Annotated in this window: 55 protein-coding genes and 1 pseudogene (1 of these 56 cut by a window edge); 31 read left to right on the top strand and 25 right to left on the bottom strand. The window is 38.2% G+C overall.

Annotated elements, in window-relative coordinates; all coding sequences use genetic code 11:
* The first annotated feature begins 667 nt into the window (after positions 1-667).
* Together mobA and mobB are read left to right on the top strand one after the other, a co-directional pair.
* A complete protein-coding gene (gene mobA / locus NLF99_RS12510; RefSeq protein ID WP_149914636.1) occupies positions 668-1,105 on the top strand; it encodes a conjugal transfer protein MobA in 438 nt (145 codons plus the stop codon).
* Position 1,106: 1 nt separating this feature from the next.
* Positions 1,107-2,405 (top strand): conjugal transfer protein MobB, encoded by a 1,299-nt coding sequence (gene mobB / locus NLF99_RS12505; protein ID WP_254528659.1) that lies wholly within the window; start codon positions 1,107-1,109, stop codon positions 2,403-2,405.
* Positions 2,406-2,509: 104 nt separating this feature from the next.
* On the opposite strand, the gene NLF99_RS12500 is transcribed toward mobB, so the two are convergent.
* Positions 2,510-3,280: an aminoglycoside 6-adenylyltransferase gene (locus NLF99_RS12500; protein WP_254528639.1), complete on the bottom strand. Its 771-nt coding sequence runs from the start codon at positions 3,278-3,280 to the stop codon at positions 2,510-2,512.
* 285 nt (positions 3,281-3,565) lie between these two features.
* Here NLF99_RS12500 and mobC point away from each other — a divergent pair, with 285 nt between their 5' ends.
* From mobC to NLF99_RS12475, 5 genes are all read left to right on the top strand, one after another.
* Positions 3,566-5,563 carry a conjugal transfer protein MobC gene (gene mobC, locus NLF99_RS12495; RefSeq protein WP_254528637.1) on the top strand — a complete coding sequence of 666 codons (1,998 nt, stop codon included), beginning with the start codon at positions 3,566-3,568 and terminating at the stop codon, positions 5,561-5,563.
* A gap of 51 nt (positions 5,564-5,614) precedes the next feature.
* On the top strand, positions 5,615-6,202 hold the full coding sequence (locus NLF99_RS12490; protein WP_254528635.1) for a TetR/AcrR family transcriptional regulator: 588 nt from the start codon (positions 5,615-5,617) through the stop codon (positions 6,200-6,202).
* Between the two features lie 51 nt (positions 6,203-6,253).
* Positions 6,254-8,314 carry a UvrD-helicase domain-containing protein gene (locus tag NLF99_RS12485; protein WP_254528633.1) on the top strand — a complete coding sequence of 687 codons (2,061 nt, stop codon included), beginning with the start codon at positions 6,254-6,256 and terminating at the stop codon, positions 8,312-8,314.
* A gap of 55 nt (positions 8,315-8,369) precedes the next feature.
* Positions 8,370-9,206 carry an RteC domain-containing protein gene (locus NLF99_RS12480; RefSeq protein WP_254528631.1) on the top strand — a complete coding sequence of 279 codons (837 nt, stop codon included), beginning with the start codon at positions 8,370-8,372 and terminating at the stop codon, positions 9,204-9,206.
* Between the two features lie 92 nt (positions 9,207-9,298).
* A complete protein-coding gene (locus NLF99_RS12475; protein WP_254528629.1) occupies positions 9,299-9,631 on the top strand; it encodes a hypothetical protein in 333 nt (110 codons plus the stop codon).
* A gap of 164 nt (positions 9,632-9,795) precedes the next feature.
* Here NLF99_RS12475 and NLF99_RS12470 read toward each other — a convergent pair whose 3' ends face one another.
* The 6 genes from NLF99_RS12470 to NLF99_RS12445 form a co-directional block, all read right to left on the bottom strand.
* Positions 9,796-11,880: a type IA DNA topoisomerase gene (locus NLF99_RS12470; RefSeq protein WP_254528627.1), complete on the bottom strand. Its 2,085-nt coding sequence runs from the start codon at positions 11,878-11,880 to the stop codon at positions 9,796-9,798.
* Positions 11,881-11,984: 104 nt separating this feature from the next.
* A complete protein-coding gene (locus NLF99_RS12465; RefSeq protein WP_185211623.1) occupies positions 11,985-13,427 on the bottom strand; it encodes a DUF4099 domain-containing protein in 1,443 nt (480 codons plus the stop codon).
* Between the two features lie 87 nt (positions 13,428-13,514).
* Positions 13,515-13,823 carry a helix-turn-helix domain-containing protein gene (locus NLF99_RS12460; RefSeq protein ID WP_013632691.1) on the bottom strand — a complete coding sequence of 103 codons (309 nt, stop codon included), beginning with the start codon at positions 13,821-13,823 and terminating at the stop codon, positions 13,515-13,517.
* 459 nt (positions 13,824-14,282) lie between these two features.
* Positions 14,283-15,131 carry an RteC domain-containing protein gene (locus tag NLF99_RS12455; protein WP_149914627.1) on the bottom strand — a complete coding sequence of 283 codons (849 nt, stop codon included), beginning with the start codon at positions 15,129-15,131 and terminating at the stop codon, positions 14,283-14,285.
* Positions 15,132-15,377: 246 nt separating this feature from the next.
* Positions 15,378-16,013, bottom strand: a complete 636-nt coding sequence (catB, locus tag NLF99_RS12450) for a type B chloramphenicol O-acetyltransferase (protein ID WP_149914637.1) — start codon at positions 16,011-16,013, stop codon at positions 15,378-15,380.
* A 577-nt stretch (positions 16,014-16,590) separates the two neighbouring features.
* Positions 16,591-16,821, bottom strand: a complete 231-nt coding sequence (locus NLF99_RS12445) for a hypothetical protein (protein WP_254528625.1) — start codon at positions 16,819-16,821, stop codon at positions 16,591-16,593.
* Between the two features lie 53 nt (positions 16,822-16,874).
* On the opposite strand from NLF99_RS12445, the pseudogene NLF99_RS19725 reads away from it, so the two are divergent.
* The 4 genes and pseudogenes from NLF99_RS19725 to NLF99_RS12425 all read left to right on the top strand — a co-directional run.
* Positions 16,875-17,009: pseudogene (locus NLF99_RS19725) on the top strand (DUF1348 family protein); the annotation flags it as partial.
* 33 nt (positions 17,010-17,042) lie between these two features.
* On the top strand, positions 17,043-17,627 hold the full coding sequence (locus tag NLF99_RS12435) for a Crp/Fnr family transcriptional regulator (RefSeq protein WP_185211622.1): 585 nt from the start codon (positions 17,043-17,045) through the stop codon (positions 17,625-17,627).
* A 62-nt stretch (positions 17,628-17,689) separates the two neighbouring features.
* Positions 17,690-18,805 carry a tRNA-dihydrouridine synthase gene (locus NLF99_RS12430; RefSeq protein ID WP_254528623.1) on the top strand — a complete coding sequence of 372 codons (1,116 nt, stop codon included), beginning with the start codon at positions 17,690-17,692 and terminating at the stop codon, positions 18,803-18,805.
* A 117-nt stretch (positions 18,806-18,922) separates the two neighbouring features.
* The gene (locus NLF99_RS12425) at positions 18,923-19,330 is read left to right on the top strand and encodes a RidA family protein (RefSeq protein WP_254528621.1); all 408 of its coding nucleotides are present in this window, start codon (positions 18,923-18,925) and stop codon (positions 19,328-19,330) included.
* Between the two features lie 299 nt (positions 19,331-19,629).
* Here the strand turns inward: NLF99_RS12425 and NLF99_RS12420 are convergent, their stop codons facing one another.
* Genes NLF99_RS12420 through NLF99_RS12410 form a run of 3 tightly spaced genes read right to left on the bottom strand, consistent with a single transcriptional unit; the run spans position 19,630 to position 21,739 of the window.
* Positions 19,630-20,103 (bottom strand): cyclophilin-like fold protein, encoded by a 474-nt coding sequence (locus tag NLF99_RS12420; protein ID WP_254528619.1) that lies wholly within the window; start codon positions 20,101-20,103, stop codon positions 19,630-19,632.
* Positions 20,104-20,113: 10 nt separating this feature from the next.
* Positions 20,114-21,166, bottom strand: a complete 1,053-nt coding sequence (locus NLF99_RS12415; protein WP_254528618.1) for an alpha/beta hydrolase — start codon at positions 21,164-21,166, stop codon at positions 20,114-20,116.
* A gap of 12 nt (positions 21,167-21,178) precedes the next feature.
* Positions 21,179-21,739, bottom strand: coding sequence for a sugar O-acetyltransferase (locus NLF99_RS12410; protein WP_185211617.1), 561 nt, complete (start codon positions 21,737-21,739; stop codon positions 21,179-21,181).
* A 110-nt stretch (positions 21,740-21,849) separates the two neighbouring features.
* Between NLF99_RS12410 and NLF99_RS12405 the strand changes: the two genes are divergently transcribed.
* The 4 genes from NLF99_RS12405 to NLF99_RS12390 all read left to right on the top strand — a co-directional run bounded on the left by NLF99_RS12405 (position 21,850) and on the right by NLF99_RS12390 (position 26,638).
* Entirely contained in the window at positions 21,850-22,671 is an 822-nt protein-coding gene (locus NLF99_RS12405; RefSeq protein WP_254528616.1) for an AraC family transcriptional regulator, read from the top strand.
* Between the two features lie 1,118 nt (positions 22,672-23,789).
* A complete protein-coding gene (locus NLF99_RS12400; protein WP_254528614.1) occupies positions 23,790-24,626 on the top strand; it encodes a hypothetical protein in 837 nt (278 codons plus the stop codon).
* A gap of 147 nt (positions 24,627-24,773) precedes the next feature.
* Positions 24,774-25,493 carry a hypothetical protein gene (locus tag NLF99_RS12395; RefSeq protein ID WP_254528612.1) on the top strand — a complete coding sequence of 240 codons (720 nt, stop codon included), beginning with the start codon at positions 24,774-24,776 and terminating at the stop codon, positions 25,491-25,493.
* A gap of 416 nt (positions 25,494-25,909) precedes the next feature.
* Complete coding sequence (locus tag NLF99_RS12390) at positions 25,910-26,638, top strand: sulfite exporter TauE/SafE family protein (protein ID WP_254528610.1); 729 nt, start codon at positions 25,910-25,912, stop codon at positions 26,636-26,638.
* Between the two features lie 1,156 nt (positions 26,639-27,794).
* On the opposite strand, the gene NLF99_RS12385 is transcribed toward NLF99_RS12390, so the two are convergent.
* Positions 27,795-30,188, bottom strand: coding sequence for an ABC transporter permease (locus NLF99_RS12385; RefSeq protein ID WP_254528608.1), 2,394 nt, complete (start codon positions 30,186-30,188; stop codon positions 27,795-27,797).
* Positions 30,189-30,668: 480 nt separating this feature from the next.
* On the opposite strand from NLF99_RS12385, the gene NLF99_RS12380 reads away from it, so the two are divergent.
* On the top strand, positions 30,669-31,067 hold the full coding sequence (locus tag NLF99_RS12380; RefSeq protein WP_254528606.1) for a hypothetical protein: 399 nt from the start codon (positions 30,669-30,671) through the stop codon (positions 31,065-31,067).
* Positions 31,068-31,123: 56 nt separating this feature from the next.
* Positions 31,124-31,582 carry a CPBP family glutamic-type intramembrane protease gene (locus tag NLF99_RS12375; protein ID WP_254528604.1) on the top strand — a complete coding sequence of 153 codons (459 nt, stop codon included), beginning with the start codon at positions 31,124-31,126 and terminating at the stop codon, positions 31,580-31,582.
* Between the two features lie 120 nt (positions 31,583-31,702).
* Here the strand turns inward: NLF99_RS12375 and NLF99_RS12370 are convergent, their stop codons facing one another.
* Positions 31,703-31,915 (bottom strand): helix-turn-helix domain-containing protein, encoded by a 213-nt coding sequence (locus NLF99_RS12370; protein WP_254528602.1) that lies wholly within the window; start codon positions 31,913-31,915, stop codon positions 31,703-31,705.
* A gap of 1 nt (position 31,916) precedes the next feature.
* Positions 31,917-32,042 carry a hypothetical protein gene (locus NLF99_RS19720; protein WP_302328330.1) on the bottom strand — a complete coding sequence of 42 codons (126 nt, stop codon included), beginning with the start codon at positions 32,040-32,042 and terminating at the stop codon, positions 31,917-31,919.
* Positions 32,043-32,134: 92 nt separating this feature from the next.
* On the opposite strand from NLF99_RS19720, the gene NLF99_RS12365 reads away from it, so the two are divergent.
* Positions 32,135-32,773 carry a peroxiredoxin-like family protein gene (locus tag NLF99_RS12365; RefSeq protein ID WP_254528600.1) on the top strand — a complete coding sequence of 213 codons (639 nt, stop codon included), beginning with the start codon at positions 32,135-32,137 and terminating at the stop codon, positions 32,771-32,773.
* 155 nt (positions 32,774-32,928) lie between these two features.
* Here NLF99_RS12365 and NLF99_RS12360 read toward each other — a convergent pair whose 3' ends face one another.
* On the bottom strand, positions 32,929-34,365 hold the full coding sequence (locus tag NLF99_RS12360) for a TlpA disulfide reductase family protein (RefSeq protein ID WP_254528598.1): 1,437 nt from the start codon (positions 34,363-34,365) through the stop codon (positions 32,929-32,931).
* Between the two features lie 260 nt (positions 34,366-34,625).
* On the opposite strand from NLF99_RS12360, the gene NLF99_RS12355 reads away from it, so the two are divergent.
* The gene (locus NLF99_RS12355; protein WP_254528596.1) at positions 34,626-36,863 is read left to right on the top strand and encodes a S41 family peptidase; all 2,238 of its coding nucleotides are present in this window, start codon (positions 34,626-34,628) and stop codon (positions 36,861-36,863) included.
* An 8-nt stretch (positions 36,864-36,871) separates the two neighbouring features.
* On the opposite strand, the gene NLF99_RS12350 is transcribed toward NLF99_RS12355, so the two are convergent.
* On the bottom strand, positions 36,872-37,594 hold the full coding sequence (locus NLF99_RS12350) for a hypothetical protein (protein WP_254528594.1): 723 nt from the start codon (positions 37,592-37,594) through the stop codon (positions 36,872-36,874).
* Positions 37,595-37,799: 205 nt separating this feature from the next.
* Between NLF99_RS12350 and NLF99_RS12345 the strand changes: the two genes are divergently transcribed.
* Positions 37,800-38,279 carry an energy transducer TonB gene (locus NLF99_RS12345; protein ID WP_185211604.1) on the top strand — a complete coding sequence of 160 codons (480 nt, stop codon included), beginning with the start codon at positions 37,800-37,802 and terminating at the stop codon, positions 38,277-38,279.
* A 19-nt stretch (positions 38,280-38,298) separates the two neighbouring features.
* On the opposite strand, the gene NLF99_RS12340 is transcribed toward NLF99_RS12345, so the two are convergent.
* Together NLF99_RS12340 and NLF99_RS12335 are read right to left on the bottom strand one after the other, a co-directional pair.
* Positions 38,299-40,497 (bottom strand): TlpA disulfide reductase family protein, encoded by a 2,199-nt coding sequence (locus tag NLF99_RS12340; protein WP_254528592.1) that lies wholly within the window; start codon positions 40,495-40,497, stop codon positions 38,299-38,301.
* A gap of 118 nt (positions 40,498-40,615) precedes the next feature.
* Positions 40,616-41,140 (bottom strand): DinB family protein, encoded by a 525-nt coding sequence (locus NLF99_RS12335; protein WP_254528590.1) that lies wholly within the window; start codon positions 41,138-41,140, stop codon positions 40,616-40,618.
* A 167-nt stretch (positions 41,141-41,307) separates the two neighbouring features.
* Between NLF99_RS12335 and NLF99_RS12330 the strand changes: the two genes are divergently transcribed.
* From NLF99_RS12330 to NLF99_RS12320, 3 genes are all read left to right on the top strand, one after another.
* Complete coding sequence (locus tag NLF99_RS12330) at positions 41,308-41,829, top strand: hypothetical protein (RefSeq protein WP_254528589.1); 522 nt, start codon at positions 41,308-41,310, stop codon at positions 41,827-41,829.
* Positions 41,830-42,099: 270 nt separating this feature from the next.
* The gene (locus tag NLF99_RS12325) at positions 42,100-42,309 is read left to right on the top strand and encodes a hypothetical protein (protein WP_254528587.1); all 210 of its coding nucleotides are present in this window, start codon (positions 42,100-42,102) and stop codon (positions 42,307-42,309) included.
* Positions 42,306-42,959 (top strand): sigma-70 family RNA polymerase sigma factor, encoded by a 654-nt coding sequence (locus tag NLF99_RS12320; RefSeq protein WP_254528585.1) that lies wholly within the window; start codon positions 42,306-42,308, stop codon positions 42,957-42,959. The genes NLF99_RS12325 and NLF99_RS12320 overlap by 4 nt, the downstream gene beginning before the upstream one ends.
* A 101-nt stretch (positions 42,960-43,060) precedes the next feature.
* Here NLF99_RS12320 and NLF99_RS12315 read toward each other — a convergent pair whose 3' ends face one another.
* The 6 genes from NLF99_RS12315 to NLF99_RS12290 form a co-directional block, all read right to left on the bottom strand.
* Positions 43,061-43,489: a hypothetical protein gene (locus NLF99_RS12315; protein WP_254528583.1), complete on the bottom strand. Its 429-nt coding sequence runs from the start codon at positions 43,487-43,489 to the stop codon at positions 43,061-43,063.
* A gap of 143 nt (positions 43,490-43,632) precedes the next feature.
* Complete coding sequence (locus NLF99_RS12310; RefSeq protein ID WP_254528581.1) at positions 43,633-43,926, bottom strand: hypothetical protein; 294 nt, start codon at positions 43,924-43,926, stop codon at positions 43,633-43,635.
* A gap of 7 nt (positions 43,927-43,933) precedes the next feature.
* A complete protein-coding gene (locus NLF99_RS12305) occupies positions 43,934-44,551 on the bottom strand; it encodes a M17 family peptidase N-terminal domain-containing protein (protein ID WP_254528579.1) in 618 nt (205 codons plus the stop codon).
* A 370-nt stretch (positions 44,552-44,921) separates the two neighbouring features.
* Positions 44,922-45,089, bottom strand: coding sequence for a helix-turn-helix transcriptional regulator (locus tag NLF99_RS12300; RefSeq protein ID WP_254528577.1), 168 nt, complete (start codon positions 45,087-45,089; stop codon positions 44,922-44,924).
* Complete coding sequence (locus NLF99_RS12295; RefSeq protein WP_254528575.1) at positions 45,090-45,548, bottom strand: response regulator transcription factor; 459 nt, start codon at positions 45,546-45,548, stop codon at positions 45,090-45,092.
* Between the two features lie 3 nt (positions 45,549-45,551).
* A complete protein-coding gene (locus tag NLF99_RS12290; protein WP_254528573.1) occupies positions 45,552-47,402 on the bottom strand; it encodes a sensor histidine kinase in 1,851 nt (616 codons plus the stop codon).
* A 239-nt stretch (positions 47,403-47,641) separates the two neighbouring features.
* On the opposite strand from NLF99_RS12290, the gene NLF99_RS12285 reads away from it, so the two are divergent.
* The 8 genes from NLF99_RS12285 to NLF99_RS12250 all read left to right on the top strand — a co-directional run bounded on the left by NLF99_RS12285 (position 47,642) and on the right by NLF99_RS12250 (position 55,736).
* The gene (locus NLF99_RS12285) at positions 47,642-48,715 is read left to right on the top strand and encodes a hypothetical protein (protein WP_254528571.1); all 1,074 of its coding nucleotides are present in this window, start codon (positions 47,642-47,644) and stop codon (positions 48,713-48,715) included.
* Positions 48,716-48,920: 205 nt separating this feature from the next.
* The gene (locus NLF99_RS12280; RefSeq protein WP_254528569.1) at positions 48,921-49,298 is read left to right on the top strand and encodes a hypothetical protein; all 378 of its coding nucleotides are present in this window, start codon (positions 48,921-48,923) and stop codon (positions 49,296-49,298) included.
* A 172-nt stretch (positions 49,299-49,470) separates the two neighbouring features.
* Positions 49,471-51,336 (top strand): hypothetical protein, encoded by a 1,866-nt coding sequence (locus NLF99_RS12275; RefSeq protein WP_254528567.1) that lies wholly within the window; start codon positions 49,471-49,473, stop codon positions 51,334-51,336.
* 99 nt (positions 51,337-51,435) lie between these two features.
* Positions 51,436-52,422, top strand: coding sequence for a GTP 3',8-cyclase MoaA (gene moaA, locus NLF99_RS12270; protein WP_254528565.1), 987 nt, complete (start codon positions 51,436-51,438; stop codon positions 52,420-52,422).
* 1 nt (position 52,423) lies between these two features.
* On the top strand, positions 52,424-53,623 hold the full coding sequence (locus NLF99_RS12265; RefSeq protein WP_254528563.1) for a molybdopterin molybdotransferase MoeA: 1,200 nt from the start codon (positions 52,424-52,426) through the stop codon (positions 53,621-53,623).
* A 6-nt stretch (positions 53,624-53,629) separates the two neighbouring features.
* Positions 53,630-54,106, top strand: a complete 477-nt coding sequence (gene moaC / locus NLF99_RS12260; RefSeq protein WP_254528561.1) for a cyclic pyranopterin monophosphate synthase MoaC — start codon at positions 53,630-53,632, stop codon at positions 54,104-54,106.
* The gene (locus NLF99_RS12255; RefSeq protein WP_254528559.1) at positions 54,084-54,701 is read left to right on the top strand and encodes an NTP transferase domain-containing protein; all 618 of its coding nucleotides are present in this window, start codon (positions 54,084-54,086) and stop codon (positions 54,699-54,701) included. The genes moaC and NLF99_RS12255 overlap by 23 nt, the downstream gene beginning before the upstream one ends.
* Positions 54,702-55,736: a HesA/MoeB/ThiF family protein gene (locus NLF99_RS12250; RefSeq protein WP_254528557.1), complete on the top strand. Its 1,035-nt coding sequence runs from the start codon at positions 54,702-54,704 to the stop codon at positions 55,734-55,736.
* On the opposite strand, the gene NLF99_RS12245 is transcribed toward NLF99_RS12250, so the two are convergent.
* Both NLF99_RS12245 and NLF99_RS12240 read right to left on the bottom strand, forming a co-directional pair.
* Entirely contained in the window at positions 55,737-56,654 is a 918-nt protein-coding gene (locus NLF99_RS12245; protein ID WP_254528555.1) for a bestrophin family protein, read from the bottom strand.
* A gap of 146 nt (positions 56,655-56,800) precedes the next feature.
* Positions 56,801-57,671, bottom strand: partial view of an FdhF/YdeP family oxidoreductase gene (locus NLF99_RS12240; RefSeq protein ID WP_254528553.1) — the final stretch only. The gene runs 1,523 nt beyond the window's last position; only the last 871 of its 2,394 coding nucleotides appear in the window; the start codon falls outside the window, past its right edge; the stop codon is at positions 56,801-56,803.

Here is a 57,671-nt window from a genome sequence, read left to right as displayed (position 1 = left end):
AACAGGGCTGTCATCCCTGCACACTGTCCGGCAGTCTTGATACAATCCCGTCTGTCGGGCTTGCCATCGTTCGTTCAATCAGCCGTGCCGTCATTCCGGCTTTCACACGGGCAAGACCGATGGCTTGCCTGTCGTCCTGCCTGTTGGAATGGCTACCGGATAGTTTTCATGCCGCCCGGTATTCCTGCCTGCCGAGCGGAACGCCGTCATGTGTTCCGGCATTCCTGCGCTCCGTCTTTCACAACTGCCATCGGGAGCGGATGCCTGCAAACAGGCTTGCGTGACTGATAGCGCAAAGAAGCAGGTTATTCCGCTCCATTGATTTAAAGCGGTAATCCACGGCATTTTTTGGCAATGTTTGGTCGTGGCGGATAGGTCAATGCTTTGAAAAAGCTACCCTTACTTTGTAAGGGCTTAAATGCAAAGGGTGAATGGAAAAATCATTGGAGAATGGAAGTTATGGGCGGAACGGCGCAAAGCCGTTTTTTTCCGCTTTACCCAATCCGTATCCGCCGATAGGCGGACGGATTTTCTGTTCACCCGAACAGAGCAAGTTATGTTTTGAGATGCTCGAAATAAATTCCGCACCTCAAAACCACTTGCCCTTGCAGGGGGCTGAAAACCGCTCCAAAGTCGCAGTTTATAGTAATTATTAATGGATTTAGATATGGAAGACAACAGAAGAAACCGAACAAACAAAGTTGGTCGCAAGCCTAAGAAAGACCCTGCCACCCACCGTTATTCGATTAGTCTCAACGACATGGAAAATGCACAGTTCCTTACGTTGTTCGAGCAATCGGGAATGAAAGTAATGGCACATTTTATTACAGCCTGCATCTTTCAGAAGCCAGTCAAAACCGTAAAAATTGACATGGATGCAGTCGATTTTCATACGAGGCTGACCAATCTTTACAGCCAGTTCAGAGCGGTTGGCGTGAATTACAACCAAATAGTGAAGATACTTTACCGTAATTTCTCGGAGAAAAAGGCATCGGCTTACCTCTTTAAACTGGAAAAGCAGACGGCAGAAATGGCGGACTTATGCCGGAAAGTGATTGAACTAACACAGGAATTTGAAAAAGAACACCTGCAAAAACACAGATAAGATGATAGCAAAGATTGGAAAGGGTGAGAATTTGTACGGTGCTATTTCCTATAACCAAAAGAAGATTGACAGCGAAAACGGACAGGTTCTGTTGTTGAACAGAATGCCCGAAACGTTGGATAATACCTTTTCGACCGCTTACCTGCACCAGTGTTTTGAGCCGTATCTGTCCGCAAATATCAAAACAGAAAAGCCAGTGCGCCACATATCGCTGAACCCTGATCCTGCGGATAGGGTCAGCGATGGGCAGTTCGTAAAAATGGCGCAGGAGTATATGGAGCGCATGGGTTATGGCAACCAGCCTTATATCGTTTTTAAGCATACCGATATTGAGCGCACCCATATCCACATCGTAACGGTCTGTGTGGGTTTGGACGGAAAGAAGCTACCGGACAGTTACGACCATCCACGTTCGATGGCAATCTGTCGGGATTTGGAACAAACGTACAATCTTATACCTGCAACGGAAAAACAGCGCACCGGAAATGAGCAGGTATTCCGTCCGGTGGATTACAGAGCCGGAGACGTTAAGAGCCAAATTGCTTCGGTGCTGCGACACCTGCCGAAGTATTACGGGTACGCAAGCCTCGGCGCATACAATGCCTTGCTTTCGCTTTTCAATATTATGGCAGAGGAAGTCAAAGGGGAATTGCACGGACAGCCCAAAAACGGGCTTGTCTATTTTGCGCTGAACGAACAGGGAGAAAAAGCGAGCAATCCTTTTAAAGCATCGCTTTTCGGTAAACAGGCAGGACTGGACGAACTGCAAAACCTGTTTGCACAGGCTAAGGAGAAAATGAAAGCCGACCCCACAAGAGCCGTACTCAAAAGCACCATTGAAGTAGCGATGCACACCGCCACTAATGAAGCCGATTTTAAAAAGCAACTGTTGGAGCAGGGCATCAATACCGTGGTACGGCGCAACGATGAGGGGCGTATCTATGGTATGACTTTTATCGACCACGAAAGCCGTACCGTTTGGAACGGTTCAGCTTTAGGTAAAAACCTTTCGGCGAATGTCTTTAATGATTGGTGGAACGGGCAGGCGGTCGGGCAACGCCAAGAAGCTGAAAAAACATCCGCACAAAACCAGTCATCGACCACAGGCAACACCGTAGAGAAAGAGGAAGCCCATGCACTTTTTAACTTCCTTAACAAAGAACAGCCAACCGATGATTTATGGATAGACGGATTGGGTGGTCTATTGCCGGAAACACAGGGCGAAGACTACGAGGAACAGGCATTTGCCAACCGCATGAAGAAAAAGAAGAAACGCAGAAGGCATGGAAGACAACAATAGCTTTGAATGAAACGTTTAACAGAGTGGATGGGTAAACCGCATTTGTAGGAATAGATTACAAGCAATAAACATTTCCCAACCACATAAAGAAATAGAAAATCAGCTTATTCAATCCTATTTAGTAGTCGTTTTAGGTCTGTCTTAACACCTAATTCTTCAAACAGCTTTTTTGATAAGTTAAATGAATTTTGGAAAGCTACTTTTAAATTGCCAGTGTCCAAATCAGATGTTGTCAATCTAAATTCTGAATACCAATCTTTGTCAATATCTTTCTCTAAACTTTTTGTCGGACTTTCCCAATGGTGGGTTTGATTTGTTGCTATTCGGATTAACCAAAGTAAATACTTTTGCACGTTTGACAGGCTTTGGTAAGCGTGAGCGTATTCCTTTCTTTTAATCAAGTTACTTGTTGTCAACAATACATTCAGTAATGATTGGCTTAAAAATAAGATATTTTCATTTGTAGTTCTGTCGGGCAATTTTGTTTTTATTTGATTAAGTGTTTCAGTCAAAAGACCGTCTTTGTCAATTAAGTTCATTTGGTCAAAATCACTGAACGATACAAAGCCCTCCCACGATTTTATGACGTCAATCTCATTTATTGTTAAAAAATGAAATTCGCCTCTAATCAGGTTCTCAAAAATTGCGACTTCACTGCCATATTCATTCGTAAAGTATAACGTTGTCGAATAAATCTTGTTTACCCACTTTTCGGCAGAAAAATTTTCTTTGCTTTTCAGAAAAATATAAAACTCGATATCAGAATATTGGTCGCCCTCGTTTTTGGTAAACGACCCATACATTAAAACTGCGGAAACATTTTCGTCCTGTTGAGCGATTGATTTGGTCGTATCAATCATTTGTAACTGTGTCATTGTACTAAATTTAAAGTTTTGCATGCATTTCTTCATCACTTTGTATAAGTGATGAATTGTCAACTCCATTTTTGAACGGTTACTTACAGCTTCATTGGATTAAATATTTTAGTTTTTGTTAGGAACAAAGTTACAAAAAATTGCTCTTGATATTCAATAGCGAGTTTTACCTTTTCGGCTTCTACTATACTCAGCCAAACTAAGCCTTCAAAAGCCATCCGTCCCGCCTTTGAATAAGTGCTTTTAAATAGCCTCTAAATTCCCTACATCACTAATTTTTTTGTTATGCAGGGAGAAGACGATTTGAGAGGATTAGCCAAAATAATGGCTTTTATGCGTGCCGTAAGTATTCTTTTGGTACTGATGCACTTTTATTGGTTCTGTTACGGGTTCTTTGCCGAACATGGGTGGACACTGGAAATTATAGGTAAGATACTTACCAATTTCAACCGAACCGCAGGGCTTTTTGAACACACCCTTTACACCAAGATTTTTGCGCTGATATTATTGGCGTTAAGCTGTCTCGGCACTAAAGGCGTAAAGAATGAAAAGATAACGTGGGGCAAGATTTACACCGCCTTAGTTATCGGCTTTGTACTGTTCTTTCTGAACACGCCATTGTTAAAGCTGTCGGCACGGGTTGCTACATCGCTTTACATCCTTACAACGAGTTTGGGTTATATAGCCTTGCTCATGGCAGGGGTATGGATGAGCCGACTACTCCGAAACAATCTGATGGACGATGTTTTCAATAATGAAAACGAGAGTTTCCAACAGGAACCCCGTCTGATAGAAAATGAATATTCGGTCAATCTTCCTACAAAGTTTTTTTACAAGGGCAAGTGGAATGACGGTTGGATTAATGTCGTCAACCCTTTTCGAGCCTCGATTGTACTTGGTACTCCCGGCTCGGGAAAATCCTACGCCATCGTAAACAACTACATCAAGCAACACATCGAAAAGGGGTTTGCGATGTATATCTATGATTTCAAGTTTGACGACCTCTCCACGATTGCCTACAACCATTTGCTGAAACACTCCGATAAGTATAAGGTAAAGCCGAAATTTTATGTTATCAATTTTGACGACCCACGACGAAGCCACCGATGCAATCCGCTAAGCCCTGCCTTTATGACGGATATATCCGATGCTTACGAAGCCTCTTACACCATCATGTTAAACCTCAACAGGTCGTGGATTTTGAAGCAAGGGGATTTTTTCGTGGAAAGCCCAATTATATTGCTTGCTTCAATCATTTGGTTTCTGAAAATCTATGAAGACGGAAAGTATTGCACGTTTCCCCATGCTATTGAATTGCTGAATAAAAAATATGCAGACGTTTTTACGATACTCACCTCATACCCCGAACTCGAAAACTATCTGTCGGCTTTCATGGATGCGTGGCAGGGCGGAGCGCAAGACCAGTTGCAGGGGCAGATAGCATCGGCAAAAATCCCATTGTCACGGATGATTTCGCCACAGCTTTATTGGGTGATGACGGGGGATGATTTTTCATTGGACATCAACAACCCCCAAGAGCCAAAAATCTTGTGCGTGGGTAATAATCCCGACCGTCAAAATATCTATTCGTCCGCTTTGGGATTGTACAATTCGAGGATTGTAAAACTTATCAATAAGAAAGGACAGCTTCAAAGTTCCATTATCATAGATGAGTTGCCCACAATTTATTTTAGGGGTTTGGATTTTATCAGTACGGCACGTTCAAATCGGATTTCGTCACTTTTTGGCATCCAAGACTATTCGCAGTTAACGAGGGATTACGGCGATAAAGAAAGTAAAGTTATACAAAACTTGGTCGGTAATATCTTTAGCGGACAGGTCGTTGGAGAGACAGCAAAAACACTTTCTGAACGGTTTGGAAAGGTATTGCAGAAACGTCAGAGCATCACCATTAACCGCAATGATAAATCCACTTCCATATCTACCCAATTGGACACCCTTATACCTGCATCCAAAATATCTACCTTGACACAGGGAATGTTCGTGGGGTCTGTTTCAGACAATTTTGATGAGCGTATAGAGCAGAAAATATTTCATGCTGAAATCGTGGTGGATAACGAAAAGATTTCTGCCGAAACCAAAGCCTACAAAAAGATACCGCAGATATTATCCTTTACCGATGAAAACGGCAACGACAATATGAAACAGGTCATTGAAGCCAATTACAGGCAGGTTAAAACGGACGTTATGCAAATTGTGGAGAACGAAGTGGAGCGTATCAAGAACGACCCCGATTTACAGCACTTGATACAGGAGGGGTAAAAAATAAGAAAAACCTTAATAAATGAGCGACTATTTTTTTATATTTGCAAAATGAGGCAGAGAGATGAAAATAAGGCAGAACTAATCAAAAAAAAAGCCATAGAAATGATTGTGAAACAGGGGCTTGAAGGGTTTGGCGTAAATAAGCTTGCAAAAGAGGCGAGGTTATCCGTTGGTACAATCTATGTTTATTTCAAGAATAAAGAAGCTATCTTAACTACGTTATGTAATGAGGTTAGTGCCAATATATTGGCATCAAGCATAAAGGGGCTCTCATCTGATATGGGATTTGCCGAAGGGATAAAATTACAATGGAAAAACCGTTATTACTTTTACAAGTTATATCCGGAACAAGTGGCTTTTATTGAAAAAGTACGGTATTCGGATATATATTTATCCGTTACAGAGAACCTGAACAAGAGGTATGGCAAGCTATTGGGGGCATTTATAGACAAAGCCGTTGAAGATGGGCAATTGGCGAAAATGCCTTTTGAAGTATATTGGGCATTAGCATTTTCACCATTATATCAGCTTATTAATTTCGGTATGAATAACACCACTACATCAAGCAAATTTCAACTTACAGAAGCAAAACTTGAATTTACGTTGAAGCAGGTTCTGCAAGGATTGAAACCATAATATTTTTTTAACCATTAAATGAGCGATTACTCATTTATAAACAATAACCATATGATGAACATAAAAACAGAACAGGACGAACAAAAGCGTTTACAGGAGGTGAAAACAGCTATTTCCGACAAAATGAAAAATATTCGGCATCGTGTACAAAAAAGCTCAGATGAAATGGTTGAATACAAAGAGTATTTACGGGAAAATAAAGATGAGAAAGCGATATTATATCAGTCACTCTCTAATACCGCCACCAGCGGAGAAGCATCCGTGGCATTACTGAAACAGTTGAACCGACTACACCGTAGTCCGTATTTTGGTAGAATTGATTTTCAGCCTACTATCACAGACACCGAGGAAATTGTATATATAGGCATCTGCAACTTCATAGACGAAGAAAGCAAAACAAACTTAATATTCGACTGGCGAGCACCTATCAGCAGTATGTTTTACGACTTTGAAAAAGGGAATGCTTTTTATGAAGCACCATCAGGTACGGTATCGGGCAATATAAATTTAAAGCGCCAATATAAAATTAGAAATGGGGAAATGGAATTTATGCTGGATACTTCCGCACATATTTATGATGAACTGTTGCAAAAAGAGCTTAGCTTAAAGGCTGATGAAAAAATGAAAAGTATCATCGCTACTATTCAGAAAGACCAGAATGCAATCATCAGAAATGAAAGCTCAAATACTCTCATCATACAAGGTGTCGCAGGTTCAGGAAAAACATCTATAGCGTTGCACCGTGTAGCTTTTATGCTATATAGGTTTAGGGACACAATTACATCGACTAATATTTTGATACTTTCTCCTAACAAAGTTTTTTCCGATTATATATCGAATGTCCTTCCCGAACTCGGAGAGGAAAACATACCGGAGAAAACAGTAATCGAGCTAATAAATGAATTTTTGGAATATCAATATGTTGTACAAAGTCTGTTTTTGCAGGTTTCGTTGTTATTGAATACAGAAAATAAATCTTTTGCGGAAAGGGTAAATTTCAAATCATCGGAAGCTTTCGTGAAAAAATTGGACGAATATATTGCTTATCTGAATAGTAATTATTTCACAGCAAAGGACATTAAAATAGGAAAATATGTTATCCCACAGGATATTGTCGATAAAGAATATCGCTCGCTCTTCAGACTATCATTATTAAAGCGTATCAAAGAAATGGAAAACCGGCTTGCTCACCATCTTTTTTACAAACACCGCTATGAGGTTTCGTCCAAAGATAAAGCGGAGCTAAGAAAAGCCATTAATAATATGTCAGGAAGCAAAACCATAAAAATCCTTTACAAGGATTTTTATGTTTGGCTCGGCAGAAAAGATTTATTAAAATCTATTATCAATAAAGGTATTGAGTATTTAGACGCTTTTGGTTTGGCATACTTAAAGATGCACATTGACAGCTACAATACGGATAGACAGGTAAAACATTTGGTAATTGACGAAATGCAGGATTATGCACCAATTCAATTTGCGGTTATAAAAAAGATGTTCAATTGCAAAATAACCTTGCTTGGCGACATAAATCAATCGCTTAATCCGCAGAGCCAAACAAATCTGAACAGTCTTCAAAAATCTTTCCCGCAATCGCAATTAATGACATTGAACAAGAGTTACCGTTCTACTTTTGAAATCATTAATTTTACGCAACGGATTGCTTTTAATGAAGATATTATACCTATAGAAAGACACGGAAAGTCACCTATAGTTTATAATGAAAAAGACATTGCATCTGAAAAAGAGCGGATAATAGCCTTGACTACTCAATTTTTAAAAGATAAAACATTCCATTCTTTAGCCATTATTTGTAAAACGGAAAAGGAAGCAGAGGATGTCACACGCACACTGGACGATGCGCAGATAAAGGCACAATACCTTTCCTCTGAAAGCACGAGATTTACCGATGGTATTATTATAACGAGTACCCAGCTTGCTAAAGGTCTTGAATTTGATATGGTAATTATACCATTTGTCAACAACGCAAATTATAAAAATAATATAGACCGAAATATGCTATATATAGCCTGTACACGAGCGATGCAAGAGTTGATATTAACACACAGCGACCAAGTTTCTGATTTTATAAAAGAGACAACTAAAGAATAATTGACGACTACATCTAACAAACAACACAGGTCCCATTAAGATTTGAAACAATCGGATGCATAAATTTTACAATGACACGCTGTATAAACTCGACACTGCAATCAATGAATTGGAGATAGAGGTTGACTGCCCCCCACAACGTGTGGAGGCAATAATACATTTGATTGTAAATTGTCTATCTAAAGTAAGGGAATACGTCTTAAAACATGGCTTTAAGAACATTGACGAAGAAATTCGCTTTTTCAAATATCAGAAACCCGTTATCCTATCAAAACTCATTTATTACAATGCCGTTTACAAAATCGAGACAAAGAAACCCTATGGTGCAAAGCCCATAAGGAAATACCTCAACAAAGAACTGAAAAAGCTAAAGAGGTTCTTTGACAACAACCTCGATTTTTACAAGTATTACCGTAGCAATAACTCGTTCCTTGACGAGAAATATTTCGTTCGGGGCAAGCATGATATAAAGCTGTGGTTGGACACATACTATTTCCAGTCCGACCAGTCCTTTTCCACCTCGCATGATTACAAGGTCGCCAAGATAATAGCCAACGATTTGATACAGGTCTACATCGAAGACCAGTTATATCACAAGTTCCAAAAGAATAAATCGAAAGCCCAAAAGAGGCTGAAATGGACAGGTAGCAAAGTAGCATTGATAGAACTGATTTATGCCCTGCATTACCAAAATGTGTTTGACAACGGGAACAACGACATAAGAGTGGTCGCTCAATATTTTGAAAGTGCCTTTGGCATTGACTTGGGAAATTTCTATCAGACCTATTTGGAGTTGAGAAACCGGAAGATGAACCGTACAAAATTCCTTGATGCACTTCGGGAAGAACTGATACGGAGAATGGACGAAATGGACGAAAGACAATCGTTTTAAAAATCAATATTTTTCAATATTTTAGTTGAGAATAAAAACGTTAACATTATAAAATCTACGTCATAACAATTTAGCTTTAAACTAATAAAATAATGGAATTCTCATACGCACGAGGAAAAATTGGAGTAGCTGTCGAAGACCTTGCTACAGGAATAGGAAATATTAAAGAAAGAATACTGGACGCTTATGTTGGAGGATTTCATACCCTTGGACGTGATGACTTTCCCGAAGAACTTAAAGAGTATTGGGATAAGATTTATGAAGTACTGACCAAAGAAGAACCTACGTACAACGAAAAGGGAGAAGCTGTAAAAGGAAGTGCAGAGAATAGTTTATCAAAAATTTCAAATGACGATGCAGTAGAGCTTGCGAGGTCAATCTGTTATTTGGATGCAAAATTACAAGATGGTGATTTGAGTATTTAATTTTATTTGGGCGTGCCACCGTCTGCATTTTACCCCCATGCCCAGGCTATCGAAAAAATGCAGACGGGTCGGGCTATCCGCTGTATCTTTTGCGGATCTGCGAGGACCGCAAAAGGATGTCGCTTCTATCCCTCACGCTGTATGCAGTCAAAAAAACAAAACATTTATTTCCTTTTGGGTTTCCTGTTTTCAAACTCAAAGGAGGTTTCGGCTTTATCGTTCATGACGATATAGGCATTGAATTTATTGCCCGAATTGCTTTTCATTCCTTTGATAAGGTTGGTCTTTCCTTTGGTCACAAGGCTTTCTATATCGGAAAGGCTCAACGGCACTCCGCACACGCTACGGAATTGAAGCCAACCACAAGCCTCATCGGGGCATTTTACAACCTTGTTCCAAATCAATAGCTGACGGCTATTGCATTTGGGGCAGGTCAGTTCCGGTTGTTTTTCATTGGCAATGCCCGTGTCCAAAAGTTCCCGTGTAATGGAAGTGGCATAGGCTTCCATTTCACGGTGAAAAGTACCTGCATCCGCCTCGTTGTTTTTAATTTTCTGCAATGCCATTTCCCATTCGGCGGTCATGGCTACATCGGCAATCTTTTTGTCCTGTACTGCCCCGTAAACCTGCAATCCCTTATCGGTAGGGATAAGGGATTTCTTTTCACGCCTGATGTAATCCCTTTTAAAGAGCGTTTCTATAATGGAGGCTCTTGTGGCAGGTGTACCGATGCCGATGTCTTTTAGGGCTTTCCGTTCGTCCTCGTTGTCAATTTCCTTTCCGGCATTTTCCATTGCAGACAACAGACCTGCCTCGGTGTAAAGCACAGGCGGTTTGGTTTTCTTTTCCAGTACGGATGCCTCTTTGATTTTCAGCTCATCGCCGACCTTTAATTCCGGCAGTTCCTGCACAGGCTCGCTGTCCTCATCTGTAAATTTTTCCTTGATGCCACGCCAACCGGCTTCGAGGATTTTACATCCTTTCAGTGTAAAATCATAATGAAAAGCCTGCAATCCGATGTCGGTTATTTCTTTTGTACAGGCAGACGAAAGGGCTTCCAGTAGGCGGTGCGCAATCATATCATAGATAACATTTTCGTGTGCTGTTAATTCAGACGGGATTTTTTCGGTAATCAGCAGACCGTGGTGGTCTGTGACCTTTACGTCATTCACGATGCGTTTGTTGAAACGCCCCCATTTCACTTTTCCGACCGCTTTTTTACAGGAAGCCCGTGCTTCCAAATTCCTTACCAGTGCAGGGATTTCCGACCACATATCTTCGGGGATGTACTTGCTCCCTGTACGGGGATAGGTGATAAACTTCTTTTCATACAGGCTTTGGGCAATGTTCAATGTTTCCTCGGCGGTATAGAAAGCCCTTTTGTTTGCTTCTTTCTGCAATCCCGTAAGGTCGAACAGTAAAGGCGGTTGCTCCGAAACCGTTTTGGTTTCCACTGCCGTAACGGTTGCTGTTCCGTTACGCTGAATAGATTTCAGCGTATCGTCAGCGAGTTTTTTGTCATCCCATTTGGTCTTGGAAAGGCTCTTAAAGTCCACAAATTCTTTCCGGTGTTCCAACTGGATTTGAAAGTATTTCTTGACGGCAAAGTCTTTGTTTTCCAAATACCGCTTACAGATAAGGGCAAGCGTTGGCGTTTGTACTCTACCAAGCGAGTAAACGCCACGCCCTGCCGAAATGCTCAACGCCTGCGAGGCATTGATGCCCACAAGCCAATCGGCTTTGCTCCGCCCTTGTCCGGCACGGTACAGCCCGTCAAATTCGCTTCCGGCTTTTAGGTTGTCAAAACCCTGTTTAATCGCCTTTTCCGTGAGCGAGCTTATCCATAGGCGTTCAAAGGGTTTCCGGCACTTTAGGTATTCATAGATGTACCTAAATATGAGTTCCCCCTCACGTCCGGCATCGGTGGCCACGATAATACTATCGCATCTGCCGATGACCTGTTCGATAATCTTTAACTGTTTTAAGGCTCCGCTATCGGGAACATAACTTTTGTCCTTTTTTACCTTGCGTACCGTAAGGATAAAAGGGTCGGGCAATATGGGCAGGACTTCCCTTTGGAAGCCCGATACCCCGTAATCTTCGGGCATCGCCAGTCCGACCAAATGCCCCAATGCCCACGTAACTTCGTATCCGTTCCCTGTTAGGTAGCCATCCCGTTTTTCGGTCGCTCCCAACAGGGTAGCTATTTCTCTCGCCACACTTGGCTTTTCTGCAATGATTGCTTTCATGATACTATCTCTTTTAATGGATTTTGTGGTGAACATTTCTCTTTGAGAAACCCCTTCGTATTCTGTGAAAGGTGATTTCCAAAGGAAAATGTTTTTTGATGGTATTATCTTTTTACCCCTCTGGATTTAGCCGGACGGTTGGGGTCATTCTGCCGTTGCTGTTGCGTTTTGTTTTTCGGCGTTTGTTGCTCCGGTTTCAGCGGTTCGTTGACTTGCTTGGTTGCTTCGTTGGTTTTCCCATTGGAGTTTACGGCAACCTGTGTTTTGTGCGCCTCGGCAGGCTGTGCCTTATTTTTCAGCGCATTGGGGTTCTTAAAACTGAAATCAAAATTTCCTGTTTCTTTGTTCAGCGTAACGTAGCCTTTATACGGCTGTCCTTGCCCATCTTTGAAATCCGAAATGTAGAGTGTCTTGCCCTCGTTGAGTTGCTTGTACTGTTCATCGGAGAACACTTTGTTGCGGAACATTTTCGGGTCGTTTTCCTGTGTCTGCTTGGGGGCTTTATCGCCAAAAAGAAACTCCGTATATTTTTTGTCGGCGTTGAACTGCACATGGGCATTTTTGTTCGTACTGTTCTTAAAATCCAACCCCTCTAAATAAATGGCTTTCCCATCTTTTAAATCCCGTTTTTGGTCTTCGGTCAACTTTACGCCCTTAATCTCATCGGGTACTTTAATCCTGTCCTGCCGGAATGCAATAACCTCATTCGTTAGGTGGGCAATACTGATAATGGACGGTATCTTTTCGCCTGTCTTGCGGTTGGTCAATTCCACCACACGCCCCATGTTTCCGGTTTTGAGCAGGTTTTCCCTGTCCTCTTTGGTAAACTCGTGACCAAAGAAAGGGGCTTTAAGGTTGGGTTCATGGCGTACACCATACATTATAAGTACAGGTTTCCCGTCTTCACCGTCTTGGAAACCGAGCCTTGCATCCGAGCGCATGATAACCGCACCGAAATTGACACTTGTGGGATATACCTTATTGGTCTTATAGCCCTTTAACAGCAAATCCAATTGCCCGTCTTTTTCAAGCCTCTCTTTGTTTATCCCAAATTGCGCTAAATAATTCCAGTCCACATCTTCCGCCTTATAGCGGTATTCGCTTTTTTCCGGTGCTTGCTGTGTTTCCGGTGTCGCCTGTGGTGCTTCCACATCCTTTTTGGTTTCCTGTTGTTGCTCTTTTGGCTCTTTGACCTCATGCTTTGCCATGACAGCCTCGCCCTCTTTGGTGGGGGCATTGACCTGTTTCTGCATTTCTTTGGCGGTTTCGACCGCTTCCTTTGCAGGTACTTTGAAAAATGAGAAATGGGTCGGGTCTTTAAGCTGTCGCCAAAAGTTGGAGAAGAAATTTGTAAATAAATCTCCGGCTCTGTCCACTCGCATAAATTGGCTTTGGTTTTTCTTGGTGGCATCAACGGTTTTCAGATTGCCGTTTTCGTCAATACCCGTGACGGCTTGGATTTTCTTTTTTTCCTTGTCCATTACCAACAGCACATCCGAAAGCTGTTCGGGATATTGCTGTGGATTTTCATTTGTCTGTTTGCTCATGATATTGATTTTTTAAAGTTTACATTGTCCGAAAGTAGGTGAAGCAGGTACGGCATAGCCGTACCCGTCTTTTCGTGGTAGGGTTTGTCATCGGTTTTCTTTTGTACGCCGTATGGGGGCTTTGAAACTTTCCCTGATGAACTGGTGTACATCCGATAATTTGTAGTACAGCTTTCCGCTAATGGTATAATACGGTAGCTTGCCCGTGGAGCGGTATCGTTGCAGGGAACGGTGGCTGATTTTCAGCATGAGGAGCAGGTCTTGGTTATCTAGTAATTCCTCGCCGTCTATGCTGTGCCGTTCTTTCTTGATGTTTAGGACGTACTCTTTCAAAATATCGAAACGCTCCATTATACGTTCCATCCATGCGATAAATTCCATTCTGTCGATGTTCATAACAATACTTTTTAATGATTTCTAACACCACAAAATTGGAGCGATTGGCGCAGGCTGTCTTCCGATATGTGTCTATCAAAAAGGCACTTTTTTCATTTTTTTACAATTCGTGTAAAGTGCTGTCTTTAGTCTCTTTTCGCACTTTTGGTCTATAGGTCGGCATCCAAATCAATGGATTTGCCGATAGACACATATAGGCAAACGGACAAAAAAAAGACAACACCGATTGAGAGGGCACTGAAAAACTATCCATTAAAAAAGGGCTTATGAATTTTTATGTTCATAAGCCCTTATCTTTTGTCTATTTGAATGCTTCTATATTTTAAGTCGCAAATACTCGATTCTCAAAGGGTTTAACACATGGTTTTCAAGCATTTTGAAACCTCTAAATTTTTAAGAAGACTTTTTCAGTGCCCTCCCGATTGATGCTGTCCTTTTTCCGAAAAAAGAAGATGAGAATTATGGGTTATCTTCCTTTTCCATATATTCCTCTAAGCTGTATTTGAGTTGGTCTAAAAACAACGTCCGTGAGCCTGCACGGGTCTTCATCCGGTGGAAGCTGTTATGGATGTCGTTCAGTGATATACGGAACAGGATTTGGAATACCATGCTGATTTTGCGGATGCCTATTTTCCCGTGCGAAATGGCATCGCAGGCGTATAGTGCATAAATCAATTCGATAAGGGCATTTTTAGATTGTGTCCAAAAAACATCTTTTGTTTCCTCGTGTTGTTTCAATACATCGGGATTTTGTTCGGGGCTTAGCTTTGTCGTCAGATAATTATAGATTAATTCGTTGGCGATGATTTTCGCCACCTTGTAATCAAAATAGGTTGAAAATTTGGGGTCTATTTCGAATACGAAGCTGTTCAGCCCGTCATAATAGTTAATGTTTCCCAACGTGAAATAGTGCCCGTCACGGTCGGCTCTGCCGGAGCGGTAATACCTGTAAAATTCGGAATTGCAGATATGCTCTTGATATTCCTGTTTTAAGTCACGCAATTGCAGAGCGAAATAGTTTTGGTGCAGTTTTCCATTATCGACAGGGCAAGCCGTCTCAATCCGGTACACCTTATTGTAATAGATAAGTTTTCCGAGGATGTTCGGCTTGACCTGTTTAAAAAAATGGATTTCCTCGTCCTTACTGGAAAAGCCCTCGTTTATCACGTCCTCTTTGACGGCACATAATAATTCTTGGAGGTAAACCGTCATCTTATATGCCTCGTCAATGAAACTGGAGGTTTCGGCTGATAGCTTCCTTTCTTGCTTTTGAATTTCAGCCACGATGTTGTTCAAAGGATGTCTCATAGATAAGGTTTTTAAATGTACACTATGACTATCTACATACAAATATTATCCTTTACAATGAGTTTGGCACAGGACACATGTCGAAGTCATGAGGAGTTTTATTGTCATTGAAAGAGGGTAGATGTTTGATAGAGAGAAAGTAAATAAATAACTTTCTGATATTTAATGTTTAAATATAGATTCACAGTGTACATTTTGATAAATAACAAGTGAGTTTTAGGCTCTTCACATGAAGAGCCTAAAGATTTAATGAACTATATGTTTGTGATAAAATTCATATAGTAATTCTATATTATCAGAACAAATTATAGGAATAGCTTCTGACAATTTTTCTTCATCCCAATCCCACCATTTGATTTCTAAGAGCATTTTGATGTGCTGTTCACAAAATCGTGATTTGATTGTCTTTGATGGGTTTCCACCAATAATCGTATAAGGGGCAACGTCTTTAGTGACCACTGACCGACTGCCAATTACGGCCCCATCACCGATTTTCACTCCTGGCATGATTATTACCTCGGTTCCAATCCAAACATCATTGCCAATCACTGTATCGCCGGCGTTTTCAAATCCATCAATTGCTTTATTGAAGATTTCCACCTCTGGCATATAAAAAAATGGGAAACTGGATATCCAACTGTGTCTATGCCCTTGATTTCCCGCCATAATAAAGCTAACACCACTTCCAAGGGAACAAAATGAACCTATGACCAATTTATCAACGTCATCTCTATCTGGAAATAAATAGCGAGCGCAGTCATCAAAAGAATGTCCATGATAATAACCTGAATAATAAGAATATTTCCCAGCAGAGATATTAGGATTGGTTATGTGGTCTTTAATAATTTTGCCTTTAAAAGGGCTTTCAAAAAAATTAATCATTTTAGCATATTTTAAAAATTTAACAAATAAAATCCATTGACATTCTGTGAGTGCCATGGAAAAAACATTTATTTGTTATATGCTAATCAGATTTCTTCATGGGGCAAATATATAAAATTGAAACTGAATAAAAGGAGTTTTAATGTATTTTTACCATATTAAACACCCTCATTCTTTTTTAAAAGAAATATTTTTGAAGTATTTTTTAGCCTTGGATTGAATTTTTTTAAATTACATCATCTTTTCACCCTCACTATCTTTTTTGAGTTTTTAGACTGTTTAGGCTGATAAACCTTTTCCAAAAATTTATCAGATTGATAAGGACTGTTTTTTAATTGATTTAAACGCCTCAAATCTTCCAAAAAAGAGTTCGAGTTTTGTACCAATGGGTTCACAAAAAAAGCCTCACAGAAATGTGAGGCTTTTTTTGTGCCCGCTTGGGATTCGAATAATTGCATGTTCCGGGAAGGGCTGTGGGCATGGCGGACATGCACCGTAGGCATCAATTTTGGTTCGATCCGGAGAAGGTTCAGGGTAAGTGTCTGGGGATTTTGGGGCTGAACCACTCCCAGCGGGATCAGACCAAGAGAATCTCCAAGGCATTGTGCCCGCTTGGGATTCGAATAATTGCATGTTCCGGGAAGGGCTGTGGGCATGGCGGACATGCACCGAAGGCATCATTTATGGTTCGATCCGGAGAAGGTTCAGGGTAAGTGTCTGGGGATTGTGGGGCTGAACCACTCCCAGCGGGATCAGACCAAGAGAATCTCCAAGGCATTGTGCCCGCTCGGGATTCGAATAATTGCATGTTCCAGATTGGGCTGAGGTTATGGCGGACATGCACCGCAGGCAGCATTTAAGGTTCGATCCAGAGAAGGAAAATGGTTCAGAGCCTACGGTAATGAAAATTGGAAGTTTGACGAAAACGGTTTGATGAAGAAACGATATGCAAGTATCAATGACCTCGAAATAAAGGAGCCAGACAGGTCTTTATAATTACTATATTGTAAACGAAAAAGGAATGCTTATATGGCCGAAAATGCTTTATTGAAAAACATCTCAAAATATGTAAATCTTACGCAAGATGAAATTTCAACTTTCGAAAGTTTTTGGACAGAGAAAACACTGAAAAAGGGAGACTATCTCTTGCGTAATGGCGACACCTGTCGTTACGATAGTTATGTCGTTTCGGGAGCAATGAAAGCATTTTATATCAATGCTGACAATGGCAATGAAGAAATCCTGTTTTTCGCTGTTGACGATTGGTGGGCATCTGATTTAGATAGCTTTTCCAAGCAGAAGCCATCCATATACAACATACAAGCCATAGAAAAAACGACCGTTTTACAGATCAGCCATTATTCCTTTCAGCAGTTACTGGCTCAACTTCCCTGTTTGGAGCGGTACTTTCGCATAATATTGGAAAGTTATTTGGGGGCATTGCAAAAGAGAATTATCTATAACAACGTATACGATGTCGAGAGCAGGTATTATGACTTTTTGGAAAACTACCCAACCATAGCATCCAAAGTACCCCAATATCTGATTGCATCCTATTTGGGTGTGTCGGCAGAATTTATCAGCCGTATCAAGAAAAAACATAAACCGTCTTGACCTAGATCAATTTTTCCTAATTCAATTACCGTGAATTTTGCTTCATAAAAATTAAGAAGCAAATGAAACATCATCCTATTTTTCAGAATGCCAATATATGGCAAAGAGATTTGATTAACCGGACGGTAGTCGCACCCATGTCCCGTGTGAGTGCTACCGCTGATGGCTTGGCTACAGATGAAATGCTGGACTATTATTCCGCATTTGCAATTGGAGGATTTGCGGTTATCATTACCGAAGGCATTTACACCGATGTATACGGTAGCCAGAGTTACAACAATCAGCCTGCACTTGTAAATGATGCGCAAAGCGCTTCATGGGAAAAGGTAACCCGTGCTGTCCATCAATCGCCCACTCTTATATTTGCCCAATTGATGCATGCAGGTGCTTTATCGCAATATAGCGAATGCACCTTAGCCCCGTCTGCCTTAAAACCTGTAGGCATAAAGATGGCTTCCTTTGCTGGCGAGGGAACATTTCCAATCCCTAAAGAAATGGACTCGACGGATATTGAAAGAATGAAACAGGGTTTTATCGACGGAGCTGTAAACGCTTATAAGGCAGGCTTTGACGGCGTAGAAATTCACGGGGCAAATGGTTACCTGTTAGATCAGTTCTTCACACCGGAACTGAACCTCCGTAACGACCATTATGGCGGCACTATGCAGAACCGTTTCCGTGTTATTGCTGAAATTATCGCTGGCATAAAGGCATCCGTACCGCAGGGTTTCATTGTCGGTCTACGGGTTTCAGAGGGTAAAGTAAATGACCTTACCTACCGCTGGGTTGACGGTATTGAAACTGCCAAAGAACTGGCAGAAGAAATAAAGGCGAGCCAGCCCGATTTTGTGCACGTAGCGGTACAGACGGGCGAATGGGAACGGGACAGCTTTTTTGGAGACGGATCATCATTGGCATCTGTTATCCGGCAGGCAACGGGCATTCCTGTAATCGCCAACGGAGGTTTCCATAATCTTGATAAAGCGGAAGTTGCCTTGAAGGACAACCACGCAACGCTAATCGCTATCGGAAAAGCAGCTTTAGCTGACCCCCATTGGGTGATGAAAACAATGAACGGATTGCCCCTGATTCCTTTTCACCGTGAAATGCTATGTCCGGAGGCAACCCTTAGCCATACCCGGAAAATCATCAAGGAATTAAATCTTGAAAATGGTTAGAAAAGGATAGATGAAAATGAACAGATAATTGATAACTAGCACTTTAATTTCTGTACAGACCTTCTCAGGAAACACGTTTATACAAGTTAACACATCTATAAATCAAATAAATAAAAAATGAAAATTTCACAAATTAAAATTACGCCGGACGCATATGAACCATTCCGTCTGGCACAGGGACACCGTGTAGGTGATTTATTGTTTATTTCGGGACAGACCGCTATTGGCAAGGATGGAAATCTGATCGGCATAGGCGACTTTGATGCCCAGGCACAAATGGCTTTTGAAAACCTGGACAAGGTATTGAAAGCCGGAGGTTCAAGTTTGAAGAACGTGGTTAAGGTCACTATCATGCTCCGGGATATGCAGAACTTTGAGAAGATTGTCGAATTGAGGGGCAAATACTTTACTCCCCCTTATCCGGCAGATACTATTTTTGAAGTATCCTCATTGTTTTCACCGGATGCATTGATTGAGATTGAAGCCATTGCTGTGGCTGATGTTGAGGCAGATTGGGTAAAGTAATACGAAAATAAAATCCGTCAAAATAAGGAGTGGATAATGTAGTATCTATTCCTTATTTATTATAGACATTTATATACAACGATATATAAATAACCACAGCTTTTCAAGTAAATAAAAAGAAGTTGTCAGACTGATAAATTTAAACCCGTCTTGCCTTCCTGCATCCTTGTCCTCTGTCTATTTGGGCAGACGTATGGCTTGAACATATCCTGGCTCGGCTGTTAGCCTACATAAACACTCAGAAACTTTCAGTTTTAATAACAGAGAAAAATCTTGAATTTGGTATTCACAATTCGACTTTAATCTTCTATTTTGTTAATAGTTATAGTTACATTTCCAGAACCCAATGCAGTTGCCAAACCTGTTGTATCATCTATTTTTCCTAACCGTGTATAGCTATAAGAAGTGGAAAAGGTTTTGTAAAAAAGCACCAGAGTTTTTGAACCGTACAACATTAAATCACCACTGTTTATTGCTTGAGGATTAGATGAATTTGTTGGAAGGCTATTTGGTAAATCAAAATACTTTTCATTGTTGTTCAATTCTACCATATTAATTGTCAGAGGCAACATTTCCTTAAATGCCTTTGCCGAATTATTATCCAAAAGTGTAGCTGTAAAGATTAGTGAATTGACTGTTATTTTGATTTTACCGTTTACCATAGAAGTTGTGTTTTCTGTATTAGTATTATTTTCATCTTCTTTGCCACAAGATGAAGCATTACTTATAAAAATTGACATAAAAGCCAAAATGAGTATCAATGAATGTTTCATAATATTGCTGTTATTTCAAATGTTTTTTAAAGAATGTTTCCAATTTATCAAACGGAATAACATCAACCCTATCGTACAAATCTACGTGAACGGCATTAGGAATAATCATCAACTCTTTCGGTTCAGAAGCGTTCTTATAAATGTCTTCGCTGAAATAACGTGAGTGTGCATTTTCTCCTGCAATCAATAGCATTGGTCTTGGCGAAATTTCTTTGAGATAGGTCAAAATCGGCATATTCATAAATGATAGTGGGGTGGTAATTGTCCAGGCATTGCCTGAATTTACCGAACGTTCGTGATAGCCTCTTGGTGTCATATAATAATCGTGATACTCGATTTGAAACTGTGATTCTCCACCACTTAATTTATTATACGCAGGTTGATAGGCAGGAATGCCATTTTCAGCATCTTTCCAACGTTGTTCACCTAATTGTTCTAATGCTTTTGTACGATCATTCAAGGTGACCACGTCATTATAACCTTTTGACATTACCCTTGTCATATCGTACATACTTGTTGTGGCTACAGCTTTTATACGTTTGTCAATGGCAGTAGCGTTCAAGGAAAATCCACCCCATCCACATATACCAATTATCCCGATTTTGTTTCGGTCAATATTTTTCTGAATACCGAGAAAATCAACTGCTGAACTGAAATCTTCCGTACTAATGTCAGGCGATGCAACATTACGAGGTTCGCCAGCGCTTTCGCCTGTATAAGAAGGGTCGAAAGCTAATGCTACAAATCCACGTTCTGCCATTTGATTGGCATACAATCCTGATGATTGCTCTTTTACAGCTCCAAAAGGTCCGCTTATAGCCAAGGCAGGTAAAGGTTCGTTTTCTGCATTTTTAGGAATATACAAATCGCCAGTCAATGTAATTCCATACCGGTTTTTGAAAGTAACTTTTTGGCGGGTTACTTTGTCACTCAACTCAAAAGTATAATGGTCTGTTTTTATAGTATCAATCATATTCGCTGAATTTTCTTTATTAATATTAGCATTGCAGGGCAGACCTAAAAACATAAGGATCGCAACTACTAAACTTGATAATGTTTTCATTTTCTTTCTGCTTTATACTGTTTTAATGATTTTCGCAGGAATACCGCCTACAATCGTATTATCAGGAACATCCTTTGATACTACTGCACCTGATGCTACAATGGCATTTTCGCCAATGGTAACACCTTGCAATATGGTCGCTCCTGCACCAATCCAAGCATTGTTTTTGATGTGGATAGGTTTCGGCACTAATGCATGTCTGTTTTCAGGCTCTAATAGGTGTCCCTCTGATAATAAGCTGACTTTCGGGGCTATCAATACGTTATCTTCAATAGTAATTCCCCCCAAATCCAAAAAAGTACAATCAAAATTTATGAATACGTTTTTACCGATTTTGGTGTGTTTTCCGTAGTTGATATACAAAGGTGTGAAAATGGCAACGCTTTCGTCAATTTCCGTAGCTGTGATTTGGCTCAACAATTCCCTTATTTCTTTTGGATCTGTTGCATTGTTCATCTTTACCAATAATTCTTTCGTTTGGTACGACGCCTCACGTAATTTGTACGATTCAGGGTCGTTTGGAAAAATGGTTTCTCCATTTCTCAATCGTTCAAAAATATCTGTTGTTTGCATTGTGATAATTTTTATAATACAAAGTTACGGTGATTGAAGATGTGTTATATTACATTAACATCGCAAATAATGTCAAATATTACCTATTTTTGTTTAAATCAGCATTTGGAATGGACACAACAGAAAATCAAAAGGTTATCCTGCATAAAACAGCTTCAAAAGCTCAATTTTCCAAAGATTTTCAAGCTCAGTATCACACACATATTTATTGCCAAAGCGGAAGCATGAAATTTGTGTTTAATGGCCGTCAATACCATTGCAAAAAGGGGGAATTTATATTTTGGCTGGCGGGTCTTGGTGTTTCGGATCTGTCATTTTCTGCAAATTTTAAAGCTAGTCTTTTATATGTGGACAAGGATTTATTGATGGAAAATTTGCCAAGTGTAACGGTAAGTATAGACAGCATTATTCATTCCAAAGAAAACCCAATTTTGCACCCTGAAAAAGAACATATAGAAAAAATACTGAAAAACTTTCAGTTGTTGTACGATAAATCGCAGGAAACCAACCACCGATTTTGGGAGGAAGCATTGAAACTTCAAATGCAACTTTTTCTTTTGGAAATGTGGCACATTTTTGAAGATGAGCTCGACAGACGCAAACGTAGTCTACAAAGTGGCACGTTGTATGAACGGTATATGCAGTTGGTACAGGAACATTGCATGAAAGAACGGGAAGTTCGTTTTTACAGTGATAAACTGAACATCACCCCGAAATACCTCAATTATATCTGCAAGGTTAATACCCGAATTACCGCTTCGGAATGGATACAACGATATGCAAAAGAACGGGTAATCATTTTGTTGCAAAACAAAAACCTCAATATTTCAGAAATTGCCGATGAAATGGATTTTTCGAGTCGCTCGTTCTTTACTCGTTATGTGAAAAAAATTCTAGGTGTCACTCCGAAAGAATATCGGGAGCGCTTGTAAAAATTTTATCTGTAATCTTACCTACTCCTGTATCAATTGCTGTAAATCCGTTGCATTTTTTATAAGATTCAATTAAATGTTAACAATCTGAGCAACATCTGCCATTAATTAGCTTCAACTACCTGCTTCAAATTGCATTTGCCGTCTTCATCATAAGAGATAATATTTGCGATATTACCAAAATTTACTGTGAACCCCTTGGTTTAGAATAATTGCATGTTCTGGGAAGGGCTATGGGCATGGCGGGTATGCACCGAAGGCAGCATTTAAGTTTCGATCCGGAGAAGGTTCAGGCAATTTGACTGGGATTTGTGGCTGAACCAACCCTAGCGGGATCAGTTCAAGTGAATCTCCAAGGCATTGTACCCGCTGGGGATATCCTAATATTATTTTGTCATGCTGAGAAGTAAAAATTTGAACTAAATTTATCGGAAGGTGATGTCAACAGGTTGCCAATGAAAACAAATTAGCTCTTTTATTTTTAAATATAGAACCCCTTTGGGGGTTCTATTATTTTAGCTGGCATGGCACGTTAGCCTGTAAGTCGCGCAAAAACGATGTTCGATTAATCGAACATCGTTTTTGCATTAACCCTATATAGTTCAAAACCATTCATGCTAAAATAATTCATCCCCGCTGGGGATTTATGGCGGATAAAAATATTCTTCTGGTAAATATATATGAGCCTAAATAGCTAAAAACACAGTTCTAACAAACTTGTCATCGTAAGGTTCACCCGAAGCATCTCGGAGAAGCCTGAACCTTCAAAAAGAAAAACATTCATTGCTGTATAGGCGAACAGGTCCTCTATCTTCGATAGAGAATGACAGGACCTGTTGGAGAAGAACCGTACAGATTCTTCACTGATCGTTCAGAATCGAAAGAAGGTTAACTTAGATTTCTGAATTTCCTGCGGTATAGATATTTGTTTTTTCTTAAATATTCACATGTTTAATCCCTTCAATAATTGCTGACGGATTATTTCAAAAATATCAAATTGTCCGACCTCCCCCTCCCATTGAACATTCTATTAAGAATTGATATGAAATTTATTGCTCCTTCATGAAAATAGGATATATTAGACAAGCGATCTCTCGAAAATATTATAGGTTAAGATTATGCAAGAGTTTTATTTAAAGGAATTTTTAGATATCCCTGGAATCAGTTCAGCCTCTGGAATTGAATTTTTGGAGGGTCAAATTTATATCGTATCAGACAATAGCAATTATCTTTATGACTACCGAATAACTGAGAATCTGCTCAACAGGCACGTCCTTTTACCAAGCCCTCAGATGGAAAGGATTGCAAAACCCCAAAAACTTGATCTGGAAGCAATGGTACTTAGTGAGGACAGGATATATACTTTCGGATCTGGTTCATCTGCTGCCCGGGAACGAGGATTTTCCATTTCCAGAAACGACTGGCATAGCACTGAGCTAGACCTGAGTAACCTGTACAGCGCCATGAAAAAGTCAGCTAACATTTCCTCTTCTGATTTTAATATCGAAGGGGTAGCAATGCATAGAAATAGCTGGCTATTCCTGAACCGTGGAAATGGCCCAGCTGGAAGGAATGTAATTTTCAAAGTCGATGGAGATAATTTAATAAATGACTTCATGATAACTTGTTTTGACATCAAAGTACCCCAGGTCGATGGTCTGCTATTTGGTTTTTCAGGTGCTGCTGTTCTGGGTGATTCACTTTATTTCATCGCAACTGCAGAAGAGGGACTATCTACTTATGAAGACGGAGAGATCGGAGGAACAGTATTCGGAAAATTCGATTTAATCAATATGAGAATTGATCACTGTCAAAAAATCTCGAATGATCAAAAATTCGAAGGGATTACACACTATGAATTGCAGCCCCATATGATTTCTTTCCTATTGTGTGAGGACAGCGATGGAAGTTCCGATTTAACTACGATTTATAGACTCGATTTCACACACCCTTAAAGAAAAACTCCTCTACATGTACCATTCAATACAATAAAGATTTGTTTGATGAAGTACAATTTTCCAATAAGTGTAGGGCGGTAAAGCTAAATTTAAATATTTGGCATGACTTTAGTTCCTTAAAATCAACACACTACTATATTTATTATGAAATTTTCTCTTCCAAGAACAGGTAAATTGACCTTTGGGTTAATTTTTATCTTAAGTACCATTTTATTTTCGGCTTGCAGCAAATCTGACAACGATGAAATTCCCATTGACAGCAATATTGAAAAAGTTTTATTAGTTCCGGAGCAGGAAGAAGGTTATGGTGGCTACTATTATGAGGTACATACACCATTTGTATTTTTCAAAAATGGTCGCTTCATACGGTCTCCATACATTCCAATAAATGAAATTAATGCGGAAAAATATATTGCTGGGCAAGGTGAAGCCGTTGGTGCTTGGACGGTTACTGGAGGAAAGGTTAATGTTACTTTTGAATCGGGTAATAAAAAAACCTATGATTGGTCGAATTATGTAGGTTATCCGGCAAATGCTGGGCAGACACTTTCAGGTTCATATGAAACCATCTCTGGAGGTGGTACCATTGCTGTTGGAGGAGAGATAGGTATTATGAAATATACCAATATGAGTTTCACAAAAGATGGCTGGTACACGACCGAAAAGGTATCTTCCACTGAAAGTAGCACAAATGCTGCCTATCAAACATCCAAAACATCTGGAAGATACACGCTGAACACAGATTATTCAATTACATTGAAAGCTAACAACGGACAAGAGAAAAAGTTATTCTTTTGTTGGTATGACAGTAATAAAAATAGAGTTTTTAGACTTGCAGGACGCACGTTCAGCCCAGATAATTAAAGGAATAAGCACAGATTTAATCTAATAACGGAGCAATAAATCATGGACCAAGTCCTAAGTCTCCGTATATAAAGGAAGTTTTTTGAAATCATCAGAAAACTTCCTTTTTATTTTGATGTGGTAAGGAATAGTTTCAAAACCTGTGATCTAAGCAGTTTATTTAGTTGATCTAAAGAGGATAAATTGATTTCCCCTACCCTTGATTGACTTATGAAGGTTCTTATTTTTTTGTTGACAGAGGCAATAATACATTGCTTGGAAATCCATTCAAGTCTCCTTTGATGAACCCCTAAATTGATATTCAATAATTCCACGATTTATAAGGAGAACGCCCAAATTATGACGATTATCCCTAGCCAATCCGCCATAATTTTTGTAAATTCGGGTATCCACAACAGCACTAACGATATCCTGTTTTGACAATAGTTTTTATCCTTATTATTAGTTTTTTCGCTTCTTTGGTACGGTCGACTTTAGGTTTTGGCGAAGCATTAATTGCAGTTCCGTTTTTCCTTTTATTCTTGCCCGTAGATGTTGCAGTTCCGCTGGCAGTTATGTTGTCCATTGTCATTGCGCTTGTGGTCGTGATACAAGACCATAAAAAAATTCATTTTCACAGTGCCAAATGGTTGATTTTCTATGCTATTCTTGGCCTGCCTTTGGGTATCCTTATTCTGACCTATGCAAATGAAACAATCGTAAAGACTGGGCTTGGTGTACTCATTATCGTGTATTCACTTTATTCCCTCTATTTTACAAAAAATAAGGCCTTGCAGGAGGACAGTAAGTTCTGGCTTTTTGTATGCGGTTTTTTATCGGGCGTATTTGGTGGAGCGTATGGCTTAAATGGTCCGCCACTCGTTGTTTACGGAAATTTGAGACAGTGGAGCGCAAAACATTTTAGGGCCACCTTACAGGCGTATTTTTTACCGGTCAGCCTGTTAAGTGTCGCGGGTTATTATGCAAAGGGATTGATCACGACAGAGGTTAATATTTATTTTCTCTATTCGCTGATCACAACCATTCCGGCAATATTTTTAGGCAGGTACCTAAACCATAAATTAAAAGATGGTACATTCTTTAAATATGTTTATTGGGGGCTGATGTTGATCAGTGTTGTTTTGATTGTCAGCACTTTAGTGTAAATGGAGGAATAAAATCTATCTGAAGATGAACATTACATTCTGCCAAAGAAAAACAAAATGGTTATAAAATTTATGATGTACTAACCCAATTAGGCAATGTCTTTAAGTTAAGGGAAAACATAGAAGAACAATCCCAAGGAGCAAGAACTGCAATTTGTATCCTTCTGATCCTGAACAAATCGTCAAGAAGCTTTTGTTTTATCGCCCTAACTCCTTGTCATCCTTAACCGAAGGTTAAGGAACTGTTCGCCATTGCAAGCCTTAAACCCATGACAACTGTAAGCTTTTATTATTAAAACAACGGAAGCATCTACGAGAACAGCGAACATATAATATTTTAGAACTTCATTTTTCAAATCGTCAAGAATCTTTTGTTTTATCGCCCTAACCCCTTGTCATCCTTAACCGAAGGTTAAGGAACTGTTCGCCATTGCAAGCCTTAAACCAATCACGACTGTAAGCTTTTATTATTAAAACAACGGAAGCATCTACGAGAACAGCGAACATATAATATTTTAGAATTTCATTTTTTTTTATTGGCGTACAGTTCCGCAATCTGCGATTGCGGATGACACGGGAAAATATTAGAGAAGCGTACAGATTCTTCAATAATCATTCAGAATCAAAAGAATTAAAAGCGGAATTCCTTCCAAATGCGCCTCCTGCCTCTACTTCCTGGTCATCCTAAACTAAAGGATTATGGAACTGTAAATCAGCACAAGACATGACATTTTTGATCTTGAACTTTTGCATTACTAGCTACTTTATCAAACTTACGATGACAAGTTGGTTAGAACTGTGTTTCTAGGTATTTAGGGCTAAATTTGTTTTCCTGATGAATTTTTCTTTTGGCGAACTAATGCCCTGGAAGGGCAGAATTATTTTAGCAATGATTTAGAACAATATAGGGCTAATGCAACAACGATGTTCGATTAATCGAACATCGTTGTTGCGCGACTTTCAGGCTAACGTGCCATGTCTGCTAAAATAATGGAACCCCAAAAGGGGTTATATCTCTAAAATAAAAAAAACATTTTTTGCCTTCCAGTTTGCTGTCATCACCTTCCAATAAATTTTACTGAAATATTTCCTTCTCAGTATTACACAAAAAGTCTTAACTTCATTCCATAAATAAATCCCAACTATAAAACCAAACCTATTCATCCCTTAGACTTTCTACTGGATTAGCTCTTGCCGCTTTAATTGAAAGAAAAGCCATTGTTAGAAAAGCAATTAACAAAGTTGCTAAGGCCGGAATAAAAAACATCCATATTTTTAACGGGACCTTATAACTGAAATCCGACAACCAATGATTGATAGCCCACCATGCTATGGGTGTTGCAATTAAGATGGAAATCAAAATTAATATTACATAATCTACTGAAAGTAGTTTGACTATTCCACTGACCGTACTTCCCAAAACTTTTCTTATTCCAATTTCTTTAGTCCTTTGGAAAGTCGCAATGGTTATCAATCCAATTAAACCTAAACAGCTTAAAAATATGGTGATTACGGCTGATGAATTAATGATTTTTGAAAATTTCCTCTCGTTTTCATACAAGTTTTTCATCTTATCATCATAGAACTGAAGATTAAATGAGCCGTCTTTATAAAATGCTTTCCATTCTTTTTCTATAGTTGATAAAGCTTCATTCCAGTCCTTGGTATTTTGGGAAAGTTTAATGTTCATATATCCAAGTGAAAGTGGCCAGTTGGTTGCAATAAACGAAATTGGCCTAATTTCTGAATGTAATGTTTGACTATTGAAATCGTCATATACTCCAACAATTTCTCTTGTTTTGCTTTCATTTGTTTGAATCCTTTTACCTATCGCTGAACTCGGTTTATCAAAACCTAGCATTTCTGCAGTTCTTTTAGTAATGGCTATATTGCTAATGGAATCCTTAACTGTTAGATCTCTTCCAGCAAGAAGTTTAAGATTAAAAAGCCTTCCGTATCTTTCATTTACCCCTTTATTGGACGTCTGGATTTTTTGGCCCTCAAAACTTTCTATAAATAGTGAACTGACTCCATTTTCTAATGGTAAACGACCTAATGCAACATCTTGTATTTTGGGATTTGATTTTAAGATATCCACAAGTACATTTGGATCCTTACTTAATCCAGAACGAATTGTTTTTGGAAGCTGAATGTTTACGATAGCATTGTGCTCAAACCCCAAATCTTTATTCATCATAAATTTTAACTGTAACCCAATCAGTAAAGAAGTAACAACAAAAAATTGAGCCACGACAAACTGTAGAACGATTAATACTTTTTTAATAGATAGATTACCAAATTTAATGTGGGTTAGGGATTTATGTTTCAGGACTTCCACGACCTGAACTTTATTCGCTAAATAAATCGGATAGATGCTTGTACAAGCTACAAGTACAATCAATAAAATTGTTAGGAATAAAGCAACTTCTTTAATATCATTTACAAAATGAAAGTTTTCCGGTACATATTCTTGAATTTGAGAAAAGATTAAATCCTTTAAAAAGAATGCTAAGAAGAAAGATATCAGACATATAATAATGGTCTCTAAAACAAAAGTCAATGCTAGATGTTTTGGACGTTCGCCCATCGTTTTACGAATGCCAATATCCTTTGCTCTTTCCGGAATCTGGGAGGTAGAAATATTAATAAAATTGATGACAGATAAACCCAATAGAAAAACTGCAATTCCGATGATTCCATAGAGCGTTTTTTTATCAACCGAATTATCCATAAAAGAACTGAAGTGAACCTCTGATAATGGTACAAAAACAAACTTCATTTTTCCAGATATCTTTCCATTTGAAAGTTCTGATTCAAGTCTATCGTTGATAATCTTTAAAAGGTTTGTTTTGTTTATTTCAGAGCTCACTTTAATAAACAATTGGTTTTGGGAAGAACCTCCCAAAAAACCTGTTCTACTCCAATCATTTTTATCTATGGCAATAAATTCTTTTCCTGAAAAATTACTCGCTGAATTGAGATCTTCTACAATTCCGGTGACCGTGTATTGTATAGTATCATAAACGACAGTTTTCCCTATGACCTCTTCAGGATTCAATTCGGGAAAGTAAAATTTTGACCTTGACGAGGTTAAAATTACTTCGAATGGACTGCTGAAGATTTTTTGTTTACTGCCCGAAAGCCATTTATAGTTTACTAGATCAAAATAATTTCTGTTAACTGCTTCTAAATAATCAGGAGAGTTATGAATGGAGAACTCATCTTCTTCATGATCAATGATTACTTCCTTAACGTATTTACCATAGATTGGAACGGACAATTCGCTATTAGAAACATAATCTTCAATAAACGGGGCAAGACCCAAAGGTGCATAATTTGAAAATGATTCGTTCCCATCAATAGTTTCTTGTAAAATTACTTTATATACATGCTCCCTTTCCGATAGATTCTTATCAAAACTGAATTCATAATTTACAAATCTGAAAATAACCCAGCAAACGGAAATTCCAATTGCCAACCCAACTATATTTAGGCTAGTAAAAAATTTGTTTCGCCACAGATGTCGAATAATTTGATTAAGCTTTTTCATATTTTGCGTTTATTTCAGTTTTTATATCATTTGGCAATCTATGCCTAGCATTAGCTCTATTATCTCATAAGTGTGTTTCGAATCTTAAAACATCCTTTCTACAATTTTTAGATTAGCAGGTTATAAGATTCTTTCTATGGATTAATAATATTTAAAAGCTATTAATATTTTTACCAACAATCAGTCTGCCATTCCAACACATTACTGATTATCAATGAAATAGAAAATTCCTTTATTTCATTATTGTTCACTATCGGACAAGGTTCTGTCCAGTATTGAACGGTAAACATCTAAAAACCAGAGAAGATGTTCTAGTTGATCCTATAGACTTATAGACATGGCTAAAGAACCATTTAACAGTCAATGAGTAACGCGTAATTGAGGTTTTTCATTATCTTTAAAATTAAGTAGGTGTATCACTCAAACTGAACAGAGCGTCTATTTGATGAGAATTTACTAAACGAATAGAAATTATATTACATGAGAATACTCTTAACTTTATTGGTTTTTCTAGTTTTTGGCAAGCCTTCATTTGGCCAGAACAGCCTAAGCATAGATAGAGTGTCTACTCCTTCCTTATTGATGGAAGATGGAAATAGCAAAAAGGGAATGGACTTACAAAAGTTTGTAGAATCGATTTATATTAATGCCAGCCTTTTGTATAACAATTCATTGCCTAGCCTTAAATCTGGAGAATATTATGTAATAATCGACAAGGGGGATACGACACAGACTGTACGATCAATGACATCTGATCTAAAAGGTTTATCGGTAGAAAATTTAGAGGAATTCTCCTATAAAAAATCATTGGTCTCAGACGTACTTCATGGTTCTTTTGGGAGATTATTCGGAATAGTAACCATAAAACTGAAAGAATAAAAAATTACTAAAAAAGTATTGTTTTTATATTTTTATACTTTGGAGAATAATAATCAATGTTCAATTTAAAACCAATCCCAAGTCAGCAAAACTTAAAATACTTTTTCTGGTTTTTAATTTTAAAACTCATTATCGGAGCTATTACAAGTGGAATCGCTTATCTAATCGATCCTTCATCACTTCATAATCCAGCAGATGATTATGGAATACTATTTAGAATATCTCTGTTATTAATATTTGCTCCAATAATTGAAACTCTAATCCATCAATTCCTGGTCATTGAAATATTAAGAAAGATAAAGATCCCTCCTGGCCTAATCATCTCTTTTTCCGCAATCCTTTTTGGGTTGACTCACCATTACCACATTTTTTATATGATTGCTACTACGATCAGTGGTCTTATTTATGCCTTATATTATTTAAAATTAAGGCCTCAAGGGATATTTAACGCTATTTTAGGAGTAGCCGGATTACACTTCTTTACAAACCTTGTCGCATTGCTTAGCGACCTATAAAGGTTCTCTATTAAGAAATATTTATAGCATCCATTTACACTCGCCAAATCCATTTCCCTAGACATGAAAATAGCGATAATAGGCAGCCACAATGTTGGCAAAACTATCTAAACCAAGTATTTAGTCCTTATTTGTTTGTTCTACCAGAACCTTTCCCCAATCATTCAATTTCCACAACACCTCCACTAATTTTTCTCCGAGTTCTGTAAGGGAATATTCGACACGGGGTGGTAGTTCATTATAGATTTTCTTGGTTAAGATCCCATCTTGTTCCAGCTCTTTTAAATGTTGGTTTAGAACCCTTCTATCCACTTTTGCGATTCCCCGTAGCATTTCACTCGGTCGCTTCGCCCTCGTTTATACGCCATACGATTGGAACTTTCCATTTAGCACTGATTGCATTTACAGCAAATTCCAATGGACACACTTTTTCTTCGATCGTCCGACCCTTTGTTTTCATAAAATTGACTTTTTTATCCCATAGGGATAATAATATGCGGTATTGCAGATCTAATATTAGTTTTAAATCTTTGCTAAAACAGAAATCAAGATATGAAAAATTTAGAGCATCAGATTAGCGAATTAAATGAAAATTTAGCAAAACAACTCCCCTCCGAAGTTTTAGAGGTATTCGGTAAATCTATCCAAGACCTGAAAGCTAAAAATTTGGAAGACGGAAGTATCAAAGTAGGCGATCGGTTTCCTGATTTTTCTCTACCGAATACAAATAAAAAGATTGTGGTGCTAAAAGAACTTTTACAAAAAGGAAAGGTGATCATAGCTTTTTTCCGTGGCAATTGGTGCCCTTACTGCGATCTTGAATTGAAAGCATTTCAGGATGATTTGAAACAGATTGAAGACAAAAATGTTACGCTCATTGCTATTTCACCTCAATCTTCCTATCATAGTGAAGAACTCAAAAATAATCATAATTTAGGTTTTGAGTTATTGACCGACAAAAACAATGCTTTGGCTAAACAACTTGGTATCGCCTTCGAACTTCAGAATTACGCCATCTCGACTTATAGCAGCTTAGGGATAGAGTTGTCAGAATACAATAACATCGATACAAATGAACTACCTGTGCCAGCGGTTTTTGTGATAGACAAAAATGGGAGCATAACTCATAAGTTTATTGATAGCAACTATATGAACCGGATAAATATAGAAGAACTGATGAGGAAAATATGACCGAAGTGAAAAGAAAGAGTGCAAGTAGAACAAAAGATATTTCAACTGAAATACTAACCCAGCCTATTAGAGGGAAAATTGAAACCGCTAACCTCGTAGAATAATTAGCAATCGACCAACTCCTTATCCTTGAGCCAGTTGGGTCAATTTGCGGCTTATAAGGCTGATTTGATCCAACTATCAATCTTATTGTAAAGTTCTTGAGGGAGTGTTTCAGAATGCTTTATTTCACCGTTCTTATCGATCAACATATAATGAGGAATTGCATCGATGTTATTTCTATCGTTAATTAATTTTTGCTGGGCTTTTGTAATATAGAAATGCTCACCTGTTAGTTTTTCCGTAAAATTATGCCATAGAGTAAGGTCAGACGTTTCATCGGTGAGATACAAGAAAACAACATCTTTATTGTTTTTATATTTATCCTTGAGTGGTTTTATGGTTTCAAAAGCTGATATGCAAGGACCACACCATGTAGCCCAAAAATCTATTAATACAACCTTCCCCTTATATTTAGCGATGATATCTTGGAATACATCTTCTTTTTCAGGGAATGGCAAGTAGTGTATATTGGAAGCAAGAGCTTGGGATGTATTGAGTTCATTTTGGCGGAGCAGGCTGGTCTTGTAAATAATATTATTAAAATAATTTAGGATGTCAACTTGCTGGGCAGTTGTTAAACCAGTGCCTGAGGCCAGCTTTTCTAAATAGGCAATTGCAATCAGATGTTCATAGAATTCCCTTTCATCTGAACCCAAGCTACTTTTAAATATGCGCTTTAGATAGTCTTGATATTTAATTGGACCTACTTTCAATAAATCAGGGAGGTCAAGGACAGAATCACGCAAGAACTCTTTATATACGAAATTTGACATGGGGAGATCCATGTCCAATAATGCTGCTTTATCTTGGAAAACTGCTTGATAAAATTCAAATCTCCTTTCCAGATTAGTGTCTATCAACAGTTCCTTTTTTGTACTTAATGCATATAATATTTCGGTAATTTCGATTACATCAGAACCTATTTCTCGAATGAAGGTGTTTTCCGTCGATGAATTTAAATGGGCCTTCTTCTTTATGGTTCTTTCCTTTACGTAATCCATCAATCCATTCACATTTTTTACATCAAACGTTTTCCGTGTCCAGGTATCTACGTCATTTTGAATAAAAAAATAGTTCTTGAATAAATCCGCATACTGATCGGAGTTCTGAAAAAGTGTTTTATAGCCTCCTAAATAATTAATCACGAAATTATCTTCCTTATCAAAGACAAATTCTATGGTATCGTTTCTATTAGATTCAATAAAGGTTGAATAATATTTATTGTTTAAGATGAAATAATAACTGGTCAGGTAGGGATTGAAGAATTTGGCAAAATAAGTTGAATCATTGAGTTTCTCAAGCTTCAAAAGACGCTCCCCCGTGGGAGCATCTCCTTTACCAAAGGATTGTAGGTCGAAATCTTCCGGATAATTCCCCTTTAATTGAAATTGAATGCTGCTGTAACCTGGTTGATCCTTCTTTTGAGCATTAGCTTTAATTGATGGTAGGACGAATAAACAAATAATTAAAGCAAGGAAAGTAGTTCGCATAGAAGAAAATTTAGTGGTTTACAAAAGCTTAATTACCTTAATTTAGCGATTTATAATGAAAAGTTTAGGTAATAATCAAAAGAATCCACATCAAAGAACATCTACGGGGAGCTTATAATGGTTGTTGAAAATTATTTCTGTATTAATTAGTGAATAGTTATCTCGGATATTATTACTTCACATATTATTTAGTTATTTTTAATTTATTAGCACATAGATTAATTTACTAACTATAGACCAATCTTTTATTGAAGCCTATTATGAAAATACACTTCATAAATTTCTTAATTATCTTTCTTATTCCAATCTATGGATGTTCTCAAAATCTAAACAGATCAAATGATCAATATTTAAACCTGGACTTTGAAAAATTCAATAATGGATATCCAACCAATTGGGCAGATTTCGGAGATGGCGATTACAAAATCTATATCGATTCCAATCAGGTTAAAAGCGGAAAATATGCTACCGTAATCGAGAGCACTGAAGGTAACCATGTATATAAGGCTCTGGCTTTTACCCTTCCCAATAACTATCAGGGTAAAACCATTCGTCTGACCGGCAGTATCAAAACAGAAGGCGTGACAGATGGTTATGCAGGCCTTTGGATGCGAATAGATCCTCAGCTTGCTTTTGACAACATGGACAAACGAGGGGTAAAAGGCAATTCAGATTGGAAGGAATATGAAATAACTTTAAAATTAAATCCTGCGAAAACGGAAAGAATCCTAATTGGAGGATTACTTACTGGGAAAGGAAAAATGTGGTTAGATAATTTACAGGTTTCAATCGATGGAAAAATAATTGGGAAAGATGAAATCGAAATATATAAACGTGATTTACTTCCAGCTGATAAGGATAATGAATTTGACAAGGGTTCAAATATTACTTTCCCTACATTGACCAATGAATCCATCAACAACCTGGAATTGCTTGGTAGAATTTGGGGATTCATGAAATACCATCACCCAGAAATTGCAAAAGGAAAGTATAATTGGGATTATGAATTGTTCAGGATCTTACCTCCATATGTAAATGCAAAAAATAACCAGGAACGCGATAAGGTTATTACAACATGGATTGAAAAATATGGGAAAATAGCAGCTTGCACGACCTGTAAACCTAGCCCAGAAAATGCTGTTTTAAAGCCTGACCTATCTTGGATTGAGAAATCAAACCTATCAAATGAAATTAAAGTCTTGCTGAATGAGATCTACAACAACAGGAATCAAGGTGAAAACTATTATATTAAACTCCATCAATTCGTTAACAATCCTGATTTCACTAACGAGAAACCATACAGCAATATGCCCTATCCTGATGCTGGCTTTAGATTATTGGCTCTATACAAGTATTGGAATATGATGAACTACTTTAATCCCTACAAACCTCTGACTGAAAAAGATTGGAACACGGTATTGAAAGAATATATTCCAGGATTCCTAAATGCTGAAAATGAGTTGGAATATGAGCTGCTGGCCTTGCAAATCATTGCTGACGTCAAAGATACACATGCCAATTTAAGGGAAGGCGGAGATAAGATACAGGAATTAAGGGGCAAGAACTTTGCTCCTTTCAAAGCGGAATTCATCGAGGACAAATATGTTGTGACGGATTATTATAATCCTGAATACGTAGATCAAGCTAAGTTAAAGGTCGGCGATATCATAACCCATATCAACGGAAAGGAAATTGATTCGATAGTGGACAGTTTAGCAAGGTATTATCCGTCTTCCAATCATTCCGTTATGCTAAGAGATATTTCTGCAGACCTGCTAAGATCAACAAACAGTTCCTTGCATATTAAGTATGTGACAGAAGGCAAAAGCCTTCAGCATGAACTCCCATTATTTGATAGAGCAAAACTAAAGATGTATGGCATGTACAGGATCAATCAAGATGAAAAAGCATATAAGATCTTAGATGGAAATATTGGTTATATCACATTAGCAAATATCAAAAATGAGGACTTCCATATGATCAAAAAATATTTTAAGGATACAAAGGGTATTATCATTGATATCAGGAACTATCCTTCCAGTTTTGCTCCATATGCATTGGGACCATTTTTTCTGTCAAAACCTACAGCATTTACAAAATTTACCTTTGCAAACCCGAAAAACCCTGGAGAATTTACTTTCACCCATCCTGTGACCATTAATCACGATCCATTATATTATAAAGGGAAATTGATCATTTTGGTCAATGAAATATCCCAAAGCCAAGCTGAATTTACGGCAATGGCCTTCAGAGCAGTGAGCAATTCAAAGATTGTCGGGAGTACCACAGCTGGAGCTGATGGAAATGTTTCCGTAATCTTATTGCCTGGTGGATTGAGGACCTCGATTTCTGGGATTGGGGTTTATTACCCTGATGGAACTGAAACCCAAAGGGTGGGCATTATTCCAGATATAATCGTAAAACCTACCATTAAAGGAATCAAAGAAGGTAAAGATGAAGTTTTAGATAAAGCCCTTGAGCTGATAAATATGAATTAAGAACCTATTTATTTCGTAGTAATGATTGCTACTCCATTTTTAGCTCTTTCGCCATAAAGTGAGTCTGCCTTTTGCTGATTTAGGATTTCGAAAGATTTAATCCTTTTTGGATTGCTTCTTTCAAAACGGCTGTAGTCCTCTTCTTTTCCATTTACGAATAGCAATGGTACTCCTATACGCTTTATTGCGCCGTTCTTTTTTTCCCAAGCATCCCAACCGCTAGGACCTATCCTCTGTTGGTATCTAAGGCGCGTCTTCAATTGGTATTCAGCATCTGCTAAGGTCATGAGTAATCGCTCTTGAGCACTCCTTCGATCAATCACGGTTTCAATCTCTTCTAAATACTTATGGAAGCTTTCTAATTCTGCCGCAGACATCCCAGGTTCGTAACTGGAGATCTTATGGCTTCGACCAGCAGTTCTATACGTGATTTCAAAAGGGAAAAAACCGGTTTTTTGATTATTATTTGATTGAACACTTAGAAGTTTGGTCTTATCAACTAACCTGAGAAACTTTGTTTTCTCTTTACCTGATAATGGCAATTTATGATAGGTACCACTTGTACTATCCTTCCTACCTAGATTAGGACGAATTTGCTGCCATAGAAAGAGTGAATCATTGGAATACTCCAATTCAGCGATCCTTAGATACGTTAATTCGGATGATTTTATTTGGCCTTGACTAATATAAGGGATTAAAAATATGATAAATATGGATAGTAATATTTTCATAAATGGTATTAATTAAGGATGGTTATTAATATAGCTAGACTAATGGTTTTGATATCGTAATTATTAAATAAAAACTCTATCTTAACCTAATCCTTTAATTAGGATTAAATTTTACAGAAAGTTACATAAAATTTTAATCTTATTTCGATAACTTAAGGTTTTAACCAACCAAAGGAATTAATAACCTAAAAACAATTTAACCAATATGAACCCTTTAAATAAATATACTGTCCTGCTTATATTGTCCATTTGCTCTATCAGTCCCCTATTCGGACAAACCTGGATTCAAAAATCTTTTAGCCAAGCCATCGAGAGCGTGATGATGAGGCAATATATTGAAGATTCATCCTTAACCAATAAATTTCAACCTGTGGATAAGAACGCTGTACCTACAATTGGGCCTCATGATTTTGTCCAAAAAATTAATAATAGCTATCGATTTCCAAACGATGCAGTAGACCATAAAGTTGAGGGCTATGTGGAAGTAAGATTTTATGTAGATGAAAATGGAAATGCCATGGACTATAAAATAGTTCAAGACCTGGGCTACGGAACAGGACCTGAACTCGTAAAGAGACTAAAAACCCATGAATCATGGTTTCCAGCAAAATACAAAGGAAAAGATATAGGCGTATGGATTAATTACGTCCTATATCTAAATTTCCGTGATCTCACAATCAATTAATAATATGATCTGATTTCTTTTATAAGCTTACAAATTCCTCAACCAAGCTTTTCCAATCTTGTCCAAATTCAATTGGAATCATTTTTCCTTCAGGACTGATCAGCACCTTTGATGGATAGCCAGTAATCTTGTAATCAGTCTGTACTTTTCCATCTGAGATCAAAACGGGGAAGCTGTATTTATTCTTACTGATAAAGTTTTTAAGATCAGTTTCCTGATCATAACAAGAGATTGTCAAGATCTTTAATTTATCCTCCATCAAGGCATATTTCTTTTCATAGAGCGTGTTAAATTCAGGAAGCTCTGCGACACATGGCCCACACCATGTTCCCCAGAAGTCGATAAAGGTCCATTTGCCTTCAAAATGAGAAGGTGCAACTTCTTGACCTGCCAGATCTTTCAACAAGAATGCGGGTGCATTTTCAAGTTTTGGAAAAACATCAGATTTCAAAAAACTTGAAAAGCTAGCTTTATCATAGTTCCCATGATAAAATTGCTTCAACATGGAGAAGCTCTTGGCCGGAGATTTTGCAAATTCTGAAATATACTCTTTGAGAACAGAATCCTTCCCAGAACGCTTACCCAATTCAGCTAAGTAAACCTCCGAATAGTCCTTCTTTGCCCCAGTAAAAACGTTGTCGTAGAAACTTTGGTATTCATATTCATTATTCCCTTTTGAAGATAAATCATAAGCCTTTTTCAAATATAATGCTCCCAATTCTGGATCCTTATCTTTTATTGCCTCAAACAACGAAAAATTCACAAAGGCTAGATGGGCCTTATTGATCAGCCTTTTGTCCTTGATTTTATCCTCAGCAAGGACTGCCAGCCTTTTTTCGAGTTTTTTATACTCCTCAGTATCGGTTCTGCCATTGACAAATTGTTTTTGAATCAACAAAATAATATATCGCCCAACATTTCCATCCTTCCATTCATTATCATTCAATGCAAACATTTCATCAATACCCTTTTGGATTGCTTGATTATCTGAAGATCCCTTATATGTAGACCAGACTTTCATTGGGCCAATGAAGCGCTTTTCTCGATCAGTTAATTTCGTAAAAATAGCATCCATGCGATCCATACTACTTTGGTTATTTGATTTGACGTGTTGAGATAAACCCGATTGTAAATAATCATAAAGGTAATCATCGGTTAGCAAAGCAGTGGTTTCCAGGAAGTCTTCCATGGCCAAGCTATCAATTCTAACCTTATTGATAAGATGGTAGGTATTGACAAGAATCTTTGAAGGTGTTTTCATCAGAACACGTTCATAATTAACGTAGTCTTTCCTGGTTTGATAGGTAGGTAATATTATTTTTAAATAATTGGGATTAGTACCAAACTGTTGCCCATAATCACTGATATATTGTTCGAATTTGACGCTATCAACTTCTTGGTTATGTCTGAAATGCTTACTTCTATAACTACCTTTTAAGACCATGGCACTAAATTGCGGATCCAGTTTTTCCACTCTTGTCCCCTCCTCTCTATTAACTACTGATAGCTGACTATATTTATAAGTATTACCATCAATAGTTGCTGTCCCAGCTGCTTTGGCATTTTTTGCTATTATATATTTAGTTTTAGGATCAAACCTGATTTCGGAAGTTTTCAGACTGTCTTTGCTATTCGTTCTTTCAACTACCCAAGCCTTCTTATTTCTTTCTTTTATTTTATAGGTAAATGCCCCTAATTGAAATTCAGATTGCTTTAATTGCTCTGGTTTAACATGGGCAAAGTCATTGAAATAGACATCGTTAAAAAGGCTTTCATAGCTATTGTTAATTAAAAAAAACTCATCCTTTAAAAGGGTTAAATTAAATTCCTCCTTTAAATTTGTCAATTTTTGGTTGAATGCTGCAGTATCCTGGACAAGGACTTTATTCTCAAAAGTTAAAGGGTAGTTTATATAGAATTGGACAAATCCTAAAAAATTGGGTGAACTCCCTAGCCCATCAAGTAATTCGGCAGTTTTTAGCGTAGAGAAATTTACGGATTGATCCTTTAGATCAATTTCTTCCTTGCCATCCAAGCTCAATTCCAGTTGTTTTTGTTTTTCTGTATTCCTGGATTCACGAACAGAAATATAAAAAGTCGTTTGTGTGGATTGGTCATTACTGACATTCGTCTCCACAATCTTATAATGGATTGGAAATTTTTGCGCAAAAGCCACCTGGGCGAATAGGACAAAAAGGAAAATAGCAATATTCTTCATGGCATAATAATTAGTTAATTAAATATAACTCCTAAAGAGGATATTACCAAAACCTTAACCTTTTATTAACTATTGAAAAATATTGCTAGTTTATTTACCGGAATTAAGATAGTTCTTATTAATAAGCAATACTATTATCCACATCATATTTCATTCCGGGATAATCCAAGATTCTACGCATCAAAGCCATCTGTCCGCACAAGTAGTCTTCTCGACCAATGCACATGCCTACAAAGTTTAATTTATCCTCTTTAATAAAGGGTATCTGCATTCCCATCTCGAACGTTTCAGCCAAAGTTGCATCATCAGCTTCCAACAAGGCTTGATAAACTTTTGGTGAAATCTGATGGAAATTATCAAGCAATTGCTTTAATGTTGGGTACTCCTTTTGTGTATCCAAGGTCTTTCCCATATAAAATAGATCCTGATAAGGATCCTCTTCTTTTAATCCTAAGATGTTTCCCATACTATAGCGCACATTTACATAATTTCCGGCCATCCAAACCAGATGGTTTGTCCGATTATCAATTCTCTTGAGTGCGTTCTCTTCCGAAATACCGTCTAGGACATTGATAAAGGTTTGGGTATGCATTCTATAAGCGGGAATAATGATGTTCAATTGTGCTGATTTTGCTGTATCCATGATAATTAATTTATTAGTGTATATCAAAGTTAGCCCTTACGGAAAGAGAAATACTTGTCCTATGGCAAGAATTCCCTCTCTATTAAATAATGAAATAATTCACGAATGAAGAACAACTAATATTTAGATTTAACTTTACTATAAACTTAACGGTGAACCCCTGAATAATGGAAAATCTAGAACTAACCACTTTCATCTTAAAAGAAAAGAAATACAGCATCCGCGATATCAACAAGATAGATACCTCCCAATTTATCCCAATTAAAGATATTTCTCAGCTAGACCCTGAAAAGTTAGACCGAGATTATATAGATGGTGTTCTGTATATGAAATTCAATGGGGAGACAATTATGGATTTCACTTTCTGGGACGATATTGTAGATCTTTGGCATTACTTTATCAATTCCCTGGAGGAGGTGATCATACAGAATGAAAGCAATTTTTCATTTCCGAGCCAGCCGCTGCCGGTTTCCATTAAAATCGTTAAGGACAGGATTCGGATGGTAATAGATGATAAATCGATCAATATGAAGGCGGACCAATTTCTGGAAGTTATGCTTCAGGAGGCCATTACATTCTTTACGGCAATGATGTCATTATTTCCAAGACAGGAAGCTGAATTCCATCAAACGATATTAAGGATTTATAAAATAAAACTTAGCTCAGAAGAAAGATTTACAGCCTATTAAAGTGGCTTTTTTCAAATATTTCAAAATTCCTTGTAACCTTTCTCGATGTCATTTACCCTAAATAAATACAAACGAATTAAAAAGGTAAAAACATGGAAAATACTATCAAAAATCACACACTGAATTCAACATTCAATTTATTGAAATATGTCTTTGTCGTGGTCCCCATAGTGGCGGGAGCTGACAAATTCACTAACTTAACTTACAAATTGGGAACAGTATGTCAATCCTTCGATTGCTGATCTCCTCCCCTTTTCTGCAGCCTTGTTTATGAAGATTGTGGGGGTAATTGAAATAGTAGCTGGTTTAATCGTATTCAAGAAACCAGAATTAGGAGGATTTATCGTTTCGGCTTGGCTTACGTTGATCGCCCTTTCCTTATTGGCCGGATTTAACTATGTAGATGTTGCAGTTCGGGATTTGGTGATGGCCATTGCGGCATTATCCATGGCTAGATTGGCAAAAATCGCAGGACAATGATAAAAGAACAATTTGAACAATTAACAGAGGTTGAAATCATCGATCGGGTCTTAGATGGCGACAAACCGCTTTATGAAATTATTGTAAGGCGGTTTAATACCTACCTATATAAAATTGGACGATCGTACAACTACAACCATGAAGATACCCAAGACCTGATGCAGGACACTTATATTGATGCCTTTAAGTGCTTGGCTCAATTTAAGCAGGGTTCAAGCTTCAAGACTTGGATCATCAGGATCATGCTCAACAATTGCTACAGGAAGAAAAATAAGTTCAGTTTCAAGAAAGAAACTGTCAATGAGATTATCAACGAAAATGAAATGCCTATGTTCAATTCAACCAACGATGCGCAAAAGGAGATCTTTAGCCATGAACTGGGGAAAATTATCGAAGCGTCCCTATTGAGGATTCCTGAGGACTACAGAATGGTTTTCTCCCTACGTGAAATCAATGGGTTGAATGTAGCAGAAACCTCTTCCCTACTTGACATCAGTGAAGCGAATGTAAAAGTGCGTTTAAATCGTGCAAAGGCTATGCTCAGGACTGAAATCGAAAAAACTTATTCGTCAGAGGAACTATTTGAATTTAATCTCTGCTATTGCAATCCTTTTACGGAGAGAGTCATGAAAAAGATCCATGAGATTTAGTGCAGCTTTATTTATATATCCATATCTATTATTTGATAAAAATGCGAAGTTTTCACTTCGCATTTTTTGCCTTAATATGGAAAAGTTAAGGTCAATAGTCTTTATTGTTTTGATCCCTCGAAACTGTACATTTCCTCTCCTTCAGCAGTTACCTTTGATACAAAAGACAACGCTTTGTTAGAATTGGAATAGACTAATATTCCCTGAGGTTCTGAGCTTTCAGTCAATATCCCTCTACCGGAATTATTGTACACCTGAACTTCTTTTACTGGAAGTTTTAAGCTGCTGTTTTTTACAGTAACCTTGACCTTATTGTCACTTACTTTGCTAATTTCTAGCAGTTCATTAAATTTTTTCTCTCCACCTACGATATCAATGGTTCCTTTGAAGGTTCCGATCACTTCGTCAATACTGCCTGAACCAGTTTCTGGCTCCTTTTCATCCTTGGAACAGCTAGTAAACAACATAGTCATGCCCACAAACATCAAGCAAATGGAAAAAATAGCTTTTAAATTTTTATCTCTTTTCATATTGAATAATTAAATCTTCTGGTTCGGAAGAAAGTTTGATTGAATACAGCAAAATTATCACCCGAAGAAATAAAATTCAATACCTGCAAACCGGTATAATAATACCCCTGTTTTTAGTTACCAAAAACAAATTGTCCAAATACCTATCCTTTATCATCAACAATCTTCTCATAGGTTCTTTCGCCCTTTTCATTGATCATGACCAAACCAGAGCCCCCTTCATTATTCAAAAAGAAATAACTGATGTTTCCTTTCGGATGGCTAAATTTGATATGGGTTCCTTTGCTGTCCAGTTCTAGCACTGCAGATGGGAAATCAGGATTAGGATTCTGGAGTTTTATGGAAGGAAAACCATTTTCAATCGAGATGATCAATCTAGAAACACCTGCTGCATCTGTGATGTGCAATTCTTCGGCCTTGAGTATTTTCTTGGACATATACGATCTAATTATTGTTGATTAACTTTTGAAAATTCCCTCTGAATTTATCTGCCTTAACATCAAAATCCGTATATCCTGCATCAAAAAACCATTTCTTGATGGAAGGAGCTTTGACCAAACCGAGTTGGTGAAATTGTTCTTGCCTATCGATACGTTCCTTTAAAGCGGAAAGCATCTGCAAGGAAAAATCTCCATCCGGCTCAATACCACTATCCAATATACTCGGTGCAATCGCTACACTTTCCAGATTTAGTTGATAAGCTAACCTAGTAGCAACACTTACCGCATCGGCACTCGTCTGTCCAGACCAATCTTCCGGTCTTCCCAAACCAATTATGAGCAATCTTTCAGATTTGATCTTCCCAAGGCTTTGTTCAATCAATAAGGTATCCAGATAATTTCCGGTAAAGGCTTTCTGATCCCTTAAAGTAAACAGTAATCCGTCCATGGCATCATTAAGATGCAACAGCCCGCCTACAGGTTCCTTTTGGTTTATTTCGTGGGTAAATAAACAGGCACAACTTAAGTCAACCTCAGCCATGGAGGCATCCCAAGTAACTAATTCTATTTCTACGGATTTGTAAGTGCCGATTTGGCTTCTTTGAAAAGATGGATTTGACATAATATTTAAATCGAAAAGAAATTTTAATAATTCTGTGATTAAATTTTATAATCAAAACATTAGGCTTCCAAAAATGTTTTCCAGAAAAATAATTATTGCAAATTCATTTCTTTTTCACAATTCGTTCAGAATTAGAAATGTGTAAAAGAGAGATTCAGAGCGCAGCGAAGAATCTATTTTTTATTTTTTTAAGAATTCTTGTCTTCTAGAATCGTAAGATGAGAGAACTATTTTTCTTTTTTTGTATGCCGGTAAAGAGGATTATTTGAAAAAGATTTCCCCCCTAGGGGTTATCCGAATGACGATTCAGCCTACTACAAACATTTCACCTGGTTTTTTCCATAATCCAAGCCAAGTTCTCCAATAAAAATCATTCATCCAATCCCAAATCCTTTATCTTCTGCAGGAGATTAACGGTCTTGTTAACATTGAATTTTTGCATCAGATTCCTGCGATGGGTGTCTACCGTAAATGGACTGACAAACATAATTTCAGCAATCTGCACCGAACTCAAACCTTCAGAAAGGTATTTTATCACCTACTTTTCTCGTCGGGTAATGGGTGGGAATTCCTCGGATAGGTTTACCTTCGAACTCCCCAAACTTTTTTGCGCATTCAAATCCAGGTAGACACCACCTTCATAAATATGGTTTATCGCCTTAACGATTTCGTCCATTGCCGCACTCTTAAGCAAATACCCTGATGCACCGCCATTTAACATCCTCAAAATGATGTTCCTATCATCCAGATTGCTCAGGGCCAAGATTTGTAAATCGGGATGCTCCTGCTTCAATTCGACACAAAGATCAATGCCATTCCCATCCGGCAATTGAATGTCTAACAGTAGTACATCAACCTCCACTTTCGAGATGATATTCCGAAGTTCTTTAGCTGAGGATGTGGAGCCTATTATTTCAATAGTATTGTGTGCGGCAAGATAACTTGTCAATCCTTGGGTAATCAAGGGATGATCATCGCAAATAACAGTTCTAATCATAATTTACAATTGACATTCAATAATTATATGTGTTCCTTCTCCAGGTTGGGAATCAATCTTCAATGTCCCTCCTATGCTCTTCAATCGGGATTCCAGATTATCCAAACCCATATTTCGCTGTATACTTTCAGGGTTAAAACCCTTTCCATTGTCTTCCGCTTCAATCATCAGGAAACCATTTTCTACTGAACATTGCAGCAATATTTTTGTTGCCTGGGCATGTCGGACCGCATTGGTGACCAATTCCTGTACAATCCTATAAATAGAGAGTTGAATATTCTTGTCCTTTATTCCCTCCAACCCCTGTCCATAATAGGAAATTGGGCTACTGCCGGATTGCATGGATTGACAAAAATGTCTAATCGCTTCATCCAAACCATTCCTTTTCAATACCGAAGGCTCTAAATTTTGGGCCGTATGCCGCAAATCGGTGATGACAGTCTCCAACTCATTGACTACAGTGGGTAGGTCATTTTGTTCCGAATCCCGAGCAATCCGTTCCACATTCATTTTCAATCCCGTTACCCTACCTAAAAGCCCATCATGAAGTTCTCTGGCCAAGCGTTTTCGTTCTTGCTCTTCCCCATCGACCAATGCCTTTGCCACATCGATTTCACGCTGTTGTTTGAGTAAAAGGGTATCCTTCATATTCCGTTTTTTCCGAGCATTCCAGGCATACCAGACCCAGAGGCCAAAAATACTGGTCAACAGGATCCCTCCCAGTAAGATTGCCCTGTTCAGGATATTGCGGTTTTCGAGCAGAACGATCTCCTGCTCCTTTTCCTTTGTCCGATAACGAGTTTCCAGCTCCGCCATTTGCTTTTTAAAATCCAATGAACTCAAGCTATCACTCATTTGCTTATGCTTTCGGATAATTTGATATGCAGCTCCCATATTCCCTAATTTCGCCTCCATTTCCGCAAGGTCACTCATAAGACCTAATCGGTTCTTGGTCATAGCTGACCCTCTTGGATCGCGCAATAATTCTTCGAGCTCAACCTTCGCGGCTTGATAATTTTCAATCAAATTATATACAACAACCTTTTCATACTTTAAATAATAGAAATCCCAATAGGAATTATATTCCTGAGCCCATTCCAATCCTTTCTCGATACTTTTCAAGGCCTCCAGATAATTTTTCTGTTGAATCAGGGACCTCGACTTATTCTTGTAATATGCAGCAGCTAGTTTCTTGTCCTCCAACTTATTCAATAATTTCTCTGCTTTACCCAAAACACGGTCTCCCTTTTCTATTTCCCCCATCGCGTAGAATAAATCAAACATATTGAGATAGGTAAATAATAGGTTTCCTGACTCCTGTTCAGGCGTCCGGACCAAAGAGACAGCCTTTTCAAAATAATCTAAAGCCTTCTGGTATTCTTTATTGTTATAGAATACCATCCCTACATCTGTAAAATAACTCAATAACAGATCATTATCCCCCGATTTTATGGCAAAAGGGATACAATAGGTCAAAGTGATGTCCAAAAATGATTTATCGTTATCTGCCTGCTGCTCAAGCGAACCGTAATTATGCCACAATCTTGCCCGATAGCCGTAAGCAGCAGGCTTATCTATATCCTTGAGGAATTTTTCAGCCTCCATGTAGAGCTTCTGACTTTTTGGATTGTCATAGCCATAGTAAATCCCAGCTTCATAAAACAGATAGATTCCTCGCAAGAAATCTTTCCCTTCGACAAAAGGCTGGGCTTGCCTAAGCGTCTCAAAGGCTTTTGCTGTATCGCGATAGGACCAGTAATCGGAAAGATTTACCAAAGCAGTAAATTTTTCTTCCTTGGTTTTGGCCTGCTCGAGATTCGACTGTAATGCAGGAAGTTCCTGTCCACTCGCCATAAGATGTAGCAGAATCAAAAATAAGACAGCAATATGAACGCGAACGACAGGCATAAGTATGCATTAAGATACATGGATTTTATCAAAAATGTTACGCTTATAATTAAAACTACTGGAAAACTAGTAGAAGGTTTTAGTCAGTTTATAGTATTGCTATAAAAATGGTCTGGATTTAACTTTGTATTAAGCTTTTAAAAACTGCAAAATTAATCCAGTTTACACGAAATAAAGGACGACCCATGCTTATAAGAACAATAAAAACAATCTTCCCCTTCATCATTGCCATTATCCTTTCTTTAACTGCTTGTAGCAAAGATGACATCATGGGAAGCGATGGCAAGGCAATAAAAAACCTACCGGGAAGCATATATTGGTATTTTGCAGGTGAAGTGGGCTACATGGATTTTGGTTCAGGAAAATATAATGACAAATGGATTGGGATCGGCCCTGGAAATTCCAGGTATGATAGTTATGACATTAGTTGGGACAATAAAAAGACCCTGCTGACCATGGATGTTGAAGGTGCCTTTAATTTTACGGAAAGAAGATTTGTCCTTCGGGATAAAGGTGCAAAAATGGATTACAGTTCACTACAGGACGGAAAAAATGTTTTTGATATCACCTATGAAGCAGATGATATTGAAATTACCGATGCTCATATCTCCCCAAATGAAAAATACCTCGTATTAGATGCTCAACATTTTGCGGATATGCCAATAACCATCATTGACGCGGCAAACGGCAATTTTATTAATTCCTGGTATGTGAAGGGGGTAAGTTTCTTGAATTATGGCATCCCAGTCTGGACTGCAGACAATACCGTCTTTTTCAGGATTGGCAATTCGGTTTATAAGAGTTCTGCGGCAGATGGTTTTAAGACCGCTCCGAATGTCTTTACCCAAAGTGGAATTAGCTCTGTTACTGTCAATCCGCAAGGTACAAAACTGGCATTCCGTAAGGATAGACACCTATGGATGTGCAATATAGATGGAAGGGACATGAAGCAGATCACGACCAGTGAATTATCAGAGGTGATCAGCTACGATGGCGAACACCGGCCTACCTTCTCCCCTGATGGAAAATACATAGCCTTTACAGGAGCGAGTAAAGGAGGAACTCCTTGGAGCGACCATGACTATGCTGATGGCTCATGGGTTGCATCTGTCGGTGGAAAATATGGATATATCGTAATCATTCCTGCCGATGGAAAAATGTATGATCTGGAGAAAAAGGATAGTGGAGCAATTTGGCTGAAACAACCTGATGCCGATTATGCAGGCGTGCCTTGCAGTGCAAATCTGATCTGGAGATAAAACAATGTATGATTCAACCTATCTAGGATAGGCTTCTCATAGTAATAAACAAAGTTTCAAAGAAGCAAACAGGCCAAATGGTCTGTTTGCTTTCTTATTTTATTAAAAAATATATTCTCAAATCAATTATAGCCTATAATATTCTTCATAACCTTTTTATAACATTTTAGATTTTCTTAGTTTTATAATTATCAAAACTGATAAAATGAGTACCCAAATCGTAATCATCTTTGTGCTTGCCTTGCTTTCTGTATCCATCATTGATACCTTAGGTTCAATTATCGCTTTCAGATTCAAACTCAATTACGCTTATTTCATCATCTTTTCATTTGCTATCTATTTTCTAAGTGGCTTTTTTTTATCCATGTTTGCTTCTGCCAATACCGTACTTTTTTTATCCGGCATGGTTGGCTTTTATGATGGTACTGTTGGGGTAGAAATTGCCAAGCGCTTCAATGGATACCAAGAGCCCGATCTAAAACTTATCGAAAAAAATAAAAACATACTTGGAATAGTATCATTTTGTCTAGCTCTTATTTTTGGCGGATTAGGTAGATTCCTCTATACATTAATGGCTGGATAATCCATAGACATTCCCTAAAAATACCTACCAATAGGTATTTCCATCCATTATTTATTCCTGTAATTTAGAATAGGTTAAAATTCATTCTGCGTAGAGCAAACCAGCAACCAATTATTACTTTCTATTACACTAATGGCAATCAAATATTGCCGACACCTAATTATTCTTTGTTATGAAAAGCCTTCTCTATCTTTTCTTGATCATTCCAATACTTTCATTTGGACAGCATCCAGTGAAACCCAATATTCAACCCACTTATGCTGATGCAGTATATCTCGCCAAATTGGAAAATCTGGTCAAAACTAAACAAGTTGAAAACTTACGCTCCTTTTCTGAGGAAATAAAGACGGTCTTAGAAAGGTATAATATCAATGAAATAAACGCCGATCAAATACAAAACCCATTCCTGCAGGATTTACTAAATGCCATAAAGATTATACCTTCCGTGGACCAAGCGATTTCTCAGGATTCTTCTAAAGCTTTCACCGATATTGATGAGGATACTGATGTGCCAGGGAAAGCTAAGGATTTAGATCTTAAAGCTATTGCGTTAAGTACAGCTCCAGGATTTGGTTGGGAAGCAGCGGTAATCAATGGTCTTTCTACATTTATGGCGAATCGATTCAAACAGGAAGTCATTTATTATGGTTTAAATAAACTATTTGAACGGATCACAGATAAAGAAGAGGAAATATTCGATGCCTTACTCCCTGAAACTTACCAAGAAACCAAAAGGTTATATGGTCAAAAAAGTTATTACAGTGCAGATTTGATATTCCTAAGACAGGTCGTCGATAATGACCTTGGTAATATCCATAAAAGACTGGCCAGTGAAGCATATCGGGTTTTTCCAAGAATCCCTCCTCAAGGTGCGGACATCCTAAAAATTGCTGCCAATCTTCACGCTGACTTAGGTACTGGAATTTCACTCCCAGGTATATTTCAAAAATTGAACAGTGAAATCTACCATGATCAGGAAATTGCTAAAGCAGTCGCCATAAACCACCTATTATCCGAAGCCTTGCGAGATACAGTTGGAGGAACAAGTACTTGGATCAACATCAATCGACTAAATTTCTCTGACCCCAATAATAAGACCAAAAGATATTTTATCGGCCTCCTAAATGAACAATTTAAACCCTATTCCAATAATTATGACATCTACCAATTTGAGAACTCAATAAAACAATTACTGTTCTATTTTGATGAGCTAAATGCCGCAAGCCAGTTTATTGCCAAAAACAATTATTACCTCAATACCGAACAGGGTCTGACACTATTAGGTATGCTCCAATCCTCATTTTCAACATTCTTGAAATCAGGCACTGCAGAAGGTGTTTTCTATTTAAAAAAAGAATATCTCGCCTTCTTCTCAAATTATCAGGACTTCGCTTCCTCCTTGGTGCGACGAGATTATCAAAAAGCACTGGTGAGCATTTTAAGCCAAATGAGAGATTACCTACCTGTCGATAAAGAAAATAACTATAGAAGATCATTGATCTTTATGGTTCAACTTGCGGAAGTCGAAGCAGATAAAGACATGGAAAAACTATTGGAAGCCTATGCCCTACCCATTGGAGGCAGCTCCATCAAAAGAAATAGTAATTTTAACATCAGTTTGAATGGTTATGTCGGATTAACAGCAGGAAAAGAGGTTGCATATGGTTCTGAAAATCAAACAAAAACCAATATTGGACTTGCCGCTCCCATCGGCGTATCGGTCAGTTTTAAAAATTACATCACTTTCTTTGCGAGCATTATTGATCTAGGAACGTTAGTAAATGTTCGTTTGAACAATGACACTACTTTTTATTCAAACCTAAAATTTGAACATTTCCTTGCTCCAGGTGTAGGGTTCTATATAAATCACAAATCTTCTCCCCTAACCTTTGGGGTACATTATAATTATATACCAAGCCTAAGAACCATCAAGATCGGCAATGGAGAAGCTGCTATCACGGAAGAGCATATTTCTGTCTCCAGATTCAATGTTTCTGTATTGGTAGATATTCCATTGTACACACTTTTTAATAAATAAAATTAACCATAGTATATTTATTCCCACAATCTGTCCCCAAATTGCCTTAATTCCTATTAAAACATTAAGTATATTTGGTAGAGGACATCTATGAAGGATATGTTGAAGGATAAATTTGGGCGAACTATTAATTATTTACGGCTTGCTGTTGTTGACCGATGTAATCTACGTTGCACTTACTGTATGCCCGAAAATGGCCTTCCTTGGATCAAGCAAAATGAATTGATGACAGATGATGAAATAATCAGACTTTGCAACATCTTCACTCAACTTGGCGTAGATAAGATCCGTATTACCGGTGGTGAACCTTTTGTAAGGAAAAACTGCATGGAATTGATCCATAGAATTGCCCAAATTAACAAGCTCAACGAATTAAGCATCACAACCAATGGTATCTTGACCGAACCTTTTATTCCGCAGCTAAAAGCTGCTGGAATCAAATCTGTCAACCTTAGCATAGATACCTTAGACGAGAATAGATTCTTCAAAATTACCCGTAGAAATGAATTTTGGCAGGTCATGAAAACCATGGAAAGCCTGCTCTCGAACAATATTCAAGTAAAGATCAATTGCGTTGTAATGGACGGTCAAAATATTGAAGACATCATTCCATTGGTCAACTTGGGCAAGACCCTCCCAATTGCTGTCAGATTCATTGAAGAAATGCCTTTCAATGGTGATAATAAAGAGATTTCCCTAAAATGGAACCAGCATAATATATACCAACATATCCAAGAACACTTTGGAGAAATAAATAAACTACAAGACCCAATAAGTTCCACCTCCTACAATTATAAAATACCTGGATTTAAAGGGGAATTTGGAATCATAGCAGCTTATTCCCGTAGCTTCTGCGGGGATTGCAACCGAGGACGCATTAGCCCATTAGGGGTTCTGAAAACCTGTCTATATGAAGGTGGGGGAATAAACTTAAAAGATGAAATGCGATTGGGAAAAACAGATATGGAACTAAAAGATTTAATCATACAAAGTGTACAGCATAAACCTAAAGATGGTTGGGAAGCTGAAAAAATTAGTTTAGATCCCAATACTATTCATCAATCAATGGCAACAATTGGAGGATAAAATGGAAATGATTACCGTTGCGCAAGCTGAACAGATAATCCTTTCAGAAAAAAGGGATTTTGGAGTAGAATCGATCCTTCTGCTGGATGCTTTAGGAAGGGTACTCGCTGAAGACCTGACTGCGGATCGCGATTTACCTCCATTTGACCGAGCAACAGTTGATGGAATAGCAATCAATGCTAAAGCCCTCTCTGCTGGTGTTCAGAAGTTTAAAATCCAAGCTGTTCAAGCTGCTGGAGAACATCCTATTTCGATTGCATCCATAGACTCCTGTATTGAGATCATGACGGGAGCAGCCTTAGACCCTTCAATGGACAGTATTATCCGTTATGAAGATATAAGCATTGAGAATGGCTTTGCAGTCATCAATATTGAAGTTAAAAAAGGACAAAATATCCATGTAAAGGCTAAGGATAAAGCACAAGGTGAAGTCCTTGTGCAAGCCGGAAAAATTATTGAAGCAGCTATTATGGGAATTGCTGCATCTATCGGAAAAACTGAAGTCTTGGTAAAAAAACTACCCAGAATCGCCATTATTTCTACTGGTGACGAAATGGTATCCATTGATTCAGTTCCAAGCCCATATCAATTGAGACGGTCCAATGGCATCAGTATACAATCTGCATTGAAAAAATATCAGATTTCGGCGGATGCCTACCATCTCGACGATCATTTCGATGAAATCAAAGCAAAACTTGCTGAGTTCCTCGTTCATTACGATGTACTGGTCATGACTGGTGGCGTTTCGATGGGAAAATATGATTTTCTACCAAAAGTTTGCTCCGCATTAGGCGTAACACAACTCTTCCACAAAATCAAACAGCGACCTGGTAAACCTTTTTGGTTCGGAAAGGATAAAAACGATAAACTGCTATTTGCATTCCCAGGCAATCCAGTTTCTGTATTTATGTGCCTTAATCGCTATTTGATTCCCTGGTTGGAGGCTTCATTGAATATAGAAGTATCTACTCCACAGTTTGCTATCTTACAAAATGACATTCAGTTTTCAACTGCTTTGCAATATTTTGCTCAGGTAAAACTGAAGGTGAATAATTTGGGACAATTAACGGCAGTATCCGTGAACAGCAATGGTTCTGGAGACTTTTCACATCTCGCCGAAACTAATGCCTTTATAGAACTTCCCTTAGAAAAAAACAGTTTTTATAAGGGTGAAGTTTATCAAGTATGGACCTATAAATAGTATAGAATGACCGATTTTTCGCATATCAATAAAAACCAACAACCCAGCATCGTCAATGTCATGGATAAAAAGATAACTCAAAGACGTGCAACGGCCAAAGCAAGCATTGAACTTCCTCCAGTAGTTATGCAGAAACTGACCGAAGAGAACTTCAATACCGCTAAAGGTTCCATTATCCACACCGCTATTATTGCGGGAATTATGGCTGCTAAAAAGACTGGAGAACTTATTCCATTATGTCATCCCATTGGTCTGGAGAATTGTGAAGTTGAAATAAAATTCAACGGTAACAGTCTTGACATCTATGCCATAGCAGAGGTGGAAGCAAAAACTGGGGTTGAAATGGAGGCAATGACTGCGGTTTCCATTGCTGCATTGACCATTTATGATATGTGCAAAGCCCTCAGCCATGATATTATCATTCGAGAAATTAAACTGATTGAAAAAACAGGAGGAAAAAATGACTTCAAAAGGTCAGAATAAGGTAGCAGAAATCTATGGTCTGGTCCTCGCAGGAGGGAAAAGCCGTAGAATGGGAAAACCCAAAGATCTAATCCATTGGCATGGCAAGGAACAAAGATATTATGCTGCCGATCTGCTAGCAGAATTCTGTGATCAGGTCTTTATTTCCTGCCGTCAAGATCAAACCCAAGACTTTGACCCAAATTACCAGGCATTGACAGATACTTTTCTCAATATGGGCCCCTTTGGCGGTATCCTTTCAGCATTTCATGCCCATCGCGACAAAGCTTGGCTGGTTGTAGCTTGTGACCTGCCTTTGTTGGACAAAGACTCCCTAACCAAGCTAATGCAATCACGCGACTCTAATAAATTAGCGACAACCTATAAAAGCCCATTTGACGGCCTTCCAGAACCTTTGATAAGTATCTGGGAGCCAAAAAGCTATCCCTTACTGTTAAGCTTTCTAGCAAATGGCATTACCTGCCCTAGGAAAGTCCTGATCCATTCGGATTGCTTGATCTTAGACCCTATCAATCCTGATGCTTTAATGAATGTGAACAGTCCTGAGGATGCAGAAATAGCTGACAAAGCGCTTCAAGAACAAAAAAAAATATAGATGGAACCTAATTTCGAAAGATATCAATGTCAAATAGCTTTACCAGGATTTGGTAATACAGGGCAACAATTGCTCCAAAATGCCAAAGTTCTTATTGTCGGAATGGGCGGTTTGGGTTGCCCTGCAGCCCAATATCTTGCTGCCTCCGGTATTGGAACCTTAGGATTGGTTGATGATGATATCATTTCGCTATCCAATCTACACCGGCAAGTCTTATATGGACCACAAGATATCGATAATTGGAAAGTAGAAGTTGCAACAGAGCGACTTAAATTGCAGAACCCTGAGATCAATATTATCTCCTACCCAATCCGCTTGACCTCCAATAATATCATGGACCTGATCAAAGAATACGACTTGATCTTGGAAGGAACCGATAACCTAGAAAGCAAATGCCTCATCAATGACGCTTGTGTATTAGCTGGCAAACCATTGGTTTATGCTGCAATTTACCAATATGAAGGTCAAGTAAGTATATGGAATGTTAAACTTCAGGATGGAACCTATTCCACGAATTACAGGGATGTTTACCATGATATTGAAAACACAGTGGTGCCAAATTGTAGAGAAGGCGGTGTCATCCCCAGCTTAGCTGGAATTGTTGGTTGTATGCAAGCCAATGAAGCCATAAAATACCTTACTGGTATGCCGGATATTCTGGCTGGAAAATTATGGATCATGGATACATCAACAGGCAGATCAAGGATCATTAAACTAAAAAAATCGAATATTCAGATCAAGGCTTTACCGGAAAGCAATCCAACCATTACTTTAGAAGAATATAACCTCCATCCCGAAAAATTCGTCCTGTTCGATGTAAGAGAACCAGATGAGCACGAAGAATTTAATATTGGTGGCAAAAACCTTCCATTGAATGATTTGCATCAACACCTAAAGGAATTTGCAGCTATCGATTCTAAGGTGATTTTGTATTGTATGTCCGGAAAAAGAAGTAAAATAGCTGCCCGTATAATCAAGAAAGCTTTTCCAGACTTAAAAGTTTACTCCCTAAAAAACGGTCTATTAGACTTGTAGTTAGTCAATAATTTCTTGATACGGTTTTGGCCTCCTTGTATTCGGTAGCCCAACAAGCTCCTCAATGGTCTCTTCGATCATTTCACTCATGTTATTGAGTGCCAAATCATTCGCTTCCGCACCAAATGGTTCTTCAATTTCATCGGCTATGGCCTCAAATGCAACAAAAGTATAGGCAATAAATACCACGATTAATGGCATAAACCATCCCAATGAGTCCACTAAGCCAAATGGTAACATGGCGCAATAAATATAAACCGTCCGGTGAAGTAAGACGCTGTAACTATAGGGCAAAGGTGTCGAGATAATCCGCTCACAGCCCCCTAGAATATCGGAAAGCTTATCGAGGTTCTCATCCATTCTTGCCTGTTGAATGGAATCCATCCTCCCTTCCAACTTTGCTTGTTGCAGTTGCTCAGCCATGATCCGCATTATGCTGACTGGCTTATACATACTGGACATGACAAGCTCCAAGCTTTTTGGATCTAACCTTTTCTCCATATCCTCTCTTGGATCGGTCCCTCGAAGTTGATGCTTCAAAGCAAAGACAAAAGCACTGATCAAATGGATAAATCCAACCACGAAATTCTTGTTTTTCTCGCCATTATTTAAGGTCAAAATCTGCCTAACCAAAGAACGTGAAGTATTTAACAAGGCTCCCCATAATTTTCGGCCTTCCCAAAAACGTTCATAGCTAGCATTATTTCGGAAACCCAGAAATAGAGCCAAAACAAAACCAAATAAAGTCAATGGGGCTGGATTTAAGGGAACTTTAAAATCCAGAACGGTTCCATGGAAATAGGCAACCAAAACAGAAAAGACCAAAAGTAACAATAGTCTGGGCACCAATGCAGGTAATACCGAACCATGCCAAACAAAAAGCATCTTGAACCAATGCTCCTTCTTTCTAATAATCATATTATTTTAAATCTTAGCAGAATTAAATCAGCGTTCCAAATACAGGGAATCATTCATGCACTTTGATTTTGCTGGAATCTCACTTGCCAAAGGTAGGCTTAATCTGAGCTACTATACAATAAATTTCCTTTTAATATAATCCCCAATTATGGCCTTTGAATAGCACCTTGATACAACATTTGATCAACTTTTTTGTAAACTGCTGGATCGTGTGGCTTAATTTTGATTTTCACATATTTCGATGCTGGCATGTTACTCTCTTTAACCACGTTATTTACCGAAACAAGCACATTGGTCTCCGGAAAATAGGTTACCGTATTCTTTTCAGGAATCTGATATGAAACAATAATGAATAATGGTGCAACACGCTCTATTCCATCATCAAAATTATATAGATCCACTTTATCTCCAGCTTTGAAGCCAGCTTTATCAATATCCTTCTGGTTCATAAAAATAACCCTTCGCTCATTTTTGATGCCACGATACCGATCATCTAATCCATAAATTGTCGTATTGAATTGATCATGGGTCCTTGTCGTTGCCATCATATATTCATCATCAGCCAAGGTATTATCCGGAACCTCGGTTAAAGTAAATGGCGCCTTACCCTCTAATTTCTTCGAGAAATATTGTTTATCGCGTGCCTCATTAGGTAAATAAAAACCTCCTTTTTCACGAACGCGAACATTGTAATTATCAAAACCCGGAATACATTGTTCTATATCATCCCTGACCGCATCGTAGCTGTCATGATATCTTTTCCAATTTACCACGGAACGATCTCCTAAAGTCTCTATTGCCATTCTACATACGATCTGGGTCTCATTGATCAGATTATCCGAGACCGCATCCAACATTCCTTTCGACTGTTGAACAACCCCCATAGAGTTTTCAGTAGAAATAATCTGAAGCTCTCCATTCACTATATCTTTGTCGCTTCGACCATATGTTGGCAATATAATGGCTTCTTTTCCATGCACCAAATGCCCTCTATTGAGCTTGGTGGACACACAGACC

The sequence above is a fragment of the Sphingobacterium sp. LZ11T8 genome (assembly GCF_024261425.1).
Taxonomy (GTDB): domain Bacteria; phylum Bacteroidota; class Bacteroidia; order Sphingobacteriales; family Sphingobacteriaceae; genus Sphingobacterium.
This window is presented reverse-complemented; position numbering and strand designations above follow the sequence as displayed.

Coding starts and splice junctions, on each gene's coding strand:
- mobA (WP_149914636.1), top strand. CDS start 668: ATGGAAGACAACAGAAGAAACCGAACAAACAAAGTTGGTCGCAAGCCT.
- mobB (WP_254528659.1), top strand. CDS start 1,107: ATGATAGCAAAGATTGGAAAGGGTGAGAATTTGTACGGTGCTATTTCC.
- NLF99_RS12500 (WP_254528639.1), bottom strand. CDS start 3,280: ATGACACAGTTACAAATGATTGATACGACCAAATCAATCGCTCAACAG.
- mobC (WP_254528637.1), top strand. CDS start 3,566: ATGCAGGGAGAAGACGATTTGAGAGGATTAGCCAAAATAATGGCTTTT.
- NLF99_RS12490 (WP_254528635.1), top strand. CDS start 5,615: ATGAGGCAGAGAGATGAAAATAAGGCAGAACTAATCAAAAAAAAAGCC.
- NLF99_RS12485 (WP_254528633.1), top strand. CDS start 6,254: ATGATGAACATAAAAACAGAACAGGACGAACAAAAGCGTTTACAGGAG.
- NLF99_RS12480 (WP_254528631.1), top strand. CDS start 8,370: ATGCATAAATTTTACAATGACACGCTGTATAAACTCGACACTGCAATC.
- NLF99_RS12475 (WP_254528629.1), top strand. CDS start 9,299: ATGGAATTCTCATACGCACGAGGAAAAATTGGAGTAGCTGTCGAAGAC.
- NLF99_RS12470 (WP_254528627.1), bottom strand. CDS start 11,880: ATGAAAGCAATCATTGCAGAAAAGCCAAGTGTGGCGAGAGAAATAGCT.
- NLF99_RS12465 (WP_185211623.1), bottom strand. CDS start 13,427: ATGAGCAAACAGACAAATGAAAATCCACAGCAATATCCCGAACAGCTT.
- NLF99_RS12460 (WP_013632691.1), bottom strand. CDS start 13,823: ATGAACATCGACAGAATGGAATTTATCGCATGGATGGAACGTATAATG.
- NLF99_RS12455 (WP_149914627.1), bottom strand. CDS start 15,131: ATGAGACATCCTTTGAACAACATCGTGGCTGAAATTCAAAAGCAAGAA.
- catB (WP_149914637.1), bottom strand. CDS start 16,013: ATGATTAATTTTTTTGAAAGCCCTTTTAAAGGCAAAATTATTAAAGAC.
- NLF99_RS12445 (WP_254528625.1), bottom strand. CDS start 16,821: ATGCAATTATTCGAATCCCGAGCGGGCACAATGCCTTGGAGATTCTCT.
- NLF99_RS12435 (WP_185211622.1), top strand. CDS start 17,043: ATGGCCGAAAATGCTTTATTGAAAAACATCTCAAAATATGTAAATCTT.
- NLF99_RS12430 (WP_254528623.1), top strand. CDS start 17,690: ATGAAACATCATCCTATTTTTCAGAATGCCAATATATGGCAAAGAGAT.
- NLF99_RS12425 (WP_254528621.1), top strand. CDS start 18,923: ATGAAAATTTCACAAATTAAAATTACGCCGGACGCATATGAACCATTC.
- NLF99_RS12420 (WP_254528619.1), bottom strand. CDS start 20,103: ATGAAACATTCATTGATACTCATTTTGGCTTTTATGTCAATTTTTATA.
- NLF99_RS12415 (WP_254528618.1), bottom strand. CDS start 21,166: ATGAAAACATTATCAAGTTTAGTAGTTGCGATCCTTATGTTTTTAGGT.
- NLF99_RS12410 (WP_185211617.1), bottom strand. CDS start 21,739: ATGCAAACAACAGATATTTTTGAACGATTGAGAAATGGAGAAACCATT.
- NLF99_RS12405 (WP_254528616.1), top strand. CDS start 21,850: ATGGACACAACAGAAAATCAAAAGGTTATCCTGCATAAAACAGCTTCA.
- NLF99_RS12400 (WP_254528614.1), top strand. CDS start 23,790: ATGCAAGAGTTTTATTTAAAGGAATTTTTAGATATCCCTGGAATCAGT.
- NLF99_RS12395 (WP_254528612.1), top strand. CDS start 24,774: ATGAAATTTTCTCTTCCAAGAACAGGTAAATTGACCTTTGGGTTAATT.
- NLF99_RS12385 (WP_254528608.1), bottom strand. CDS start 30,188: ATGAAAAAGCTTAATCAAATTATTCGACATCTGTGGCGAAACAAATTT.
- NLF99_RS12380 (WP_254528606.1), top strand. CDS start 30,669: ATGAGAATACTCTTAACTTTATTGGTTTTTCTAGTTTTTGGCAAGCCT.
- NLF99_RS12375 (WP_254528604.1), top strand. CDS start 31,124: ATGTTCAATTTAAAACCAATCCCAAGTCAGCAAAACTTAAAATACTTT.
- NLF99_RS12370 (WP_254528602.1), bottom strand. CDS start 31,915: ATGCTACGGGGAATCGCAAAAGTGGATAGAAGGGTTCTAAACCAACAT.
- NLF99_RS19720 (WP_302328330.1), bottom strand. CDS start 32,042: ATGAAAACAAAGGGTCGGACGATCGAAGAAAAAGTGTGTCCATTGGAA.
- NLF99_RS12365 (WP_254528600.1), top strand. CDS start 32,135: ATGAAAAATTTAGAGCATCAGATTAGCGAATTAAATGAAAATTTAGCA.
- NLF99_RS12360 (WP_254528598.1), bottom strand. CDS start 34,365: ATGCGAACTACTTTCCTTGCTTTAATTATTTGTTTATTCGTCCTACCA.
- NLF99_RS12355 (WP_254528596.1), top strand. CDS start 34,626: ATGAAAATACACTTCATAAATTTCTTAATTATCTTTCTTATTCCAATC.
- NLF99_RS12350 (WP_254528594.1), bottom strand. CDS start 37,594: ATGAAAATATTACTATCCATATTTATCATATTTTTAATCCCTTATATT.
- NLF99_RS12345 (WP_185211604.1), top strand. CDS start 37,800: ATGAACCCTTTAAATAAATATACTGTCCTGCTTATATTGTCCATTTGC.
- NLF99_RS12340 (WP_254528592.1), bottom strand. CDS start 40,497: ATGAAGAATATTGCTATTTTCCTTTTTGTCCTATTCGCCCAGGTGGCT.
- NLF99_RS12335 (WP_254528590.1), bottom strand. CDS start 41,140: ATGGATACAGCAAAATCAGCACAATTGAACATCATTATTCCCGCTTAT.
- NLF99_RS12330 (WP_254528589.1), top strand. CDS start 41,308: ATGGAAAATCTAGAACTAACCACTTTCATCTTAAAAGAAAAGAAATAC.
- NLF99_RS12325 (WP_254528587.1), top strand. CDS start 42,100: ATGAAGATTGTGGGGGTAATTGAAATAGTAGCTGGTTTAATCGTATTC.
- NLF99_RS12320 (WP_254528585.1), top strand. CDS start 42,306: ATGATAAAAGAACAATTTGAACAATTAACAGAGGTTGAAATCATCGAT.
- NLF99_RS12315 (WP_254528583.1), bottom strand. CDS start 43,489: ATGAAAAGAGATAAAAATTTAAAAGCTATTTTTTCCATTTGCTTGATG.
- NLF99_RS12310 (WP_254528581.1), bottom strand. CDS start 43,926: ATGTCCAAGAAAATACTCAAGGCCGAAGAATTGCACATCACAGATGCA.
- NLF99_RS12305 (WP_254528579.1), bottom strand. CDS start 44,551: ATGTCAAATCCATCTTTTCAAAGAAGCCAAATCGGCACTTACAAATCC.
- NLF99_RS12295 (WP_254528575.1), bottom strand. CDS start 45,548: ATGATTAGAACTGTTATTTGCGATGATCATCCCTTGATTACCCAAGGA.
- NLF99_RS12290 (WP_254528573.1), bottom strand. CDS start 47,402: ATGGCGAGTGGACAGGAACTTCCTGCATTACAGTCGAATCTCGAGCAG.
- NLF99_RS12285 (WP_254528571.1), top strand. CDS start 47,642: ATGCTTATAAGAACAATAAAAACAATCTTCCCCTTCATCATTGCCATT.
- NLF99_RS12280 (WP_254528569.1), top strand. CDS start 48,921: ATGAGTACCCAAATCGTAATCATCTTTGTGCTTGCCTTGCTTTCTGTA.
- NLF99_RS12275 (WP_254528567.1), top strand. CDS start 49,471: ATGAAAAGCCTTCTCTATCTTTTCTTGATCATTCCAATACTTTCATTT.
- moaA (WP_254528565.1), top strand. CDS start 51,436: ATGTTGAAGGATAAATTTGGGCGAACTATTAATTATTTACGGCTTGCT.
- NLF99_RS12265 (WP_254528563.1), top strand. CDS start 52,424: ATGGAAATGATTACCGTTGCGCAAGCTGAACAGATAATCCTTTCAGAA.
- moaC (WP_254528561.1), top strand. CDS start 53,630: ATGACCGATTTTTCGCATATCAATAAAAACCAACAACCCAGCATCGTC.
- NLF99_RS12255 (WP_254528559.1), top strand. CDS start 54,084: ATGACTTCAAAAGGTCAGAATAAGGTAGCAGAAATCTATGGTCTGGTC.
- NLF99_RS12250 (WP_254528557.1), top strand. CDS start 54,702: ATGGAACCTAATTTCGAAAGATATCAATGTCAAATAGCTTTACCAGGA.
- NLF99_RS12245 (WP_254528555.1), bottom strand. CDS start 56,654: ATGATTATTAGAAAGAAGGAGCATTGGTTCAAGATGCTTTTTGTTTGG.